Raw genomic sequence first — 40690 nt, 5'->3', positions numbered from 1 at the left:
AGCTCATCGGTTAAATGCGTCTGATGTTTTTTAACCAGTTGCGGCTCAAACGAGCCGGCTCTGTCGCGGGGCGTATCTAATTCAAAGCTGCCGGCAGGACTCTTGACTGTTTTTGACGTCGAACCGTTCTTGCGGTTAGATTGCTCTTTATCACTGAGATGCTCTTCAAGCTCAGCCTGCATCGCGGCTTCGGTGAGTTGTTTAATAAGCGGTGTCAGGATGCCGTCTTTGCCGGTGAGGTCTTTGCCTTCACGCAACTGCTTTAAAGCGGCATCCATGTCGAAATTGGTTTTGGTCATATGTCATCTCTTTTTTGCTTAGTTTAACGAAATGACACAGAATTCTGAACACTACCGCAGCATCGGAGTTACCCGGTCTTGTAGCACTTAGTTTAACTAAAACAATAAAAATGTATCCTGCTGTAGGCTGGGTTAGAGCTAACCACGTGGCAAGTGAGGACCTCCTTTCGGATATAAATATGCTGAGAAAGGAAAACTCTAAACTCCAAAACACAGTAAATGAGCTTGGCAATCAACAAGCAGCTTCTATTGAAGATATAGCAGATATCGATTCAGAGTTTACAATCGATGGCTCCTATACCGTTTGGCGAAAAAGTTCCAGCTCCCAATATTCATTCAAATCAACTATAACGTGGAGAGATTTGTTTGCTCTTATATCACCGTATCTAGTCGAGCATCCTAACGACGGTATAGTTAAAAGGAAATTGGCCTATAGCTTGCTTGAAAGAGAAGGAAAGTCAGGAACCTCTGTAAGTATTAATGACCAGGCGTTTAAAACAGTCACAATTCAGCTAGAAGCGTATGGCTTAATCACTACGTCCTATAATAAAACAACCAAAGGTGGTATGGCTTTATTTTGGAAGCTGACAAAAAAAGGGAAGCAGTTAATGATAGAAAGCAGAGTAGTAAAGTAATGCACCTAACAAACGCGTCAATTAGTACGCTTGCAAGCTCGTGCCTATTACGCGGCGTTAACGTCCGCTCTTGGCACAGGGCGGCCGTAGCAGCCCACTAACAGTTAGACCTCAATTGACTCAGAAATATCAAGCGCGTCATCCACTTCAATTCCGAGGTAGCGTACAGTGCTTTCCAACTTTTTGTGGCCTAATAGAAGTTGGATAACTCTGAGGTTCTTAGTTTTCTTATAGATAAGATATGGCTTGGTTCTTCGCATTGAATGAGTGCTGTACAGCGAACTGTCCAATCCTAGTTTCTCGATCCAGCCATGAAATATCCGGTTGTACTGGCGAGTCGAGATATGTTCTGCGTCAGTAACTCTCGATCTAAATAAATAATCTGATTCTGATAGATTCGCTTGCCTGATCCAGGCGGATAGCGAGTCTCTAGTTCCTTGAGTTATCTCGAACTGTACTGGACAACCTGTCTTCTGCTGCAGAACATGAGTCCTGGTAAGCAGCGAACGACCACACGAAACATCCGATACTTTCAGTTTTACTAAATCACAACCTCTAAGCTTGCTATCTAACCCTAGATTGAAAAGAGCCAAATCTCTTGCCTTCCCCTCAAGTTCAAGGCGTATGCGAATGCCCCAGATATGGGATATCTGGAGTGGCTTTTTCTGTCCTATAATTCGATTTTTATTCCACGGATATGCTTGTTGAACTGCCATGAGTAATCTCCAGTTAGTACGGAGACTTAAGTATGGCCTTTAAAAAGAGTAAAAAGCCCGCTAAAAAGCGGGCTCCATATTCATGTCAGTGAGGCATCGAACCTGGCGTGGAACGTCAGGCTACCCATCTACCGATACTCTTCAATGCTCGGGCACGAGCACATTAAATTCCGGTCCCCAAAAACGTCATCAATACGGTTAACGGTTGGCCAGAACTTATCGTAACCAACGGCTTCAACCGGGTAGGTTGCTGTTTGACGGTCGTATGGGCGGTCCCATTCTGCATCGGTAATGTCCGCCAGTGTGTGCGGTGCATTCACCAGTGGGTTGTTGTCTTTCGGCCAGTCGCCAGATGCTACTTTATCCGCTTCGGCTTTAATGCTCACCAAGGCTTCAATAAAGCGATCCAGCTCAGCTTTAGACTCAGACTCGGTTGGCTCAACCATAATGGTACCCGCAACCGGGAAGCTCATGGTTGGTGAGTGGAAACCGTAGTCCTGCAGGCGCTTAGCCACGTCAATTTCGGCAATACCGGCGGCGTCTTTCATTGGGCGCAAGTCGATAATGCATTCGTGCGCGACACGGTTGTTGCGGCCACGATACAGAATTTTGAAGTGCTTGCTCAGCTTCTCAGCAACGTAGTTGGCGTTCAAAATAGCGGTTTCTGAGGCTTCACGTAAGCCGCGTCCGCCCATCATGGCAATGTACATCCATGAAATGGTCAGAATGCTGGCACTACCAAACTGAGCAGCAGATACTGCGCCGTTGCCTGCTTTAGGGCCTTGGATATTAATCACCGAGTGGTTTGGCAAAAACTCAGCTAAGTGCTGCTTCACACCAATAGGACCCATACCAGGGCCGCCGCCACCGTGCGGAATACAGAAGGTTTTGTGCAGGTTCAGGTGCGATACGTCAGAGCCAATGTAACCCGGTGAGGTTACGCCAACCTGTGCGTTCATGTTGGCACCGTCCATGTAAACCTGACCACCGTAGCTGTGTACAATGTCGCAAATTTCCTTAATGCCTTCTTCGTACACACCGTGCGTTGACGGGTAAGTCACCATAATGCACGACAGGTTATCGCCCGCTTCTTCTGCTTTGGCTTTTAAGTCGTCCATATCCACGTTGCCGTTCTTGTCGCAGTCGACCACCACCACTTTCATGTTGATCATTTGCGCAGAAGCCGGGTTAGTACCGTGTGCAGAGCTTGGAATTAAGCAGATATTGCGGTGCCCTTCGTTCCGGCTCTCATGGTACTTTTGAATAGCTAGTAAGCCAGCATATTCGCCTTGCGCACCCGAGTTCGGTTGCATAGACATGGCGTCATAACCAGTAATATCCAATAGCCACTCAGACAAGGTGCCGACCAGCTCCTGGTAGCCTTGTGCCTGTTCTACCGGGCAGAACGGATGCAACTGACCAAACTCAGGCCAGGTCACCGGAATCATTTCAGCGGTCGCATTCAATTTCATTGTGCACGAGCCCAATGAAATCATGGAATGGTTCAGCGCTAAGTCTTTGTTTTCCAGCTTCTTAATGTAACGCAGCATTTCGGTTTCTGAGTGATACTCGTTGAATACCGGATGCTGTAAGTAGTCGGACTCGCGTACCAACGCCGCAGGAATCGACTCGACATCTCCGCCGGCAACACGGCTGTCCAGTACGTCAATGTCCAAACCGTGGTTATCACCAAACAACACGTTAAACAGCGTTTCAACATCGTCACGCGTTTTCGCTTCGTCCAGGCTGACGCCAAATACGCCTTCGCCGTCAACGCGCAGGTTAATGCCAGCAGCTTTAGAGCGCGCTAACACGTCGGTCGCGTTGTCTTTCATTTCAAAGGTTAGAGTGTCAAACCAATGGCTGTTGACCAGCTTCACGCCTTTGTCCTGCATACCTAAGGCAACAATATCAGTCAGGCGGTGAATGCGGTTCGCAATACGGCGCAGACCTTGTGGACCATGATACACAGCATAGAAGGACGCCATGTTGGCCAGCAGTACTTGCGCGGTACAGATGTTTGAATTGGCTTTTTCACGGCGTATGTGCTGCTCACGCGTTTGCATAGCCATACGCAATGCCGGACGTCCGCGAGAGTCTTTAGAAACCCCAATAATACGACCTGGCAATGAACGCTTAAACTTGTCGCGAGTGGCAAAAAACGCTGCATGAGGACCACCGTAGCCCATCGGCACACCGAAACGCTGAGCGTTACCGAACACCATATCAGCGCCCATTTCACCCGGCGACTTCAGCATTAACAGGCTCATTAAGTCAGAAGCAACGGCGACAATAGCCTTTTTCTCCTGCAACTCACCAATTAACTGTTCGATGTTGTGCAGCTGACCCGTTTTATCCGGATATTGCAGTAACGCACCGAATACATCATGGTCGGACGCTTCACGTGCAGGGCCAACGATGATCTCAAAGCCGTAATACTCAGCACGGGTTTTCACTACGTCGATGGTCTGTGGGTAAACATTGTCGGCAATAAAGAAGGCGTTAGACTTCTTGTTTTTAGACACTCGCTTGGCCATCGCCATCGCTTCGGCTGCCGCTGTTGCTTCATCAAGCAATGACGCGCTGGCTAAATCCAGGCCGGTTAAGTCCATGGTCATTTGCTGGAAGTTAAGCAGTGCTTCTAAACGGCCCTGCGCAATTTCCGGCTGATACGGGGTATACGCGGTATACCAACCCGGGTTTTCCAACACGTTACGTAAAATAACGTTCGGTACAACGGTGTCGTAGTAACCCATACCAATGTACGAGGTGAAAATTTCGTTTTTCTGAGCAATGGTTTTCAGACGATCCAACGCCTCACGTTCCGTTTGCGGTTCACCAACTTGCAAGAACGGTTCGCGCAATATTGCGCCAGGCACCGTGTCTTTGGTTAAAGCTTCTAAAGAATCCACACCCAGTTCTGCCAACATGGCTTTTTGCTCTTCAGCACTTGGGCCAATGTGGCGACCGATGAACTCATCGTGGTGTTCTAATTGCGTCAGGGTAGTACTGCTCATTTAACTCAGCCTCGTACATTTATCGATAGTAAGAAACAACGAACCCCGGTTAATTTCCGGGGCTCAGGACGCTTAGACATTGGTACAAAGTCCAATGGCTTAGTCTTCGTCTATTGAAGCCTCGTAAGCGTTTGCGTCCAATAAATTTTCAAGTTCACTGCTGTCATCCGCTTTAATACGGAATAACCAGCCGTCGCCATAAGAGTCGTTATTAACCGTTTCAGGCGCGTCTTCTAAGTCTTCGTTAACAGCGACAATTTCGCCCGCCATTGGTGCGTAAATGTCTGATGCCGCTTTTACAGATTCAGCGACAGCAATGTCGTCGCCTGTTTCAACTTTGTCACCAACGTCTGGCAACTCAACGAAAACCATGTCTCCTAACAGCTCTTGCGCATGTTCAGAGATACCAACGGTAAAGGTGCCATCACCTTCGTCGCGCACCCACTCGTGAGTTGATGCGTATTTCAGATCGGCTGGAATATTGCTCATAATGACTTCCTGTAGTTCAAAATCGTTTATTGTGATGAAACAGAATTATAAAACAGATTGACCGTTTCGCACGAAGCCCGGTTTGACGACCTTCACCGGTACTTGTTTCTTACGCATTTCAACGTCTGCGGTATCACCCACTGAAGCAGGAACACGCGCCATTGCGACCGAGAAACCAAGTGTAGGCGAGAATGTACCAGAAGTGATGATACCTTCGCCACCCTCAACGGTCACTTTTTGACCGTGGCGAAGTACGCCTTTTTCTTCCATTACCAGGCCTACCAGCTTGTCGTGACCTTCGGCTTTCTTCTGTTCTAATGCTTTACGGCCAATAAAATCTCTGTCTGCCGGTTCAAATGCGACGCTCCAGCCCATATTAGCTTCCAGCGGCGTGATATTCTCGTCCATGTCCTGACCATACAGGTTCATTCCTGCTTCCAGACGCAGGGTATCACGTGCGCCCAGTCCACAAGGAGCAACGTCCGCTTCTAACAATTGATTCCACAATGTTTCTAATTGGCTTGCCGGTACGACAATTTCGTAGCCTTTTTCGCCGGTATAGCCCGTGGTAGCAATGAAGTAATCGCCAACGTCTTTACCCACAAAAGGCTTCATGCCGTCAATTTCAGCGTATTGTTCGCTTGAAAGTACTTTCTGAATTTTCTCAGCCGCGTTAGGACCTTGCAGAGCAAGCATGCCCATATCGTCACGCTCTTTCGTGGTGACATCAAAATCGGCAGCGACTTTTTCAATCCATGCTAAGTCACGGTCACGAGTGGCTGAGTTCACAACCATACGGTAAGACGTTTCTGAGAAGTGATACACGATAAGGTCATCAATAACACCGCCGTTTTCGTTCAGCATGCTGGTGTATTGTGCTTTACCTTCGGTTTTTAGCTTGGCCACATCGTTAGCAAGCAGGTAACGCAAAAACGCCTGAGCTTGTGGGCCTTCGACGTCAACAATGGTCATGTGAGACACATCGAAAACACCGCAGTCACGGCGTACCGCGTGGTGCTCTTCAATCTGAGAACCATAGTTCAGCGGCATATCCCAGCCGTGAAAGTCGACCATTTTGGCACCGGCTTTTACATGTGCATCGTACAGTGGCGTTTTGCTACCCATAACGCGTTCCTTATCTGTTCACTTTATGTGCGTGTTTATGGGCGCAAATTATAGGCGTGATTCACTTAAACTTAAAATCAATAATGCTTATAATGGTATTAATTTTTTAAATGTTGAATACTGAGTTTATAAAGTGAGCCAATGAAACATTTATCCTTAGAGGCCCTGCGTAGTTTCAGTGCTGTTATAGAGCTGGGCAGCATGACGCTTGCCGGCGAGCGCATGGGTCGTTCCCAGCCTGCAATCAGTCTGCAACTGAAAAAGCTCGAACAGCAACTCGGCGTCGAGCTTTTAACCCGAGAAGGCAATGGCTTTGCGCTAACCACCGACGGCGATGTGCTATTTGATTACGCACAGAGAATGTTGGCGTTGAATGATCAAGCCTGGGCGCAGTTCGAACCTCAACAAGTCAGTGGGAAAGTTCGGTTGGGTATTACCAGCGAGTTCGCCTCAAGCCTGTTACCCAAAGTTCTGGGCCAGTTTGCCCAGGTATACCCGCAGGTCACATTGCAAGTAACCTCCGCGCTAAGTAAAGACTTACTGTCAGGGCTAGGACAACAGTTCGATATTATTCTGGCACTGCGCGAGCAAACCAATAAAAGCGACGTGTTAATTCAGCGCGAAGAGTTAGTTTGGGTAGGGTCTTCGGCGTTAATAGAGCAAACCAGTCTACCGTTGGTTGTCGCACCGGAAGGCTGTATTTACCGGCGTCGTGCCGAGCAAAGTTTACAGCGCATACGCCAGCCTTATCGAATTACCTACACCAACACAGACTTTTCCGGGCTGACAGCGGCGTTAAACAGCGGGCTTGGCTTAACTGTGCTGGCGAAAAGCACAGTGCCTGACAATGTATCTGTTATTGACACACTCGCTAACGGGCAAAGTTTACCAACGCCGGGCTCTGTTAATGTCATTATGCGACTGGCAGGTGGTGCTTCCAGTGCCGCTTCGCAACTGGCAGATTACTTAAAAGCGAGAATTTAGCCGCGCTCAACAACCACGTCTACAGGTTCTTTTAAGTAGGCGTTGCCATGGCGGCGGAGGCTGGCTTTTAATTCTTCCTCGGAATTAAGGCCGGTGTCAGTGCGCCCGTCCTGGTAATGCACAGCAAAGGGCTGGTTGAATGGCCTTGACCGCACAACGTCATACAACTCTTTTAGTGTGTAGCAGGTGGTTGCCTGGGTGGTATTCACTTGGTTACTGGACATAACTCACCTCGTTCATCGAGTCGGTACAGGTTTATCCAGTCGTGCTGGAACAGTTGATTAAAGTCACTAGCGCCTGCCAGTGCTTTTTGAATGATGTCTTCGGTAGCTTCAACAATAACTTGCAAGCGCATAGGTCGGTGCACAAAGTCTTTTCCGTCGTGCACCGATTGCCAGGCTATGCCTTGCCGCAAGTCGCCGCCGTTACCCTCAAACACGCCAATGTCGTTAGCCACACGGTTATGCAGTAGCTTGTTGCCGCTGCCTAACTGTTTCGAGTCAGTGACAGAGCAGTAGTACTGCCAGTTTATCCAGTTAGCGACCAGGCCCGGTGCGCTAAATAATTGACTCAACAAAGCACCGTTCAGGTCATTGTTGCTGTAGTAATCATGCAAAAAGTTGCTGCCTGAGGTGTCGGCGGATGCTAAACGTTCAGAGCGCCCGAAGAATAATGTATTGTTGTCAGCAAGCCCCCACTCCGGACGTAGTTCAGCCCAGTGACTGGAGCGCTTTTTACGGGCTTTAAACGGTTCGCTGCTGTTACTTGCAAGTGACTCACTGGCGGCATTAAAGGTTCGCTTTACCTCTCCCGGCACGGCGTCGGAAAGCCAGACAATGCGGTCTGTTACCGTTTCATGCAGGGCTGAATAGAACCTCGTTTTCGCTGGAATATCGAAGCCTCGATCACGTAGATGCTCGCGAATAGTGGTGTCATTGAGCAAACGTGTTAACACGCGGGCACTCAAAGCCCCTGTCTGGCCACCGCACGCACCACAGTTAAGACCGGCACGCTGCGCGTTATTGCTGTGGTGCGAACCGTGCCCAACCAATACGACATGCTGACCAAATGCCTGAAATTGCATACCAGCTAAGGCTTGTTCACAAATAGCAACTAATGCGTCGGTCGACACCTCTCCATCGTCGTTACACACCGTCGCTTTGGCATGTGCATCGGCGGTTGCTATCTTGCCGGGCACACCCGTCAATAAAGACTTGAGTTTACTTAAACCCAGGGCTTCAACCCCACTAAACATAGACACCGGTGTATTAAATAAATTTGCCAGCAGCGACGTCACACTTTGCTTTTGTTCCGGTGCTTGTATGTAATACGACGGCTGCAGCAGTCCCGGTACATGCGGGGTGCTGCCACTTCTGGTTTTTAATGCCAGTGGCACACCGAAGAATCCGGCAAAACCTTTGGTCTGAGTGTTTATGCTAAGTGCCTGCCCCGCTTTTCCCAGCGCTCGGCGGTAACGCTCTGAGCGCACATCAATACAAAATACCGCCTGAATTTCAGGTGCTTTTGACGGCTTAGCATCCTCTGCGCTGGTAAACTTGAGACGAGTCACCTGTGAGCGTTCGTATGCGCCCTGCCACTTCCAAAGTAGTTCGTTGTATTGTTGAGCGTATCCCACCCAGCCTAAGCAATGCTCGAGTTGTTCGTTGAAGCTGCTTTTTAACTGCTCATGTACGGATGTATTCGTGCGCTCAGCTAAGTGCCACAAAAGATATTCCCAGGCTAAGCGGATGCATAGCAGATCAAACACCCACTGGCTGTCCTGACGAGCGTCCTGATAGGAGAATGCTGCCGCCCATCCCCACAGGTCACTGATAAGTGCCTGGCAATAACACTGCAACGCATAATCGGATGCGTCAGTCAGAAAACTCGCCTGACATACTTTAATTAACTCGTGAGGGTCATCAGGGAGTTCCGCAAACAGCTCGTTCAGGTCAGCCTCGTCCATCAGCGTTTCGATACCACGGTCAGCACGCGAAATGGCCAGCCAGTGACTGTATAAAGAGCTGTCGCTGCCCTCTTCCTGAAAGCGCTTGGGGAACTGCATAAACAAACCACAAGTCTGGCTAATTTGCAGCACAACCTCTTCGTTCCAGCGCATTTTGCGACTGCGCTGTTGGTATTTGTCGACTAGGCGACTGAGGTTCTGCCACTGCGGGATGGGCGTGATAATACTAACGCGCTGTTGCAACTGCTCGACCATTTTGTCGGTCACGTGCTGTTTGTCTATCTCATTCTTTTGCCACTTTTGCCAATAAAATTCAGGGCTCATCAGTAAGCGGCTGCCAGCGCTGTATCGCCAGTGCGCAGCAACGTCCTCTACCGGTTTATTGCGGTACTGCCAGAATGGGTTCACGGCTATCCATTGAGATAGCGGCCACTGAGGAGCAACAGACTGGCTCACTTGCTCAGCTATGGACACAAAACGGCTGACTGAAATCATGATAGCCCCTCTTTTTTACTGCGGCGCTGATAATACTCAATGGGGTGACTTGGCCATAGCCACAGCACAAAGCGAGTAAGCCACTCGTCCAGATACAAACCAGCGTTCAGGGTAATAAACCAACGTTGACTTAAACTGTGCGACGGCGTGTGGTGAACCAGCCAATAGGTAAAAGCAAATGCGTTGAAAAGTAACGCAATAAAAGGCTCCAACCAGACGCTAGTAAGCTGTTGAGGCTCTATTATTTGTTGCGCCAGCGCTCCAAGAACAAGATATGTCGCGATAGTAAGCACTGACACACCGAGTCGCAGTAGCGGTTGATAAAGGTTCATCCATATTGTAGTAAGCGCCATGGCGAGTAATGCCGACGGCAGCCATTTCGGATCGTTGAGCCACCACCAACACGCCGCCGCAACAATGGCCTGAAACGCTATAAAAATTAAACCGACACGCCATAATGAGCGAGCTTGCGGCTGTTTTATTATGGCAACTTCACTGACCGACAAGAATGCGTGCGCTTTGTAGACCGAGTGCGCGATTAAATGCAGTAATGCTAAGTCGTAATAGCCCAGACCAATTTCCAGCAGCATGAGTCCCATTTGTGCGCAGGTAGACCAGGCTAAACGGACTTTGATGCTAATGCGTGTAGCCATAATAAGAGCCGCGAAACAGCAGGATGCAGCAGAAACTATGCAGAGTAACCAAACTGCGGGGGCACTATTGCTCCAAATAGGTGTTGTTGTGAGTAGCAAAAAACCACCAAGGTTAATGATACCGGCGTGCAGTAACGCGGATACCGGTGTCGGCGCTTCTACCACTTGAATGAGCCAACCATGCAATGGCAGCTGGGCGCATTTTATAAGTGCTGCCATGACCAGACAAAGCCCGGCAATGTGTTGAATCAGCTCGGGCGCTGCGTTGGTTGCGGTGACGCTTTGCAAAATGGTGTCGAGTTGCAAGCTGCCGGTGTGCAGGTACATAAGTAACAACCCGGTGCCGAGAAAGGACTCCGAACAGCGAGCCAAAATGAATTTTTTATGGGCCGCGAGCACGGCGCGGTCACGTTCTGGATAAAACATGAGCAGGCTGTGCAATTGGAGACTGATTGCCATCCAGGCGGCGAAAAAAACGATGATGTTATTGCTGACAATGAGGACAAGAACGGCTGCCAGGCAGCCAATAAGTTTGGTGATAAAAGCACGGCGGCGCGGATCGAGCCTGAAGTTGGTTCTGGCATAGTTAGTGACGACAAACGCCAAAACACCGACGAGTACGAGTAACACCGGGCGTATGCCTGAAAATGTAAGCCATTCTGTCAATAACACGTCGTTGGTACCTCGTTTGGAGGGCTTTATGTTGTGACGAATTATCGATGGTTTATTGATGTTAAGTAAAATAGATATATATTATTATTTCGTTCTGTTTTTATGAATGATAGTTTGCGATATGAACTACAAACATTTGTTTTATTTTTGGCACGTGGCGGAAAGCGGTCACTTGACGCAAACGGCGCAAAAGCTGCATGTGTCACAGTCGGCGTTATCGGCGCAAATTAAGCAGTTAGAAGAGTGGTTTGGTACCCCCTTGTTTGAGCGTCAGGGCCGCCAGCTAGTGCTGACTGAGGCCGGTTATATTGCACGCCAATACGCCAGTCGGATTTTTCACGAAGGCGAAAGTCTGATAAAGCAGTTGAAGCATGGTCAGACCAGTGACGACGTGGTTATTCGTATTGGCCATGCATCGACCATGTCGCGTAACTTTGTCGAGGCCTTTATAAATGACTTGGTGCATCAGCAGAAGGTAAATTATCGTTTACACTCTATGACGCCCGACCAGTTATTTAATGAATTGGCGAATCATCAAATTGATATTGCTCTGGCAAACACGAATGTACGCGGCAGTGACAAACAACTTTGGCAAAGCCGTTTGCTGGCTAGGCAGCCGGTGTCGGTTATTGGTCCTGTCGGCCGGGATATTGAACGGCTAACGTCAGAGGCTTTGGTGGGGCAAAACTGGGTGCTTCCTCCTGAAAATATGCCGCTTCGGTCAGCCTTTGATATGCTCAGCGCAGAGTACAATTGGCAACCTCGAGTGCTGGCGGAAGCTGATGATATGGCAATGCTTCGTCTGCTTGCCCGTGACACCGGCGCATTAGCGGTCATTCCAGACGTTGTTGTACGCGACGAGCTAACCGGCGGCCAGCTGAAGCGCTACCTGACGTTACCTAACGTCTTCGAGCACTTCTACGCTATTACCCTCAAACGCCCCTTCGAACACCCCATGGTCGCTCAACTGCTGCAGCGATTTGGGTGATTCGAAGGGCGCTCCTTACCCAAGGTGTTTGCGGGCGTTGCGGAACATGCGCATCCATGGGCTGTCTTCGCCCCACTCGTCGGGGTGCCAGCTGTTGGCGACGGTACGGAAGACTCGCTCAGGATGCGGCATCATTGTGGTAACGCGACCGTCTTCGCTGGTGACTGCGGTGATACCTTGTGGTGACCCATTCGGGTTTGCCGGATATTGCTCGGTCACTTCGCCCCAGTTGTCGATGTAACGCAGTGCAACCTGAGCGTTTTGCTCTAACTGGCTTTGTTGCTGTGCATTAGCAAACTCGGCGCGCCCTTCACCGTGTGATACGGCAATTGGCATACGAGAGCCGGCCATGTCACCAAGGAACACCGACGCAGACTTTTGTACTTCCACCAAGCTGAAGCGAGCTTCGAAGCGTTCGCTGCGGTTGGTGACAAAGCGTGGCCAGTGGTCAGTCCCCGGAATGAGTGACTTTAACGTCGACAACATTTGGCAGCCGTTACATACGCCCAGCGCTAGCGTGTCGTTACGCCCAAAGAAGGCTTCAAACTGTTCGCGAGCACGGTCATTAAACAGAATAGACTTTGCCCACCCCTCACCGGCGCCTAACACGTCACCGTAAGAGAAGCCGCCGCAAGCTGCCAGCGCTTGCATGTCTTCTAACGACACACGACCGGCTAAAATGTCACTCATGTGAACATCAATGGCTTCGAAGCCGGCCCGGTCAAACGCAGCGGCCATTTCATAGTGCGAATTTACGCCCTGCTCGCGCAGAATCGCAACTTTAGGCGCCACACCTTTGGCAATATAAGGCGCCGCAATGTCTTCAGAAGGGTCAAAGGTTAAATCAGCCTGTAACCCGGGGTTATCAGCCCGCTGTTTCAGACGGAACTCTTCATCGGCACACACAGGGTTGTCACGCAGACGCTGCATTTGATGCGTAGTCTCAGCCCACACCGTGCGCCAGTGCGTGCGACTTTGTGCCAGTACTTTCTGACCGTCGCGGGTAAAGACAATAGCGTCTTCATTGGTTGGCTCACCAATGCGTTTTACACAGTCGCCTAAACCGGCTGCTGTATAGGCATCCATAACGTTCTGATACTGCTCGTCGCTCACTTGAATAACCGCGCCCAGCTCTTCGTTAAAGAGTGCCGCCAGGTTATCCGTACTTGAATCATCAGAGCTCAGCTCGTCGAGAGTGACATTCACACCACAATTACCGGCAAATGCCATTTCAGCCACAGTGCCAAACAAACCGCCGTCGGAACGGTCGTGGTAAGCCAGTAAACGCCCTTCGGTCACCAACTGCTGCGTGGTGTTAAAAAACGCTTTGAATAAATCAGTGTCGTCGAGATCTGGCGTCTCTTTACCCAGTTGCTGATAAACTTGCGCCAATGCCGAGCCGCCCAGACGGTTCTTGCCACGACCTAAATCAATAAGCACCAGATGCGACTGACCTTTGTCGGTGCGCAACTGCGGCGTTAATGTTGCGCGAATATCGTTGACGCGACCAAAGGCTGTAATAATTAAACTTAAAGGTGCGGTAACGGCTTTGTCTTCGCCGTTTTCCTGCCACTGGGTTTTCATCGACATTGAGTCTTTACCCACCGGAATGGTAATGCCCAGTTCAGGACACAACTCTTCACCCACCGCTTTTACAGCTTCGTATAACCCGGCGTCTTCACCTGGGTGACCCGCTGCTGACATCCAGTTCGCCGACAACTTAATGCGTTTCAAGTCGCCGATGTCAGCCGCAGCAATATTTGTTAATGATTCAGCCACCGCCATACGTGCTGATGCGCCAAAGTTCAATAAGGCCAGCGGTGTGCGTTCGCCCATGGCCATGGCTTCACCGTGATAGCTGTCATAACTGGCTGCAGTTACCGCAACGTCCGCTACCGGGATCTGCCAGGGGCCTACCATCTGGTCACGAGCGACCAAGCCAGTAACACTGCGGTCACCAATGGTAATTAAGAAGGTTTTCTCAGCAATAGCCGGTAATCGCAATAAGCGGTCTGCAGCGTCATTAATATCGACACCTTCTAAGTGCAAATCGACACCGTTAGCTTGTTTAGTCTCGACGTCGCGATGCATTTTCGGCGGCTTGCCGAGTAGAATATCCAGCGACAGGTCGATAGGTTGATTTGAAAACTTAGCGTCATTGAGCAGCACTGTAAGCTCTTCGGTGGCTTCGCCTATAACCGCATATTCAGCGCGTTCACGTTCACAAATGGCTTCAAAGCGCGCAAGGTTGTCCGGCGCAATGGCAATAACGTAGCGCTCTTGCGACTCGTTACACCAAATTTCCAGTGGCGTCATACCCGGCTCGTCATTCGGAATGTCACGCAGCTCAAACTTACCGCCACGACCGCCGTCGCTGACCAGCTCAGGCATAGCGTTCGACAAACCACCAGCGCCCACATCATGAATAAACGCGATAGGGTTTTCAGCGCCTAGCTGCCAGCAGCGATCGATGACTTCCTGGCAACGGCGTTCCATTTCCGGGTTTTCACGCTGAACGGAAGCAAAGTCTAAGTCTTCGGTCGACTCACCTGATGCCATTGAAGAGGCTGCGCCACCGCCCAAGCCAATATTCATTGCCGGGCCGCCTAGCACGACTAACTTAGCACCTACCGGAATGTCGCCTTTTTGGACGTGCGCTTCACGGATGTTACCCATACCACCGGCTATCATGATGGGCTTGTGGTAACCGCGCATTTCCCGGCCATTATGGCTGTCGACGGTTTGTTCGTAGGTACGGAAATAACCTGTCAGAGCCGGACGACCAAATTCATTATTAAAGGCTGCGCCGCCTAATGGGCCTTCCAGCATGATATCTAACGCAGAGACAATACGCGCGGGCTTACCGTAGTTTTCTTCCCACGGCTGCTTGAAACCCGGAATGTTCAGGTTAGAAACACTAAAACCAACAAGCCCTGCTTTAGGTTTCGAGCCTACGCCGGTAGCGCCCTCGTCACGAATTTCACCACCAGAGCCTGTTGCGGCACCCGGGTAAGGAGAAATAGCTGTTGGGTGGTTGTGCGTTTCCACTTTCATGAGAATGTGCACCGGTTCGTGGCTATAGCCATAGCTCATGCTGTCCGGTTGCGGATAAAAGCGACCGGCTTCGTGACCTTCCATTACCGCAGCATTGTCTTTGTATGCTGAAAGTACGTAGTCCGGTGTCGTTTCAAAGGTGTTTTTAATCATTTTGAACAGCGATTTCGGCTGTTCTTTACCGTCGATAGTCCAGTCAGCATTGAAAATTTTGTGACGGCAATGCTCTGAGTTTGCCTGAGCAAACATATAAAGCTCGATGTCGTTTGGGTTACGCTCAAGCTTTTCAAAATTCTCGACAAGGTAATCAATTTCGTCGTCGGCTAATGCCAGGCCCAAGCTGATGTTGGCTTGTGCTAAGGCTTCGCGACCGCCCGCTAAAATGTCTACTGACGACAGTGGCTGCAGCTCCTGGCTGCGGAATAGCTGGGACGCGTCATCCATGTCGTACAGCACGCTTTCAGTCATGCGGTCGTGCAACAGTGCTGCGGCTTGTTTTAATTCTGCCGCCGATAAATCGCCTTTTAGGTAGTACGCTGTGCCGCGCTCGACTCTGTGGATGCTTTTTAAACCGCAGTTGTGGGCAATGTCGGTGGCTTTGGAAGCCCAGGGGGAGATAGTACCAATGCGTGGAGTGACTAAAATGAGCGCGCCTTCTGGCTCATGCGCTGGTAGTTCCGGACCGTATTTAAGCAGTTGCACCAGGACCGAGCGATGCTCTTCAGTTAGGTCATTGTGCAAATCAACGAAGTGTTGATACTCGGCGTAGAGCTCTTCAACCGGTAAACCGGCCTGTTTCAGTTGCTCGAGTTGCTTCGTTGTTTTAAAGGCTGATAAGGCTGGTGCACCGCGGTAGATTTCCACAAGCAAGGTCTCCAAAGCTGGGCGATTTTTGCTGGCGGATTATACAGTAAAATACCGGGGGTTGCACCTCGTTACTCGACCTTAGGTCGGCCTTCTTTCTGAACAATGCGGAACCATTTTTCACGGCGTTCAATGATGCGCTGGCGGCGCTTGCGAATGACGGCACGACGGCGGGAGTTGTTTTCTCGTCTGAGGCGGTTGGCTCGCATAGACTTAGGCCTTTATTGCGTTGAAAGACCTTTTCAGCTTACCTTGCCGCCCCAGTTTTTTGCAATAATTTTATGCAGACGGTTTCTTAATAACTAAGGTACCCGCCATAATGTCATGTAAACCTTGCTTTTTATCAGTGAAAGCTATCATGATGAAACCAATCATCAGAATAAGTGCTGACACAATTTTCCCCCAATAACGACCATTGGCGCGGCCGAAGCCAATTTGCTGGCCATTCAGGTCGGTGACTTGTAAGCCCAGAATTTTCTTGCCTGGTGTTGCCATCCAACCGGAGATTTCGAAAATAGTGAAGTACAGCCATTGGCCAATAATGCCGATAGCGTAACCGATGCCGCCAGCGATCATTTCAATATCGCCCATGGGTGAGCCAGCTGCGCCCATAAAGATACCCACGAAAATACCAATAATAACGCCAATAATGGTTAAACCTAGCTGTGTGATAATAGTGTCTATAATAGCTGCCGCTAAGCGCAGCCAGAAACCACCGTGATTAAATTCCATTTGTTGCTCCATATTGTTAATTTTGCGTTAAGATGCCTTGAATTGACGTTCAAGTCAATACGCTTGCGTCGTATAGGCTAATATGGAAAGATCCGCCGCCAACAAAGGAAAGGATGTGTTATGAACGAGCTCGACAGTGATGTTTGGTACGTTATTCGGACGAAACCTAAACAGGAAGAACGCGCTGCATTAAATCTTGAAAACCAGGGTTTTGAAGTATTTGCGCCTAAGTTAACGGTGAAAAAAATTCGCCGCGGCGTTCGCACGTCGGTTGTTGAGCCTATGTTCCCGAATTATTTATTTGTGAAGCTAGACGATATTATCGAGCAGTTTTATAAGATACGAAGTACTTACGGTGTTGCCGGTGTGCTTCGGTTTGGTAACAATATTCCCAAAATTCCACAGCAGTGGGTCGATGAAATGAAAGGCGTTGACGAGCTGACAGATGAGCAAGCCCCAAAAGTGGGTGACAGCGTTGAAATTCAGCAAGGGCCGTTCCGTGGCTTCCTTGCCAAAATTGTTCAGCTTGACGGCGAGTCACGATGCTTCGTCATGCTCGAGTGGATGCAAAAAGAAGTTAAAGCCAACTTCAGTTACAAAGAGCTTCAGTTTAAGTAACGCTTTTGCGTCGCACCAACCAAGCTATTGGAGCCAATAACAGTAACCAGGCGGCATTACCGCCGCTACTTCCTGACGAAGCTTCTGTAACGGTGAAGCTGGTTGTTGCGGTTTCGCTGTTCCCTTCGGTGTCGCTTGCGGTCAGTCGGTATTCATAATCGCCGGTTGACAGACTACCTAATGACGCGGAGACAGTATCACCTTCATAATTGACGTTAGAAACACTGGTTTCACTGCCGTCACTGTTTAGCCTAACGACCTCAATGCTGGATGCCTCTAAGTTTCCGTCAGCATCAGTCACAGTTGCAGTTAGCGACACAGTCTGTCCAGCGATAGTATTGCTTGCGCGGAAGCTTCGTATAGTGGGCGCTATGGCTCTTGGTTCCACTGTCAAAGACACATTAATGCTGCCACTCCCGTCGCTAAAGTTCACTTGTAGTGGTACGGACAACGCCTGGTCGACGGCCGGTGTTTCACCAGTTAATTGAATACGACGCTCGCCTTCAACGGCCGGATCAATTTCTGCTGCGGTAAAGTTTTGAATAACGCCGTCGGTGTCGTCCACCGTAATAGCAACGTCCTCAGGTACATTATAAACGCTAATCGCAGAGTCCAGCGTCATGACCTCTCCAACACGCTCACCCTGACTAATAAATGCTTGTGCGGCACCACCTGTCATGCTGTCAGGATCAATCCATAAACCGCTGGACACGGAGAAGTCTGGCGCCTCAGTATTCACTACTTTTAACGGCAGATGATATGGGTTGTGAACATTGTCTTTGTCCAGGCCGGCACTAATATCAGCCAGTGACTGTTTAAGGGTTACTGTCATTGTTCGAGTAGTGCCTGAGCCGGTTACTTCCCAGCTGAACCATTCAGCCGCATTGTCGATGCCTATTTGCTGACTGACGTCGGTGCCGCTGGCTGTTACCGGCAGAGCCAACTGAAGAGAGGCGTTGGTAGTGGTTTCATCAGACAACTCGAGAGTAACCTGCGCCTGATCACCGGCTTCAACCAGACTGAGAACATTATTATTCAGTAAGAGATAATTAGCCGCTGCGTCGGTGTAGTCACCACTAAAGCTGGCATTGCTAACAAAGCGCCAGCGGGCTGTATCAGGATTGATTTGCTCGACGGCGATAATGCACAGGTTGTCATAACCTCCGTCAGCTAAAGTTTCAGCCCCATTGGTGTTAATGGCCTGATTAGACGCGGTATCAAGAAGTTGCTGCTGAGATAACCCAGCAATATCTCCACACGCATTGGCATAAATCGCATAGTTGTCCGCACCCTCAACTCTCGGCCACGTCAGCGTTACCTCATCATTCCCTGAGCGGGTGACTTGCATTCCTGCCAAATTCGTTCTTGAGCTGTTATTCGACCAAATAATACTGCTACGCTGAGCGGCTAAGCTTGCATTGGCAGCATCAACCTCCGTTTCTGCCTTTCCTAACGGTAAGCCATAGTTGCTATCGACAATGTCTGGGCTTGAAAATGCTGCTTCACTGAAGCACTCACCAGAGCTAAACTCACTGCGGCAAACTGAACCATATGACATGGTTGTGTAGAAACGTCCCTCGTCCTCAATATAGCCATAAGGAATATGGAAGTCTTCCTGGTCTCCTTCACCGCCACTTGAATTGTCTGCGAGAGTATAGCGATCATGTCGCAAGCCAAAATTGTGCCCAACTTCATGCGCAACAGTACCGCTCCCCATACAGTCTATAGCGGTATAACCTGCGTTTGAGCCACCACTAACATAATTCACTTTATTGTCACTGGTATTAAACTCGGAGGCTCTAAACGCAATGCCGCAAAGCTCGGGGTTTTCAGCCCCCACAAAATGCACTACGTCGGCTTTGTAGCGATCTATCAGTCTTATTACCCGCTGATCATTAATGAGTTCATCCAGTATGGTATCCGGGGTTTCATTAGGAAAGCCGGTTGTGCTCTCCGGTCTGAAAGGCTCCAAGCCAGCCACAGTCATAGAGATAGGAAGGTTTGATCGCTCAAATATCTCGTTACTTGTATCTACCGCACTTTGGACAGCCAGCTCTAAATCGTAATTGTTCTCCTCGGCGTACCCTAGCAGCCGGTCATCATAGATAAACAAAACATCGAGTGAGTTATCAAATAACTGAACCTCATCCGCTGGAGCGACCGATTTTTTGATGGAGTAAGACTTCTGAGGCAGGGCTTGTGCCTTCACGCTCGTTGGAGTCTTTCCCTCAATTTTAGGTTGTTTAGGCTCTGCCGGCGGTAAATTGGTGGTTTCTACTACCGTTTTACCCTTTACCGTGCGAATAATCACGGAGCCCGCCTTTGGGTGAGTTATTGAAATAAGCTGGTTCTCACCTCGTTTGTGCATAAAGCCAAGGTGTTGCGTGTCGCCGCTGCTGGTTTCAAAGGTCAGACGATAGCTATTTTGTGAAGAAAGTCGTTCCGCAAGCGTCGCTTCAATAGACTCGCCGTTGACATCCAACTGGATAGTATCCCCCAAGCTTTGAGCCCAGGTAAATATTGGTGTTAGAGCGACGATTACCGCAGCAGCTATTTTTTTCATTAAAGTCGGCCTTGTTCGTCTAAATACTTAAGGGTGTCGTAAAAGCGGCGAATGTTACCAACGTAAGTGACAGGCTCGTCGCCTCGTGCGAAACCAAACCGTGTTTGTCGATAAAATTGCTTCTGACGCAATAACGGCAGACGCTTCTTAACATCGACCCAGCGGTCTGGATTGCCGCCCTGCTTTTCGGTCAGAATGCGTGCATCTTCCAAATGCCCGAAGCCAATATTATACGCGGCTAATGCAAACCAGGTGCGGTCTGGCTGAGGAATTCTATCAGGCACCCGCTCTAACATACGCTCTAAATAACGTGCTCCCCCGCGAATACTCTGCTCTGCATTCAAGCGACTTTTCACGCCCATCGCTTTTGCTGTCGGTAGTGTTAGCATCATCATGCCTCGCACGCCGGTTGGTGACACCGCCCGCGGATTCCACAAAGACTCTTGATAAGAAATAGCTGCCAGTAAGCGCCAATCCAGAGTGCCTGAATGCTCTCTAAATAAACTTTTGTATTTCGGCAGTATGGTATCTACTGCCTCTATAAATAGGCTGGTCGTTACATAGTTAAACTGTTTTACGTGCCCAAAATGCTGCTCTTTTATGTGCGCCAACCGCCCACTACTGCGAATTTCACCAAAGTACTCTATAACGGCTGCATATAGAGAGTCATCATTGCTTTGTGGTAACGCCCAGCCAATGTCCTGGTCGTGTTTAACCGTAAATGCCACGCTTAAATCTGGATGAAAGCGGCGCTGAATGTCTAGCGCCGTGCTGTCTGTAATGGTGTAGTCAATTTCTTCATTAATAACCATACGTAGCAATTCAACGGCGTCATGATCGGTAGTGGCGCGCCACTTTAGTGTGGGAATACTGTCTCCCAAGCTTTTCAAAAACTCATGGTGCGAGCTTCCCTCAACAACAACAATTTCACCGTCGGTAATTTGTTGTAAGTCTCGCGGGCGCTGACGAGAGCCCTGTTTAAACACTACTTTTTGGCTAATAACGTCGTAAGGAGGGCTAAAACGGAACAACTGTGCCCGTGTCGACGTTCTATCGATGCCAGCAGCTACAATATCGACTTCCCCGCGTCGCAACATAGTAAACAAGTCATTTATGTCGAACCGCGGCACCATTTCCAGTTCGACGCCTAACCTATCAGCAAAACGTTTTGCTAAATCATATTCAAAGCCCTGTTCCCGGTCATGGTCGAAGTAATAACTGGTTGGATTCATTAATGTCCCAACGCGAAGTACCTGACGCTCCTGCACAACCGTCATAGCATCTGGCCGGGTTTGAGGGGTACAGGCCGTCAATGTTGTGACGGCCAGAAACAAGGTTACTAAAAAATAAACTGCAGACTTCGGCATATTAGAGTGATTCCAGCGCCCAATTCACGTAAAGCTCCGTACCTGTTTTAAGCGCATCTTCGTCCGCATAAAAGTAGGGCGAATGGTTGCTGGGCTCTTTGCTCATGTCTCGCTCAGGTGGTGTTACTCCCAAGAAGACAAACATCCCGGGCACTTCCAGTGCGTAGTAAGAGAAGTCTTCTGCTCCTGTCACTAAAGGCACTTCTTTGACTTTGTCTGCGCCAGCTACAGCTTTCGTTACCGGAAGCATCTGCTCTACGAGGTCGTCATCATTACTCGTTACCGGATAGCCTAAATCAACATGTACATGAGCTTCTGCACCATTAGCTTCCGCTGTTTTCTCTGCAGTGTGCTTTAACTTCGCGTGAATATCACTGCGAATGTCCATGTCGAAGTTACGGATAGTACCAATAAGCGTCACATCGTCGGGAATAATGTTGTTACGAACGCCGCCTTCAACAATACCAAAAGAGAGTACCGCTGGTGCTTTGGTAATGTTCGTTTGGCGACTAATAATAGTCTGTGCGTTATTAATGATTTGCGCAGAAGTTACGATTGGATCAACACCGCCCCATGGAGTTGAGCCATGAGTTTGTTTACCTTTCACCGTAATTTCAAATTGATCGGACGACGCCATAAGCGGGCCTTTCCGATAACCCACATGCCCGGTCGGAAAGCCCGCCCAAACGTGAATACCAAACACTTTCTCGGGTTTGTTCTCAGCAATAAGGTCGCCAAACAAACCTTCTTTTAGCATAAGTTCTGCTCCGCCCTCTTCTCCTTCTGGCGCGCCCTCTTCTGCTGGCTGGAAGATAAACATAACGTTACCTTCCAACTGGTCTTTCATTTCCGACAGTTTGGTCGCTGCGCCCATTAACATAGCAACGTGAGTATCGTGGCCACAGGCATGCATAACGCCAACCTCTTTGCCCCGGTATTCAGAGGTAACTGTCGACTTGAACGGCACATCGGTTTTTTCTGTTACCGGCAAGGCGTCCATGTCGGCACGGAGTGCGATAGTGGGTCCTGATTTGCCACCTTTTAACAGCCCAACGACACCGGTATGAGCAACGCCTGTCGCCACTTCCATCCCCAATGACCGTAAGTGTTTTTCCACCATTTTGGCAGTTTCAAACTCCCGGTTACTGAGCTCTGGATTCGCATGGATATGACGGCGCCACTCAATGACTTGCTGCTCTAAGTCATTGCTGATAGTCACTGGCGACTGCTGCACCATTGCCTGAGCCGGCAGAGTAAATGCTTCCAAAGTGGCGCTACTGGCCAACAATAAACTGATAGCAAGCTTTTTCATAATGTTCTCCTTTTGTTCCTGACAGGAACCTCCGTATGGATACGGATTGTTGTTCTGGTACTGGTTAATATCCTGCGCTAAAATCGCCGCTATGACAACCGATGAAATTTACATGCAGCGAGCACTAGAGCTTGCCGAAAAAGCGCAACAAGCGGACGAAGTGCCGGTTGGTGCGGTGCTAGTGCTAAACGACGAGATTATTGGCGAAGGCTATAATCAGGTTATTAGCCTATCGGACCCGTCCGCCCATGCAGAAGCACAAGCGATTCGTGCAGCGGGACAGTCTATTGATAATTATCGGTTAGTCGACTCCACTCTATACGTTACGTTAGAGCCTTGTGCGATGTGCGCCGGGCTTATTACTCACGCCCGGGTTAAGCGCTTAGTGTTTGGCGCCAGCGACCCCCGAACCGGGGCTACCGGCACGGCTATTGAAGTGCTCAACCATGCGTCGATGAATCACAAAGTAGAGATTGAAAGCGGCGTTTTGGCGGACGAATGTGGTGACATTTTGCGGCGTTTTTTCCGGGCACGCCGCAAGTCAGCCGCCAAACCCTCTAATCCATAAATTACATTAACAGCCCGGTTGCCGCATAAGCCAGAGTCGCGCCAACACCTGCAATTAAAGCGTACGGCAATTGTGTTCTGACGTGATCAATATGCTCAACGCCTGAGGCCATAGAGGCAATAATGGTGGTATCCGATATCGGCGATGCATGGTCGCCGAAAATACCTCCCGAAATAGCGGCGGCAATAAACGGCGCGGGTGGCAAACCAAGTGTCATTGCCAAAGGAATAGCCAGCGGCAACATTATGGCAAAAGTGCCCCAGCTTGAGCCTATGGAAAAGCCGGTAATTGCCGACAGTACAAAAATAAGCGGTAACAGCATCCATAGCGACACCGAACCGTCCAGGACAGACGCCAGGAACTCACCTGTACCCAAGTCGCGTGTCAGTCCACCAAGCGCTATCGACAACCACAAAATGACAGCCAACGGCAAAATATTCCAGGCACCTTTTAGTATGTACTCGACGATATCTTTAATGGTCACCGACTGCGTCAGCAAGGTACCGATACTTGCAATGCCCAATGCTATGTATATGGCGATAAAGACACTCAGCGTACCGTCACCTTCGACCAAGACCCCGTTCCCGGTGATAAGCAACATAACTGGCACCATAACGACTAAGGAAATGAGGCTGGTCAGCACAACCGCCGTGCCTTTGCCGAAAGTCGCTGTTTCGTCAGGGCCGTCTCCCCAGGGGTTTTTAGAGACTTGATCGGGTACGGCATTTTTCTCAAACGCTTTCATAGGACCAATATTCCAGTCGAATAAGGCCACGAACAACGCCAGCAAAACGGCAAATATGGCGTAGAAATTAAAAGCAATAGATTGAATAAACACCATGAGTGGCTGATCAACGCCCTGCTTTGAAATAAGCGTTAAGTTAAATGCTCCCCAGGCGTTCAGCGGAATAAGAATACAAATGGCTGCGCAGGTTGAGTCGACAATGTAGGCAAGTTTTTCACGAGAAATGCCCAGTCGATCATAAATAGGCCGCGAGGTAGTGCCTGAAATCATGATAGTCACGTTGGATTCAATAAAAACAATGACACCGAGAAACCAGGTCATAAAACGCGCTCGGCGCTTACTTTCTATCCACTGCTTACGCTCGAGCTTCAATACGAATTGCTTAAAAGTCCCACCTTTTTCCAGTACACCAAATAGTGCGCCAATACCCAGCGTGAAAAACCACACCAGCATGTTGCCCGGGTCAATAAGTGTTTCCCAGGTACTGTCGAGCGTGCCATAAGCAATATTTGACGGAGCAGGCCAGAACAGTAGAACATTCGCCAGAATAATGCCGCCAATAAGGGCTAACAAAACTTTTCGGGTAATAATGGCAAAGACAATTGCCAGCAGGGAAGGTAAAAGGCTCGTCCAGCTCAGTTCCATGTGGGTACGTTAGGTTGTGTTTGATATAGGGAGGTTAAAATAATAAACCGCCGCGGGCAATACCAACGGCGGTTTATTCGGAGGTGTTAAACCTGTTTAGAACTTATATTCAACACCTAAACGGACAGACCATAGTGACGGCGCGCCGGCACGAGCTTGTACGTTACTCACATCGCGGAATGAGTTGTACTGGTATTGACCAGCATCATTGATCTCAACGTCAGCAATAGTGACTGCTCGTGGGAAGCTTGCTTCATAAAGCACACCCCAGTCGTCGTTAATCATGTTGCCTAAGTTTTCAATCACGAAGAATGCTGAGGCTTTATGTCCTTCCATGAAGCCAGGCAGTTCTTGCTCTAAGCGCAAGTCAACTTTCGTCCACCATTTACTGTTGAACTCGTTGCGTGGCGCAATACCGCCAGCGTACTTGTTCAAGCCAGACTCTTCTAAGAACTCAAAGAAGTCAGCAGTCGCAAACGGCGTACCGTCGTCTGAACCAACAGCGAAGTTCGGATCATCGATACCGGTAGGAACATACAGCAAGCTACGTCCCTGATAAGCGACATCGCCAAACGCACCATCTGTCATGGTATAAGAGAATGGGCGGCCTTTATTGCGAGTTGCAAATAAAGTAACTGTCGTGTCGTAACCATCAAAGAACTCTTTAGTGTAGTTGGCTTTGAATGTAAAACGATGCGGAATCTCGTAGTTTGACGTTGCCACACCTGGGTTCTGAGCGTTTGCTGTTGCCAGGTTAGTGTAGTTCGAGAACGACACTGAGCTAGTCATCGGGTTAACGTCTTCAGCTTTGTTATAAGCGTAACCTAATGTCCAGTCTAGACCGAAGTCATGTGACTTGTTTAACGCCAAAGACAACGTAGTTTGAGAGCCTGAGTCGCCATCCACATTGGTCAGCATAAAGTCGTCGCCTTGATCACGACCATCAGTTGACATTTCATTGAAAATTGGACGGCCATCTGGCGCTGTATCAACTTGTTCCAGACCTAGGTTATAAATAACAGCTGCATCTTTCTTATCCGTATATAGGAAGTCTGCCATTAAGATATAATCATCAGGCAGTGTGAAAGTTGCACCTAAAGCGTATTTCCACTCTTTAGGAAGTTCGAAATCAGGATCCATTGTATTAATTGGTCCCTGACCGCCAGCATTGGCAACCTCATCAAACATTCCCTGAGGAATATCGTAAATAGGGTTTCCTTCACCAGTATGTGGCACATCAAACAATGACTGTCCTGAGAAGTCGCGGAAGGCCTGATACTGAGTCACACCGTTATTCGAGTAGTTGTTAGAAATCCAAACGTTTGGATTACCACCTGAGTACAGCCCAATACCACCGCGTACTTCAATATTCGGGTTCACGAACCAGTTAAAACCAAAACGAGGCTGAAGCAAGTCTTGATCACCCATGTTTTGCTGGTTTGAGAAACCATAAAGCTCTTCATTTAACGGGTTGTAAGTTGGGTAGTCATCACTTGTGTACCAGTCATAACGCAAACCGTAAGTGAACGTGATATCCATTGGCGCATAATAGTACTCGTCCTGGACATAAGCCGTATTCACCGCGTATGCAAACTCAGCAGCCGCATCCTGTGGATTATTAGTACCTGCCGCACTTTCATAAATTGCTGTGCCAGGTGTTCCTGCTTCAAAATCATCGATAGAAGCAAAGCGATATTCACCTTCTGCTTCCTGCACGAACAAGTTGAAAACGTCGTACTCTTCACGCTCGATACCAGCAGAAATAACATGGTCACCTAGCAAGTACGTACCTTTCATTTTAAAGAACGTGGTATCGTACTTAAGTTTATTGGCGTGGCGAGAGTCGTCTGCGCCTAAATAAACCGTTGCATCGTTCACACTAATTTGTACTTCACCAAAGTCGGTTCCGCCAAGAGGATTAACTCGTGCATCAAGCTCTGAGTAACCAACACGTACTTCACTTGAGAAGTTATCACTCCAGTCTGAATATAACTCACCGACATAGGAGGTAAACTTAGAACCACGCTCGTAGAAGTGATTAGAAAACTCAAGCTCATCTGAATCACCATCAGATTCAGCGATAGAGTAACCATCGTTATAGTTGTAAGTTAGTGAAGCACGGTGTGCGTCACTTATGTACCAATCTAACTTGGCCAGGAACTTTTCGTCTTCAACAGGCAGGCTAGACGGGAAGCCACCTGGATTATAGCCATAGATATCTTGAGCAATAGTCGCAATTCTCTCAACATCTGCAGTAGTAACTCCCGCCACCTCGGTAGCAGCGCCAGAGCCCTCTGCTCCGCGATCAAAAGTGTCTGAACCTTCGAGCTTTTCATAAGAGGTAAAGAAAAACAGTTTGTCTTCTAAAATTGCGCCACCAAGGTTGAAGCCATAACGCTTTTCACTGAAGTCACCAACGTTAATTTTGTCGCCTTCTAACTCGTCGCCCTGCAAAGAGTCATTCGTATAGTCATAGAACACACCGCCAAACATTTCGTTGTCACCAGACTTAGTTACAGCGTTAATGTTACAAGCAGTGAAACCGCCGTACTGAACATCGAATGGCGCAAATTCAACAGCGACTTGTTCAATCGCGTCATAAGAAAACGGCATACGTTCGGTCGGATAACCACTGCTGTTCAGACCGAAGTTATCATTCATGCGAACGCCATCAACAGTCAAACTGTTGAAGCGCGGATTAGCACCACCACACTGAATATCTCCAGCGTTGGTTTCATTAATATAGATACGTGGGTCAATGCGAACGACATCTTTTAAATCACGATTTGCTGAAGGTGCATTTTCTAAGTCTTGCAAGTTAAAGTTCGCTGCCGGACTGTTGCTACCGTATAGCGCGTTACTGGTCATAGAGCCTGTCACACTCAGGGTTTCCATGACTTCTTGTTCTAAACGCACATTCACATTCTGTGAGTCACCCAGGGTAAGGTAAACATCTTCAACAACTTGGTTTCTACCTTCAGGACCTTCTACAACAATAGTGTATGGACCGCCTACTGGCATACCACGTGATGAAAACGTTCCTTGTTCATTCGAGCGCAGCGTTTTCACACTGCCGGTACGTTCGTCACGAATTTGGACGGTAGCACCAGACACCATTTGCCCAGATTCCGTTGTGACCACACCACGGATGCTGGATGATGTTTCCTGAGCAATAGCAGCACCGCTAAGGCCCATAGCAATAGCAGCCGCAAGAGCTGTACGCTTGAAAGTAGAGTTAAACATAGTTTCGTTCTTCCCAGTTTTGTTTTGGTTTTTAGCACAAATAAGGGTATAGCTCATTTGTGACATTTGTGTGAAATTTATCCAAAAAAAAGCCCCGCAACGAGTTGCGAGGCTGTTTAATTTAGAAGGTGTAACGAACACCTAATTTGGCACTCCAGGAGGAGCTCATGTCGACAGTACTGTAGTTATTCGGATAGTAGCCTCTATAAACAGGGTCAATTTGATACTGACCTTCGTCATTAACGCCACCCAAGTCATACAAGTTAACCTGCGGATACTGAAGACGGCGCTCGATGCCCCAATCATCGTTCAGCAAGTTAGCAAAGTTGTCGATGGTTAAGTATAAGATTCCTTTGTGACCATCCATAAACCCTGGAATTTCTTGCTGAATGCTTAGATCCAAGTCGGTAACCCAAGGCTGGTTGTGAGTGTTTCTGTCAAGTATATAACCTTCACCGCCGTAAGAGATGCCCGCATTATCTAGCAGCATTTGCATTTCTTCCCAGCTAATTGAGTTTTCCCAGTCTACGTTAGGATCATCGGCACCTGACGGGATGTACGGCAGGTAAGCTGATTGACTGAAGAACTCTGGCGTATCCCCAAAGTCGCCATCTTGATACATGCCGATAGCATAGCTAAACGGACGACCTGAACGGCGTTCAAAGAACAGGTTAAAACGGGTTTCATAGTCCGCGAAGAACTCTTTCTTATAGCCCAAAGTAATTTTTAAGCTGTGTTCAGTTTCAAAGTTACCCGTTGCTGAAAATGCTTGGTTACGGTTTTTAGCAACATAGTGCTTATAGTTACTTGCTGCCTGTGAAGAAGAACCAGCGCCATTATCTTCAACATCTTGGTAAGTATAACTTGCTGTAAAGCTTACCCCGTTATTCCATTGTTTTGCTAAAGACTGCGAGAAAATGTAAGCGCGACCGTCTTCCGGTGCATTTCTTAACATGATATCTGAGTTTTGAGAGCGATCCCCCTCATAACGAGACTCATGAATAATACGTTCACCGTCAGCCATTACTTCGGCTTCTACTATCGCAGTATTATACCAAACAGGCTGGTCTTTCATGCGTTTGTACATCAATGACGTAGTCGCATTAAACATATCACCTAAGTAAGGAATATCCAGCTCGTAGTCTAGAGCCAGTTGAGCTCGCCAGTCATTCGGTAACTCGAAGTTTGGATCCGTATAGTTGGTACTACCGTCACCTTGCTGCATCGCGTCCTGAATTTCTTGTGGTACACCATCGAAACTTGTAACGGTGTTGTTCGAATAATAATCCACAACTGCGCTTCTCGGCGCTTGTACAAGTGTTACACCGTCTTTTGTGAATGGGTTGGTGTACCAAACGTTAGGAACACCGCCGTAGAAACGGCCAATACCGCCACGAACCACTAAACTGCTGTCGGTATAATACTTAAAGCTGATACGCGGAAGGAAGATATCCAAACCGTCCAAGTTTTCCTGGTTGGTCATGCCATCATACGCTTCCTGGAAGTTTTCGTTTAATGTTGGCTTGTCGTCAGAACTTAAACGCTCGTAACGCAAACCAGCATTAATCTCCAAGTTTGGCGTTGCATAGAACGTATCACCAACATATAGCGCTAACGTAGTTCTATCAACTTCATAGGCCGCGTCTTCCGGATTGTTGGTATAAGCATTCTGGTAGCTGAAGTCCCAGTTGCCATTATAGTTGCCAACAATACCGTTTTCGAAACCATAGAAGTTATCAAACTCCCACGACCCTAAAGCATTAGGAACAAATTTGTTGTAAAGGCTTAACTGCTCAACTTGGGTACCAAAAACAATTTCATGCTCACCCATTAAGTAAGTTGCATCGAAATTGAAGGTCAAATTGTCATTCTTAGCAACGTTGCTGTGGCGGTATTCGTCGGTACCAAACGCAAAGCTAGGCCCGTTGAAGAACATGTCTACTTGAACCGAACCAATGTCTGAGTTAGTTAAAGAGTTAGCTTCCACATCTTTGTAGGTGATACCCATTTCAGTAATGAAATTTGAAGACCAGTCACTGTATAAACGAGCGCTGATGTTGTTCATGCGCGTATGGTATGTGTATCGGCGCGAAGCCAACTGAACAAAATCTCCACCGGTAGAGAAGTTACGCTCATCGGAGTTATCCTGCCACTGGTAGGTCACATCTAGACGGTGAGCTTGGTTAATATTCCAACTTAGCTTAGTTAACCACTTACGATCTTTACTCTCTGGGTCCCCACCTAGAGAATCCTGAATACCATAACGCTCGTCTAATATACGAAGAAATTCATTATAGTCTGCTTCAGAAACGTAGAACTCGTTAGTAGCGCCGCTGCCTTCAAAGCCGTAGTCTAAATCGATTTCACGGCTCCATTCTTCATAACTGGTGAAGAAAAATAACTCATCTTTAATAATAGGGCCGCCGAAAGACAGGCCAAAAGTCGACATTGACTGATTAGGCTCAATGTCTTCATTACGGTATGTACGATAGCCGTTTTCGTCCAGGTCACCATAATTCTCTCGAACCGCCTGTACGTCACCTTTTAAGTCGGCGTCAGAAAACTCGTAAAATAACTCGCCTTCGAACTCGTTAGTACCTGACTTAGTTACCGCGTTAATAGTACCGCCTGAGAAGTCGCCTTTTTTCACAGAAAACGGCGCGGCATCCACTGATATTTGCTCAATAGCACTTAACGATACGGGAGGCTGTTCAGTTGGGTAGCCACCATAATTCAGACCAAAGTCATCATTCTGGCCAATACCATCAACCGTGACGCTGTTCATGCGTGGGTCACCGCCAGCAATAGTCATTTCACCTGAGCCGTTGATGGTTACTAGCGGGTTAATGCGAGCGACGTCTTTCAGATCACGATTGAAGCTTGGCATATTATCAATGGTATCTTCACCAAAGCTGCTGCTCGCACCACCGCTTTCCATCATGATAGCCGAGCCGCTAACAACTAAGCGCTCCATGTCTGCTGACTCTAACTGACGGCTAACACGGAATGTGTCTCCAAGATCAAGGTAAACGCCTTCTAAAACCGCGTCGCGGTATTTATCGGAATCAAGGATAACTTGATAAGGACCGCCAACACGCAGACCTTTAGCGGAGAAAACACCGTCTTCGTTAGTTGTAAACTCATTAACCGTTCCTGTTGGTTGGTGAATGATGACAACTTTTGTATTTGCAGCCGGGTTACCCTGAGGGCCAGTAATAACACCGCGCATAGATGATGATGTTTCCTGAGCGAAAGCACTTGTCGAAAGTCCTACAGCTAAAGCAACAGCTGCAGAAATTCGACTCACCTTGGAGTTTAATTTCATGAGTGATTTCCTAGTTTTTTAGCAACGATTAAAAATAAAGACTGAAAAGGACGAAATGTTATAAAGAAGAAAGATGACAACTTGATGAAAGTTTTAGAAGTGAAACGATTATTTTTAAAACACCAGTAAGACGTTCGTTTATTATTCGATGATGCCCCACGGCATAACAGCTGATTCATCACAGGAAAGCTCATGACTTGATAAGCCTCGAGACTGTGGTTGGTGGTCGGAGCTGTTGGGTATGCCGTTTGATTCATTACGCTTCTAAGACATTTATGTGTCAGATATGTGACATATTTTAATCAAAATATTCGCCCTTGCCTAGCGCTTTGGGAACCTTTATTCTTCTTAATTGTCTTAGGCGTTTCTCAAACAGGCATTCCCATGGGCTTTATGCGGTTTTCAATATACTCAACATTTGTACTTTTTATGATCACTTCTCTTTCTGCGTTTGCAGGTTCTGGCAAAAGCGAACCTGAGACGGTTCGTATTGCAACCTTTAATGTCAGTATGGACGCGTCTAATTATTTGCCGGAAAATGAACTTCCAATGCTGAAGAACTCTCCTCTTCCCGGTGTTCTGGAGCAAAACCATGAGCAAATTCGTGGTATTGCAGAAATACTTCAACGCGTACGTCCCGATGTGGTCCTGCTGAACGAGTTTGACTACGTTGATAAAGCCGTAGGTATTGATGTTTTCCGCAGTGATTATTTAGAAGTTTCACAAAACGGTCAGGCAACTATTGACTACCCTTATGCCTACACTGCTCCTGTTAACACTGGTGTGCCTTCACCTTTCGATTTAAACCGCGATGGCAAAGCCAGTGGCTCTGGTGACGATGCCTGGGCTTTTGGTTGGTACCCTGGTCAATACGGGATGGTTATTTTGTCAAAATACCCTCTGATAGCTGAGGACGCGCGTACCTTCCAGCATTTCCTATGGAAAGATATGCCGGGCCGCCACATTCCTTATGTACATGACTCAGACAAGCAGCCAACGTCTGAGCCCTGGTTCTCTGAAGACGCTATGGCTCAGTATCCGTTGAGCTCGAAATCTCACTGGGATGTGCCGGTAAACATTGGGGACCGTGTTATTCACCTATTAGCGGCGCACCCGGTACCGCCTGTCTTTGACGGTCCTGAGAACCGTAACGGAATGCGCAACTACGATGAAATACGTTTGTTTGCTGATTATTTAACACCTGGTCGCGATAACTATCTTTATGACGATAACGGAGTTCGTGGCGGGTTAGGTGAAGACGCTAGCTTTGTAATTCTGGGAGACATGAACGCACAAGCCGGCGCAGGTGGTGTCGACGGCGCTATTGAGCAGCTCCTTGAACACCCTCGGGTCAATGACGTTAAACCACAAAGCCAGGGTGGTAAGCTGCACTCTCCGGATATTGAGGGTTCTCAATTTCACACAGCGGCTTGGCGCAAACGTGTTGACTATGCCCTACCGTCTGATGACTTAGTGGTCAAAAATGCAGGTGTTTTCTGGCCCGTTGACAATGAGCCTGGTGCCGACATGATGCAAAAGCGCGAAGCTTCTTCTGACCACCGCTTGGTGTGGATAGATATTGTGAAGTAAACGCCCTTTACGCCCACTTAATGGGCTGTCGTCCGTGTTGCTGCAGATAATCGTTGGCTTTTTTGAAATGGTTAGCGTCAAAAAAGCCGCGATGCGCAGATAAGGGCGATGGGTGTGGCGCGGTCAGAATGTAATGCTTAGTGCCATCAATCAGCGGGATCTTTTTCTGAGCATGCGACCCCCATAATAAAAACACGACATGCTCTGTCGCTTCCGACACTTTTTTGATAACGGTATCGGTGAAGGTTTCCCACCCCCAGCTTGCGTGACTGTGCGCTTTCCCCTGCTCAACCGTAAGTACCGTATTCAATAGGAGCACGCCTTGCTGAGCCCATTCGGTCAAGTCTCCATGTTGAGGGAGTACGGTGCCTGGGTAATCCAGAGCAATTGCTTTAAACATATTGCGCAGAGACGGCGGGAACTTCACGCCTTCTTTAACAGAAAAACTCAGCCCATGCGCCTGCCCTGGCCCGTGATAAGGGTCCTGCCCCAAAATAACCACCTTCACCTGCTCGGGTTCAGTCAGCTTTAACGCATTAAACACCTCTTCCTTAGGTGGGTAAACGACCGTCTGCTGACGCGCTTGCTCAACACGCTGCCACAGTTCTTTGAAGTACGGCTTTTGCTTTTCTTCGGCTAAAAGACTACTCCAGGGCATGATCTTATTCCTCTATTTAATGTCGTGCTGGATCCAACGTGCTTTGCTCTTGTCAGGCTACAATTCCTGATAACTCAACTGCTTTACGCCAACTTCGCTTAACAATTTAGCCAGTGGCCCTGAAAAATGCTCGGGAGTTTTTTGCTCTAGCCTCACAGCCATAACATTTTGTTTGTCGCTCAACCAACGGATAGTAAACAATGTTGAACTGACATCCCCAACATAAGTACAGGAGTCAGGAAACTGAGGTAGTAGCAATTCAAACCCAACCCGGTTGTCGATATGCACCAATTCCGGATGTTTCTTTTTAAAATGTTCAATGTAATTTGACCGCGGATGAGCTTTTAGCGCAATACGGTTTTTCTCAGTTTTGCGACTGAAAATATCCACCATTCTGTCGAGGTGTTCATTCACGTCTTTATAGAAAGAATCACCCGTTAATATAATAACGTAATCGACATTCTTTAACGGCTCTATGTCAATATCCGCCAGCGCCAGCAGGTTCTTATTAAACTCATCGAACTCGGGCAGTTTAAACGCCGCTTTTGAAATAGGCTCAACTTTCTTGTTCCGCAAAACCGGGTGTATCAGTTCAGGGAAGGTTGCGTGAATGGTCGATATCCACTTAGACGCACCTATCATCTGCGGACTGCTCCACCACATACCGTAAGCCAGCTTCTTCAATAAAGGGTCGACGTAGTTATGCACAAAGCTGTGCATGTGCCGGTGCCCCAAATAGGTTTGGGTTCCTTCATCCAGATAATGGCCTTCGGCACTGTTTTTCCCGCGGGTCGCCAGGTGCATAGTGTACTGAAACTCAACGCTTCGGTCAGAGCCGGTATAAACCCGCGACGGCGGCATTTCTGCAACCAGATCGGTCAGCCTTTTTAGTCGTGCTTTACGCTTACTAAGCTTACTTTTTATATGCGCATCGCTAAAGCTAATAACGGTTTCAAAAATAGAACTGTTTTCCAGCGCCTGGGTAAATAGCAGACGATTACTCTCAAGGTAGTAGTCAATAACCGCAACATTAATGTCATCTTTATGACCCAACGCCGTGGTTACGCTGAACAACAGGTGCAGCGGCGATGAAATAAAATAGTAATTAACTTGTTTCACGTTTTTCCCAGTCAACAAAAACTTTTTGCTTAGGTATGTCCCAGAATTCATCCGAGCGTAGGGTACTTATAAAGCCCTCCGCACTATTACCATCACCAAACTCCGAAGAAGGATCAAAGCGTTTGCTTTTAAAGGTTTTTATGGCCTCTAAAATAGCTGGCGTTTGTTCGTCTACGTTTAAAATGGACTCCGCTCTAGCCCGGCTTTGCTGTCTGCTACCCAGATTAATGGTAGGTATGCCGTAAAACGGCGCTTCGCGAACACCCGCACTTGAATTACCGATGATCATATTGGCGTTTTTCAGCAGAACCAGGAAGTACTCAAAACGAATACTGGGGTAAATGCGAAAACGCGGATGGTTCTCGCAGCGTTTTAACTCCGCCAGAATGGTGTCGGTTCCGTGGTCGTTATTGGGGTACACCACCACGAAATTCTCATCACTTTCCAGCATGGCATCAACGGTCGACTTAATATTCGACTCCAGCGACTCGAGCTCGGTGGTCACCGGATGGTACATAAACACCGAGTAGTCTTTAAACACAATATCGTACTTTTCTTTGACTGTATCCAGCGAAGGTAGGTTAGGCGAGTTCATGACATCAAGGTCCGGTGAGCCGATGGTGAAAATGGACGATTTAGCCTCTCCCAGCTGCACCAAACGCTCCTGAGCTTCGCTATTGGACACAAAGTGCGTGTGTGCCATTTTGGATATGGAATGACGGATAAGTTCGTCGATTGTACCCGACACCTCGCCGCCCTCAATATGAGCCACCAGAATGTTGTTCAAGCTGCCCACAATGGCGCCGGCCATGGCCTCTACCCGGTCGCCGTGAACCACAATTACGTCCGGGGTATTCTCATGAATGTAGTCCGACAAACCCGTTATGGTCTTCGCCAGAACTACGTCCATGGTGTCATTTTTGCTCTGATTAATGTACTTATAACTTGAAGCTATTTTAAGGCGCTCGACTTCTATTGAGGTCATACCGTAGCGGGACATCATGTGCATGCCGGTAATAAACAGCTGAACTTCAAATTCGTCCGCTTTATCGGTGACTTCAATTAAACTTTTCAGTTTGCCAAAGTCGGCACGGGTACCGGTGACGAAAAGCATCTTTTTTTTCATTACTGAACATCCTCGGAGCGGAGCTGGACATCATTTTCTATATCTCGTGCAGCAGTTTTACCCATTAACTTTTCATAGTCGTCTGCCAGAAATTGACCTGTTCCCGGACGCTTAACCCATAAATTATCCTGGCTAAAAGTTTCACCTTGTTTAATAGGTTTAATCGTCACAACACTAGCGTACGCGAAATCTATGGTCACCTGCTCCTCAGCTACTGCACCTTTCTGGCCACCGCGCATTGCTTTCATTCGCTTGGACTCCTGAATAAGCGTGCGGCACTCCTCGGTGTCCATAGAGCAGTTAATGTCCGGCCCGGTGCGCTGTTTGTGGTCAGTAAAGTGACGTTCAAGAATAGAGGCACCCACCGCTACGGCGCCCAGGCAGGCCAGGTTATCAATACTGTGGTCTGACAGTCCGACAACAGCATCGTCAAAAGCGTCCTGTAGCTGATTCATTGCGCCTAGCCGGATCAGATGATCGGGTGTTGGATACACGTTAGTGCAGTGCAATAACGCATATTGCACTCCATGCTTACGGAAAATATCTACCGCTTTGGCAATAGACGGAATGTCGTTCATGCCGGTGCTAAGAATAATGGGCTTTTTATAAGATGCCACAAGCTCCAGCAACGGGTAGTTGTTACATTCACCTGAGCCAATTTTATAGGCTTCAACACCCATACGCTCTAAACGCTCTGCGGCCGCGCGTGAAAATGGTGTACTGATGAATATGGCGCCTTTGCTCTCTACGTATTCTTTCAGCTTGGTTTCGTCTTCTTCATTCAACGCGCAACGCTCCATAATTTCGTAGATAGACACATCGGCATTCCCCGGAATGACTTTCTTTGCATCGGCGCTCATTTCATCTTCAACTACGTGAGTTTGGTGCTTAATAATCTCCGCTCCCGCAGAGACCGCCGCGTCGACCATTTCATAAGCCGTTTCAAGGCTCCCTTCATGGTTAATGCCTATTTCAGCCACCACAACCGGGTCATGGTCGTAGCCAATTTCGCGCGATCCAATTTTTATTACTGGATGTTTTTTCGGGGGGTTAGCCATATTGCATTCTCTCCATAATCTGTTCGGCAAGTTGCAGGTCACTTGCTCTGTCAATGTCGACAGACGCCTCTTCGCTCATAATGTAAGGGTAGACATTTTGCCGCGGAATACCGCCGCCGGCTTCGAAGGCTGCTGTACTAAATATATAAATGGCACCGTTGGGATGTACGGTACGGGGAAGATCCTGACGACGCATGTAAGGTGCGTCCAGGCTTAAAAGTCCGGATAATGAACCGTCTGAGTTCAGTTTATAAGCTTTTGCAGCAGAATGCGCCGGTTCAATAACACTTAAAACGCAGTTGGCGTCGCTATTTGCATAAATACGGTAAGCCTCGTCAATATGCTGTGCGGATCTTAACGGCGACGTGGGTTGCAGCAACGTTACGCTGGTAACGTTAAGTGGCTGCTTTTTTAAGTAATTAATGGCGTGTGCAATAACCGGTTCGCTGCTGGTGTCGTCCTGTGCCAGCTCTGCCGGCCGCGGAATAACCTGAACTCCGGCCTGTTGACTGACCTTAGCAATGGCCTGGTCTTCTGTCGACACATAAACAGCATCAACCGACGCAGCCTTTTGTGCGGCCAGTATGGTCCAGACAATAAGCGGCTTGCCGTTCAGTAACGCGATATTTTTCCCGGGCAGCCCTTTCGAGCCACCGCGGGCGGTTATCAATGCAACATTCATTCGTTTTGTTGACCTGACGACTTACAAATATCTCATAGTTTATCACGTTCTACCGTGACTTAGTCTACCAGAGTTATTCGTCCCGGTATTTCTCAAACCAATGTAAGATATAAGCAACTTTATTCATCAAGTTGCTTGGTCTTGCATAAATGCCATGACCTGAGTCCTGAATGCGCACCATAGCAGTGTCGACGCCTTTCAATTTCAAGGCCTGATAATATTGCTCGGTTTCCGACATGGGCGTTCTGTAGTCATTCTCACCGGTTAATAGCATCGTTGGCGTTGTCACGTTACCCACGTAACTAATTGGCGAGCGCTCCATGTAATGTTCCATATTATCCCATGGTAGGCCCGGGAACCAGTACTGGTAGAAGAAGTTATACATGTCTGCAGTCAGTACGAAGCTGTACCAGTTAATGACCGGTTTAGCCACAACAGCGGCTTTAAAGCGGTCAGTGTGACCCACTATCCAGGCTGTTAGTACGCCGCCGCCACTACCGCCTGTGACAAACAACTCGTCTTCGTCAATAAAGCCTTTCTCAATAACTGCGTCAACGCCGTCCATAAGGTCGTTATAGTCATCGCTTGGATAGTTATGATGAATTTCATTGGCGAAATCAGCACCATAGCTAGTACTGCCACGAGGGTTGGTATACAGCACGACATAACCGGCCGCAGCAAATAACTGAATTTCTGCCGCAAAACGAGGACCATAATTAGTATGTGGACCGCCATGAATTTCCAGCATCAACGGGTAGTCTTTGTCTTTGTCGAAGTTCGGTGGGTAGGCAATCCAGCCTTGCAACTCTCTGCCATCCACGCTCGATTTGTAGCGTATTTCTTCTACTTTCGCGAGCTGCTTATGTCCCAGCGCATCTTCATTTAAGCGAGTGACTTGCTGTACGTTACCGTCTTGCCATAATGCCAGCTCTGCCGGGCGCATTGGGTTTGAAATGGTAAAAGCAATTTTGTCCCCTTTTGCAACACTGAAGTCGCCTCCACCATAGGGTCGGCTGTAAGAAAGGCCACCCACGCGGTCAGTTAAGTGCGTGTGCTCGCCGTTTAAGTCCGTTCGTGCCAGTTGCCCAATTCCGTTGTCGTCATAAGTGAAATAGATGCCACGGCTGTCAGAGTCCCACGCGAAACCGGTAACGCTACGATCTAAGTCCGGCGTTAGCACTTCAATATCAGTGCCATCGGTATTCATGACGTAGAGCTTAGTAATCTGATAGCTCATTTTTTCATCGTCATAACCGATATACGCAATTTTATCGCCGTTTGGTGACACTTTAGGTGAACTGTCTGGTCCATTTCTGTCAGTAATTGGCGATACCTCTTTGCTAGCAACAGTTAGCTGATAAATTTCACTATTTACAGGGTTAAGGAATGCGTCGTCTCGACGATTAGCCGAAAAGAAAATATGCTTTCCGTCAGCCGACCAGGCCAAATTACCGCCATGGTTGAATTCGTCTTCGGTTAATTGACGGGGCGAGCCTCCAGTAGCGGGAATAACATAAATTTGTTGATATCCGTCTTCTGCATAGCCGCCACCGTCATAGCGGTAATTGCCTTTATCAATATATTTTGGAGGTGTTGTCCAGTTGGCCCCTTCGGGTTTTCCTGGCAAGCTTACGGGTGCAGGCTCAGGTTTTGGCGTAAACATTGAAAACGCGATTTGGCTACCATCGGGCGACCAACTCAGGCCTGACGGCGCTTTCGTTAATTGAGTAATGGCTGCGCTTTCGCCAGAGTCCACCCAATAGATATGAATTTGCGGGCTTCCGGTTTCCGTTGAAACATAAGCTAACCGCTTACCATCTGGCGACCACACTGGCTGGCTCTCACTGCCTTGCTCGCCGGTTAACGGGCGTATATCTCCGTCCGGTAGTACGCTCCATAAGCGCCCAACTTTGCGGTCGTTTTGTATGTCCATAGACTGGCGGACAAATACGCTCCACTCACCACTTGGGTGAATTGTCGGTGACGATGCATACTCTAGAGTGAAAACGTCTTCTAATTCTAACTTTTCTTGGGCTATTGAGGCACTTGATACTGCCAGCGCCGCTGCCGCTATTACCCATTTTTTCATTGTTGTTCTCCTCAGACATCACACCTGACGTAAATAACGTCATATATGGTCCCCTCCCGTTTTTGCAACGTGAGCCTGTGGTAAATGTCGGGGCGCTCGCATATATACGGCCTGTTTATGGTGCGCTTTGCGCACCTGGCCTGGATGAACTCCGCACGGCAACTGGCTTATCAGGCTAACGTACTGAGTGTACTGACGCTATCCAGTCTCAGTTGCCGTCGGTTTACCCTATTTTACCATCCTGCTTACGTTTGCAACTCCCGGAAGGAATGAACCTTCGCTTTGCTCTTTTACTGAACGCTGTTGCTGTTAAGCAGCAGTCATTCGGTAATCTTCTTTATTCTTTAACATCGCCCAGATTATCCGGGCGTGCTTATTGGCCAGTGCCACTGCCGCAACGTTGTTGCCCCGGCGTTTAGCGACATCCTGTGCCCAGAGGCTCAGTCTGTCCTGCCGTTTTTGCGCTACTCGCAGCGCTGAGCGGGCTCCGTGCACCAGCAGTGTCCTCAGCTTGGTATTGCCTTTTTTGGTAATACCACCTAAACGGTCTTTGCCGCCGCTGCTGTTTTGCCGTGGTACCAGCCCCAGATATTCCGACAGGTTACGGCCGCGCTTAAATTCATTCACATCGCCTATCAGAGCCAACAACGATGTTGCTGTTATCGGGCCGATGCCCGGTATCGTCATCAGCCTGCGGCTGTCTTCGTTGTTATCAGCCTGTGCCGCTAAGCGCTTATCCAGTGCTTTAACCTCTTCGTCCACCGTGCGAAGCATTTGATACAGGCGGTTGATTAAGTCCCGGGACTGAAGCGTCAGCGCATTGCTGTCCTCTTCCAGTATCTCCGGTACTCTCTGTAGTATGGTACTCACCCGCTTGGGTAAAATAATGCCGTATTCGGCCAGCTGGCCTCTTAGCCGGTTCGAGAACTGCGTTCTCGTCTGCACGAAGCCTTCCCGTTGATTCACCATCAGAGCTAAATCCTGCTGCTCAATACTTTTCAGCCTGACCGTCTGACGATTAGGCCGTGATGCCGCCTCGGCTATCGCCCGGGCGTCATTTGCATCGTTCTTCTCACCCTGCAAATACGCTTTGACGAAGCGTGGTGGCAGCGCCACCGTTTTATAACCCAGTTTTTCACATTCGCGGCGCCAGTAATGACTCATGCCGCAGGACTCAACCGCCACTTCACAGTCATCTGTACGTTTCAATGTTGCCAGCTTCGCTAACACCTTGTTGCTGCGCAGCTTTTTATTAAACACTTCCTGCTCATTTTCATCCAGCGCCAAAACCTG

The 40690-nt window shown here is 48.4% G+C and carries 30 protein-coding genes; 6 read left to right on the top strand and 24 right to left on the bottom strand.

Going from position 1 to position 40690, the window contains the following annotated elements; translation table 11 throughout:
- The coding region (locus tag BLT32_RS11835) for a transposase (protein ID WP_176764960.1) at window positions 1–299 on the bottom strand (299 nt) is incomplete at its 3' end.
- A 179-nt stretch (window positions 300–478) separates the two neighbouring features.
- Between BLT32_RS11835 and BLT32_RS11830 the strand changes: the two genes are divergently transcribed.
- On the top strand, window positions 479–934 hold the full coding sequence (locus BLT32_RS11830) for a hypothetical protein (RefSeq protein WP_143020968.1): 456 nt from the start codon (window positions 479–481) through the stop codon (window positions 932–934).
- A gap of 104 nt (window positions 935–1038) precedes the next feature.
- On the opposite strand, the gene BLT32_RS11825 is transcribed toward BLT32_RS11830, so the two are convergent.
- From BLT32_RS11825 to gcvT, 4 genes are all read right to left on the bottom strand, one after another.
- Window positions 1039–1650, bottom strand: a complete 612-nt coding sequence (locus tag BLT32_RS11825) for a tyrosine-type recombinase/integrase (RefSeq protein ID WP_053954450.1) — start codon at window positions 1648–1650, stop codon at window positions 1039–1041.
- 128 nt (window positions 1651–1778) lie between these two features.
- On the bottom strand, window positions 1779–4667 hold the full coding sequence (gcvP, locus tag BLT32_RS11820; protein WP_053954451.1) for an aminomethyl-transferring glycine dehydrogenase: 2889 nt from the start codon (window positions 4665–4667) through the stop codon (window positions 1779–1781).
- Between the two features lie 99 nt (window positions 4668–4766).
- Window positions 4767–5156, bottom strand: a complete 390-nt coding sequence (gene gcvH, locus BLT32_RS11815; protein WP_053954452.1) for a glycine cleavage system protein GcvH — start codon at window positions 5154–5156, stop codon at window positions 4767–4769.
- 45 nt (window positions 5157–5201) lie between these two features.
- Complete coding sequence (gene gcvT, locus BLT32_RS11810; RefSeq protein ID WP_053954453.1) at window positions 5202–6281, bottom strand: glycine cleavage system aminomethyltransferase GcvT; 1080 nt, start codon at window positions 6279–6281, stop codon at window positions 5202–5204.
- Between the two features lie 141 nt (window positions 6282–6422).
- Between gcvT and BLT32_RS11805 the strand changes: the two genes are divergently transcribed.
- Window positions 6423–7265, top strand: a complete 843-nt coding sequence (locus BLT32_RS11805) for a LysR family transcriptional regulator (RefSeq protein ID WP_053954454.1) — start codon at window positions 6423–6425, stop codon at window positions 7263–7265.
- Here BLT32_RS11805 and BLT32_RS11800 read toward each other — a convergent pair.
- From BLT32_RS11800 to BLT32_RS11790, 3 genes are read right to left on the bottom strand one after another with little or no spacing between them, the layout of a single operon-like run.
- On the bottom strand, window positions 7262–7489 hold the full coding sequence (locus tag BLT32_RS11800) for a hypothetical protein (RefSeq protein ID WP_053954455.1): 228 nt from the start codon (window positions 7487–7489) through the stop codon (window positions 7262–7264). The genes BLT32_RS11805 and BLT32_RS11800 overlap by 4 nt on opposite strands.
- Window positions 7471–9726, bottom strand: coding sequence for a putative inorganic carbon transporter subunit DabA (locus BLT32_RS11795; protein WP_053954456.1), 2256 nt, complete (start codon window positions 9724–9726; stop codon window positions 7471–7473). The genes BLT32_RS11800 and BLT32_RS11795 overlap by 19 nt, the downstream gene beginning before the upstream one ends.
- Window positions 9723–11009, bottom strand: coding sequence for an NADH-quinone oxidoreductase subunit L (locus BLT32_RS11790; protein ID WP_235444016.1), 1287 nt, complete (start codon window positions 11007–11009; stop codon window positions 9723–9725). Before BLT32_RS11790 ends, BLT32_RS11795 begins: the two co-directional genes overlap by 4 nt.
- Window positions 11010–11172: 163 nt before the next feature.
- Between BLT32_RS11790 and BLT32_RS11785 the strand changes: the two genes are divergently transcribed.
- Entirely contained in the window at window positions 11173–12039 is an 867-nt protein-coding gene (locus tag BLT32_RS11785; RefSeq protein WP_053954457.1) for a LysR family transcriptional regulator, read from the top strand.
- A 15-nt stretch (window positions 12040–12054) separates the two neighbouring features.
- Here BLT32_RS11785 and purL read toward each other — a convergent pair whose 3' ends face one another.
- From purL to BLT32_RS11775, 3 genes are all read right to left on the bottom strand, one after another.
- Window positions 12055–15957, bottom strand: coding sequence for a phosphoribosylformylglycinamidine synthase (gene purL, locus BLT32_RS11780; RefSeq protein ID WP_053954458.1), 3903 nt, complete (start codon window positions 15955–15957; stop codon window positions 12055–12057).
- A 71-nt stretch (window positions 15958–16028) separates the two neighbouring features.
- Window positions 16029–16166: a hypothetical protein gene (locus tag BLT32_RS12930; RefSeq protein ID WP_157980629.1), complete on the bottom strand. Its 138-nt coding sequence runs from the start codon at window positions 16164–16166 to the stop codon at window positions 16029–16031.
- A 70-nt stretch (window positions 16167–16236) separates the two neighbouring features.
- Window positions 16237–16689 carry an RDD family protein gene (locus BLT32_RS11775; RefSeq protein WP_053954459.1) on the bottom strand — a complete coding sequence of 151 codons (453 nt, stop codon included), beginning with the start codon at window positions 16687–16689 and terminating at the stop codon, window positions 16237–16239.
- A 120-nt stretch (window positions 16690–16809) separates the two neighbouring features.
- Between BLT32_RS11775 and rfaH the strand changes: the two genes are divergently transcribed.
- Window positions 16810–17307, top strand: a complete 498-nt coding sequence (gene rfaH / locus BLT32_RS11770; protein WP_053954460.1) for a transcription/translation regulatory transformer protein RfaH — start codon at window positions 16810–16812, stop codon at window positions 17305–17307.
- Here the strand turns inward: rfaH and BLT32_RS11765 are convergent.
- Genes BLT32_RS11765 through BLT32_RS11755 form a run of 3 tightly spaced genes read right to left on the bottom strand, consistent with a single transcriptional unit; the run spans window position 17300 to window position 22549 of the window.
- Window positions 17300–19870 carry a zinc-dependent metalloprotease family protein gene (locus BLT32_RS11765; protein WP_053954461.1) on the bottom strand — a complete coding sequence of 857 codons (2571 nt, stop codon included), beginning with the start codon at window positions 19868–19870 and terminating at the stop codon, window positions 17300–17302. The two genes, rfaH and BLT32_RS11765, sit on opposite strands and share 8 nt — an antisense overlap.
- Window positions 19870–21237 (bottom strand): membrane-bound lytic murein transglycosylase MltF, encoded by a 1368-nt coding sequence (gene mltF, locus BLT32_RS11760; RefSeq protein WP_053954462.1) that lies wholly within the window; start codon window positions 21235–21237, stop codon window positions 19870–19872. The genes BLT32_RS11765 and mltF overlap by 1 nt, the downstream gene beginning before the upstream one ends.
- A 1-nt stretch (window position 21238) precedes the next feature.
- Window positions 21239–22549, bottom strand: a complete 1311-nt coding sequence (locus BLT32_RS11755) for an amidohydrolase (RefSeq protein ID WP_053954463.1) — start codon at window positions 22547–22549, stop codon at window positions 21239–21241.
- Window positions 22550–22640: 91 nt separating this feature from the next.
- On the opposite strand from BLT32_RS11755, the gene tadA reads away from it, so the two are divergent.
- On the top strand, window positions 22641–23117 hold the full coding sequence (tadA, locus tag BLT32_RS11750; RefSeq protein ID WP_074668986.1) for a tRNA adenosine(34) deaminase TadA: 477 nt from the start codon (window positions 22641–22643) through the stop codon (window positions 23115–23117).
- 1 nt (window position 23118) lies between these two features.
- On the opposite strand, the gene BLT32_RS11745 is transcribed toward tadA, so the two are convergent.
- From BLT32_RS11745 to BLT32_RS11735, 3 genes are all read right to left on the bottom strand, one after another.
- The gene (locus BLT32_RS11745) at window positions 23119–24507 is read right to left on the bottom strand and encodes a Na+/H+ antiporter NhaC family protein (RefSeq protein WP_053954464.1); all 1389 of its coding nucleotides are present in this window, start codon (window positions 24505–24507) and stop codon (window positions 23119–23121) included.
- A 96-nt stretch (window positions 24508–24603) separates the two neighbouring features.
- A complete protein-coding gene (locus BLT32_RS11740; protein ID WP_053954465.1) occupies window positions 24604–27750 on the bottom strand; it encodes a TonB-dependent receptor in 3147 nt (1048 codons plus the stop codon).
- 121 nt (window positions 27751–27871) lie between these two features.
- The gene (locus BLT32_RS11735) at window positions 27872–31075 is read right to left on the bottom strand and encodes a TonB-dependent receptor (RefSeq protein ID WP_053954466.1); all 3204 of its coding nucleotides are present in this window, start codon (window positions 31073–31075) and stop codon (window positions 27872–27874) included.
- A gap of 429 nt (window positions 31076–31504) precedes the next feature.
- Here BLT32_RS11735 and BLT32_RS11730 point away from each other — a divergent pair, with 429 nt between their 5' ends.
- A complete protein-coding gene (locus BLT32_RS11730) occupies window positions 31505–32665 on the top strand; it encodes an endonuclease/exonuclease/phosphatase family protein (RefSeq protein WP_235444015.1) in 1161 nt (386 codons plus the stop codon).
- Window positions 32666–32672: 7 nt separating this feature from the next.
- Here BLT32_RS11730 and ung read toward each other — a convergent pair whose 3' ends face one another.
- The 7 genes from ung to BLT32_RS11695 all read right to left on the bottom strand — a co-directional run.
- Window positions 32673–33323: a uracil-DNA glycosylase gene (gene ung / locus BLT32_RS11725; protein ID WP_053954468.1), complete on the bottom strand. Its 651-nt coding sequence runs from the start codon at window positions 33321–33323 to the stop codon at window positions 32673–32675.
- Window positions 33324–33380: 57 nt separating this feature from the next.
- Window positions 33381–34442, bottom strand: coding sequence for a polysialyltransferase family glycosyltransferase (locus BLT32_RS11720; RefSeq protein WP_053954469.1), 1062 nt, complete (start codon window positions 34440–34442; stop codon window positions 33381–33383).
- Window positions 34429–35568 (bottom strand): UDP-N-acetylglucosamine 2-epimerase, encoded by a 1140-nt coding sequence (gene neuC, locus BLT32_RS11715; protein WP_053954470.1) that lies wholly within the window; start codon window positions 35566–35568, stop codon window positions 34429–34431. Before neuC ends, BLT32_RS11720 begins: the two co-directional genes overlap by 14 nt.
- Window positions 35568–36626, bottom strand: a complete 1059-nt coding sequence (gene neuB, locus BLT32_RS11710) for an N-acetylneuraminate synthase (RefSeq protein ID WP_053954471.1) — start codon at window positions 36624–36626, stop codon at window positions 35568–35570. Before neuB ends, neuC begins: the two co-directional genes overlap by 1 nt.
- A complete protein-coding gene (locus BLT32_RS11705; RefSeq protein ID WP_053954472.1) occupies window positions 36619–37308 on the bottom strand; it encodes an acylneuraminate cytidylyltransferase family protein in 690 nt (229 codons plus the stop codon). The genes neuB and BLT32_RS11705 overlap by 8 nt, the downstream gene beginning before the upstream one ends.
- 73 nt (window positions 37309–37381) lie before the next feature.
- A complete protein-coding gene (locus BLT32_RS11700; protein WP_053954473.1) occupies window positions 37382–39397 on the bottom strand; it encodes a S9 family peptidase in 2016 nt (671 codons plus the stop codon).
- A gap of 309 nt (window positions 39398–39706) precedes the next feature.
- Window positions 39707–40690: IS110 family RNA-guided transposase (locus BLT32_RS11695; protein WP_143020967.1), on the bottom strand; the 984-nt coding region annotated here is incomplete at its 5' end.

It is taken from the genome of Idiomarina zobellii (assembly GCF_900100855.1).
Taxonomy (GTDB): domain Bacteria; phylum Pseudomonadota; class Gammaproteobacteria; order Enterobacterales; family Alteromonadaceae; genus Idiomarina; species Idiomarina zobellii.
This window is presented reverse-complemented; position numbering and strand designations above follow the sequence as displayed.

What these genes read in the sequence shown, in the direction of transcription:
- neuB (WP_053954471.1), bottom strand. Translation starts at nt 36,626, where the DNA reads ATGGCTAACCCCCCGAAAAAACATCCAGTAATAAAAATTGGATCGCGC.
- BLT32_RS12930 (WP_157980629.1), bottom strand. Translation starts at nt 16,166, where the DNA reads ATGCGAGCCAACCGCCTCAGACGAGAAAACAACTCCCGCCGTCGTGCC.
- neuC (WP_053954470.1), bottom strand. Translation starts at nt 35,568, where the DNA reads ATGAAAAAAAAGATGCTTTTCGTCACCGGTACCCGTGCCGACTTTGGC.
- BLT32_RS11825 (WP_053954450.1), bottom strand. Translation starts at nt 1,650, where the DNA reads ATGGCAGTTCAACAAGCATATCCGTGGAATAAAAATCGAATTATAGGA.
- BLT32_RS11765 (WP_053954461.1), bottom strand. Translation starts at nt 19,870, where the DNA reads ATGAAAAAAATAGCTGCTGCGGTAATCGTCGCTCTAACACCAATATTT.
- BLT32_RS11745 (WP_053954464.1), bottom strand. Translation starts at nt 24,507, where the DNA reads ATGGAACTGAGCTGGACGAGCCTTTTACCTTCCCTGCTGGCAATTGTC.
- ung (WP_053954468.1), bottom strand. Translation starts at nt 33,323, where the DNA reads ATGCCCTGGAGTAGTCTTTTAGCCGAAGAAAAGCAAAAGCCGTACTTC.
- BLT32_RS11705 (WP_053954472.1), bottom strand. Translation starts at nt 37,308, where the DNA reads ATGAATGTTGCATTGATAACCGCCCGCGGTGGCTCGAAAGGGCTGCCC.
- BLT32_RS11740 (WP_053954465.1), bottom strand. Translation starts at nt 27,750, where the DNA reads ATGTTTAACTCTACTTTCAAGCGTACAGCTCTTGCGGCTGCTATTGCT.
- BLT32_RS11755 (WP_053954463.1), bottom strand. Translation starts at nt 22,549, where the DNA reads ATGAAAAAGCTTGCTATCAGTTTATTGTTGGCCAGTAGCGCCACTTTG.
- gcvT (WP_053954453.1), bottom strand. Translation starts at nt 6,281, where the DNA reads ATGGGTAGCAAAACGCCACTGTACGATGCACATGTAAAAGCCGGTGCC.
- BLT32_RS11730 (WP_235444015.1), top strand. Translation starts at nt 31,505, where the DNA reads ATGATCACTTCTCTTTCTGCGTTTGCAGGTTCTGGCAAAAGCGAACCT.
- gcvH (WP_053954452.1), bottom strand. Translation starts at nt 5,156, where the DNA reads ATGAGCAATATTCCAGCCGATCTGAAATACGCATCAACTCACGAGTGG.
- tadA (WP_074668986.1), top strand. Translation starts at nt 22,641, where the DNA reads ATGACAACCGATGAAATTTACATGCAGCGAGCACTAGAGCTTGCCGAA.
- BLT32_RS11700 (WP_053954473.1), bottom strand. Translation starts at nt 39,397, where the DNA reads ATGAAAAAATGGGTAATAGCGGCAGCGGCGCTGGCAGTATCAAGTGCC.
- mltF (WP_053954462.1), bottom strand. Translation starts at nt 21,237, where the DNA reads ATGCCGAAGTCTGCAGTTTATTTTTTAGTAACCTTGTTTCTGGCCGTC.
- BLT32_RS11805 (WP_053954454.1), top strand. Translation starts at nt 6,423, where the DNA reads ATGAAACATTTATCCTTAGAGGCCCTGCGTAGTTTCAGTGCTGTTATA.
- BLT32_RS11785 (WP_053954457.1), top strand. Translation starts at nt 11,173, where the DNA reads ATGAACTACAAACATTTGTTTTATTTTTGGCACGTGGCGGAAAGCGGT.
- BLT32_RS11775 (WP_053954459.1), bottom strand. Translation starts at nt 16,689, where the DNA reads ATGGAATTTAATCACGGTGGTTTCTGGCTGCGCTTAGCGGCAGCTATT.
- rfaH (WP_053954460.1), top strand. Translation starts at nt 16,810, where the DNA reads ATGAACGAGCTCGACAGTGATGTTTGGTACGTTATTCGGACGAAACCT.
- BLT32_RS11800 (WP_053954455.1), bottom strand. Translation starts at nt 7,489, where the DNA reads ATGTCCAGTAACCAAGTGAATACCACCCAGGCAACCACCTGCTACACA.
- gcvP (WP_053954451.1), bottom strand. Translation starts at nt 4,667, where the DNA reads ATGAGCAGTACTACCCTGACGCAATTAGAACACCACGATGAGTTCATC.
- BLT32_RS11830 (WP_143020968.1), top strand. Translation starts at nt 479, where the DNA reads ATGCTGAGAAAGGAAAACTCTAAACTCCAAAACACAGTAAATGAGCTT.
- BLT32_RS11735 (WP_053954466.1), bottom strand. Translation starts at nt 31,075, where the DNA reads ATGAAATTAAACTCCAAGGTGAGTCGAATTTCTGCAGCTGTTGCTTTA.
- BLT32_RS11795 (WP_053954456.1), bottom strand. Translation starts at nt 9,726, where the DNA reads ATGATTTCAGTCAGCCGTTTTGTGTCCATAGCTGAGCAAGTGAGCCAG.